The organism is Mesorhizobium sp. M0296 (assembly GCF_040321675.1).
In the GTDB taxonomy this organism is placed as follows: domain Bacteria; phylum Pseudomonadota; class Alphaproteobacteria; order Rhizobiales; family Rhizobiaceae; genus Mesorhizobium.
The window spans coordinates 1-40,807 of sequence record NZ_JAMYRZ010000048.1; the positions used below are offsets into that span (position 1 = coordinate 1).

Sequence of the window (40,807 nt, forward strand, 5' to 3'; positions counted from 1 at the left end):
GGGGGTGGGCGGCGGTGTTCCCGGCCCCCCGCGGGGGTCACTCACTGTTGTTTTTTTGCGGGGTTCCACAGGTTTCACCCCAAATGGGCATTAACTGGGGGCCGGCCGGGGGGGCGGCCCGCGAGTTGTTGGACTTCAGTTGCTGACCACTGCTTCGGCGTCTTCGGCCGTGCGGATCTTAATGCCCTTTTCCTTGGCATAGGCCTCGGACGACTTCTCGATGATCGGACGCAGCAGCTTCCAGTCGGGCGCAATCCAGTCGGAGACGACGTTCCACTTCTTGCCGTCCCACTGCTGGAAGGTCACGTAGCCGTCACCTTCGTGATTGTCCCAGGAGACGTTGATCGAGTGGAACAGGTCCTTGGCGCCCAGTGCCTCGACGCGTGCCGGATCGAGCTTGAGATGCTCGAAGCCCCAGCGGACTTCGTCGCCGGTGAGCGTGCGGTTGCCGAACTTGGTCTGCGCGATGCGGACCGCCTCGACATTGAGGATGCCGTTGACGATGCCGAGATTGTGGTAGACCGAGCCGATACGGCTCTTTTCGTCGAGATTGCCTTTGCCGGCGCCGTAGACCGTTTTGACGATCTCCTGGACCACCGGATACTGCTCGCCTGACGCCTGGGTGGTGATGGCCGTATAGCCCTTGGCGGCATCGCCCGCGGGGATCACATCCTCTTCCGAATTCGACCAGACATTGCCGACGATGTGATCGGCCGGGAAGCCGGTCTTCTGCGCGGTCTTGAGCGCAACCGGGTTCATCACGCCCCAGCCGCGCAGCACCACATAGTCGGGATGCTCGCGACGGATCGTCAGCCACTGCGCCTGCTGCTCGTTGCCTGGATGCGGAACCTCGATCTGCGACAGCTCGAAGCCGTATTTCTGCGACAGCAGCTCATAGATCGGAATCGTCTCCTTGCCATAGGGCGAGCCGTGATAGAGCACGACGATCTTCTTGCCCTTGAGCTTGTCGAGGCCACCTTCCTTGGAGGCGATATAGTTCACGATGCCCGAGGTCTCGCTGTAGGGATTGAGCAGCAGCGGGAAGACGTAAGGGAACACGCGTCCGTCCGTGGTGTCGGTGCGGCCGTGGTTGATGGTGATCAGCGGCACCTTGTCATCGGTGATGCGGTCGATCATGGCATAGGCGATACCGACCGAAAGCGGGTTCCAGGCGGCGATGCCGGGATTGCTCTTCAATCGTTCATAGACCTCGACGCCTTTCTCGACCTCATACTGCGTCTCGCCCTCGCTCCAGGTCAGCTTGACGCCGTTGACGCCGCCGTCGCGGATGTTGATCAGGTTGAGATAGTCGATGAAGCCGCCGAAGAAGCCGGTGCCGCCGGCGGCATAAGGGCCGACGCGGTAGCTCTGCAGGGGAAAATACTGCTCGTCGGCGTGGACCGCCGTCGCGCCGAGGACGAAGGCCGTGGCGATCGCCGCTTTCTTGAGGTGACTGAAGAAGGTCATGGATTGCGTCTCCTGAGGTTGTGGTCCGTGAGAGGATGTCGAGCGGCGCTCAGCTGGACCTTGAGCCGATCCGTCGTTTCAGGCGGTCGAAGAGGGCCGACAGCCCGTTCGGTTCCGCGATGAGGAAGATGATGATGAGCGCGCCGAGCACGATGCGCTGGCTCATGTCGAGAACACCCGAATCGAACAGTCCGCCAAACAGGAAGGCGCCAAGCCGCGACAGGATGAGCGGAGAGATGACGATGAACGCCGCTCCCAGAAAGGCGCCGCGTATCGAGGCCAGCCCGCCGATGATGATGATGAACAGGATCTGGAACGAGCGGTCGAGATTGAAGCCGGCCGGCTCGACCGTGCGCAGATAGGTGAAGGCCCACAGCACCCCGGCGACGCCGATGATGAAGGACGAGATGGCGAACGCGAGCAGCTTGGTCTTCAGCACAGGGACGCCGATCACCCGCGCGGCGGTTTCGTTGTCGCGCACGGCGATGAAATTGCGGCCGGTCGCGCTGTTGACCAGGCGCCAGACGAGCGCCGTGAGCACGATGACCGTGGTCACCGAGAGCAGGTAGCGGCCCGTCGCCCTGTCGAGCGAGAAGCCCGCAACGGCAAGGTGCGGCGCCGAGATCACCCCGGAAGGGTTGTCGTTGGAGAACCAGCCGAACTTGGTCAGCGCCCACTGCACGAAGAACTGGGCGGCGAGCGTCGAGACGGCGAGATAGAAGCCGCGCAGGCGCAGGCTCGGCAATCCGAACACGACGCCGATGCCGGCGGCTGAAATCCCGGCCAGGATCATGGTCGCAGCCAGCGGCAGTCCTTCGACCCGAAGGTTGAAATTGTAGGCGGCGAAAGCGCCGACCGCCATAAAGGCGGAGGAGCCCAGCGAAAGCTGGCCGCAATAGCCGGTCAAAAGGTTGAGGCCGACCGCCGCCAGGCTGAGCGCCAGGAACGGCAACAGGATCGCCTCGACGAAATAGCTCGACGCATAGGTGGGGATCAGGCCGTAGGCGACGGCAATCAGGGCGGCCGGCAGAGCTAACTTCTGCCAGTCGATTGGACGCCTTGCGGCATCGAGCGCTTGCACGGCCATCGGTCAGACCCTTTCGACAGTCTTCTGGCCAAACAGCCCGGAGGGGCGCACCAGCAGGACGACCAGCGCCAGCGCATAGGCGAACCAGCCTTCGATGCCGCCACCGACAAAGGGTCCGAGGTAGACCTCGGCGAGCTTCTCGCTGGCGCCGATGATGAGGCCGCCGACGATGGCGCCGAGGATGGAATCGAAGCCGCCAAGCACCAGTACCGGCAGCGCCTTCAGCACGATCAGCGACAGCGAGAACTGGACGCCGAGGCGCGCGCCCCACAAAAGTCCCGCGACCAGTGCCACGAACCCCGCGGCCGTCCACACCGTCCCCCAGATCCGGGGCAGCCGCAGCCCGACGGCGAGCGCCGCGAACTGGTCGTCTGCGACGGCGCGAAACGCCAGCCCGATCCGGGTCCAATAGAAGAATGCGCTCAAGCCGGCGACCATCGCCGCGGCAATGCCTGCAGCAAGAAGATCGAACGACGATATCAGGATACCGCCGACCTCGAACGGCGTGTCGTCGATGCCGAGATCGAGCCCGTGCACCTGCGTGCCCCACACCAACTGGGCAGCGCCTTCAATGATGTAAGACAGGCCAAGCGTGGCCATGAACAGCGTCATCGGCGAGCGATTGACCAGCGGCCTCAGCACAGTTCGCTCGATGGTGAAGCCCAGCGCAACCATGACCGCGAGGGTAATGAGCAGCGAAAGCGCAAACGGGATGCCGCGTTCGACAAGGCTGACAAAGGTGAGTGCGGCGAACAGCACCATCGACCCTTGCGCGAAGTTCAGCACGCCCGACGTCTTGTAGATCAGCACGAAACCGATGGCGACGAGCGAATACATGACGCCTGAGAGCAAGCCACCGACCAGCACCTCGATGACGAAGAGGAAATCATAGTAGCTCATCAGATGCCCTCGCCATGTTCGCCTTCGGCGGTGCCGATATAGGCCCGGATCACCGCCGGATTGGCCCTGACCTCGGCCGGTGTCCCGTCGGCGATCTTGCGGCCGTAGTCGAGCACGGCGACGCGGTCGGAGAGCCCCATGACCACGCCGATGTCGTGTTCGATGAGGATGATGGTGACGTCGTGCCGGTCGCGCGCTGCGCGCACGAAACCGGCCATCTCGGCCTTCTCGGTCGCCGTCATGCCGGCCATCGGCTCGTCGAGCAGCAGGATCTTCGGCTCGGCGACAAGCGCGCGCGCCAGTTCGACCCGCTTCTGCAGGCCGTAGGGCAGCGTTGCGACCAGGCGATCGGCGACGGCCTCGAGATGCAGGAAGGCGATTGTCTGGTCGACCTTTTCAGCGATCGCGGCATCTTCGCGCCGGGCGCGCGGTAGACCGGCGATATGTTCGACGAAGCTGGCGCGCCGGGTGTGGACGCGGCCCGACGCGATGTTGTCGCTCACTGAAAGCCCACCGAACAGTGCCAGGTTCTGGAAGGTGCGCGCGACGCCGAGCCGTGCCAGACGGCTTGCCGACACCCGGGAGAAGGACTGGCCATCGATCGCGATCTTGCCCTGATCGGCGTGATAGAGGCCGCTGATGATGTTGATCAGCGAGGATTTGCCGGCGCCATTGGGACCGATCACCGCGCGGATCTCGCGGCTTTTGACCTCGAGGTCGACATCCCGCAATGCCATGACGCCACCAAAAGAAATGCTGATCCCGCCCAGCGCCAGGATCGCATCAGCCTTTGCCGACAGGCGCGCCGGGCGCGTGTCCTCGACGGGACCAGCACCAGCAAGAATGCCGGAAATTTCGGGCGCGCGCTCGTATGCGGCGGCTCCCAGCGAAGCACCAATCATGAAACGTCCCTGATTTTGAAGGCGTGCCGGCGGCGGCCTGAAGGCCGCGCGTGTCCTATTCCGCGGCGACGAGCTCCCTGTCGCGCGCCGCTTCCAGTTCGCGCACCAGAGGGATGACGCGCTTGCCGAAGAACTCTACCTCTTCCTGGAAATGCAGGAAGCCGAGCAGTATCAGATCCGCGCCGGCATCCTTCAGCTTGAGGATGCGTTCGGCAATCTGTTCCGGCGTGCCGATGAGATTGCTGCGGAAGCCGTCATTGTATTGGACAAGATCCTCGAACGAGGATTTCGCCCAGTTACCCTCGCCTTCCGGCGACGCCTTGCCGGCATTCTTGACCTGATCGGCGAAACCCTGCACCGCCTCCGGATTGGCCTTGGCGATGATCTCGTCGAGCACGGTGCGCGCTTCTGCCTCGGTTTCGCGAGCGATGGCAAAGGCGTTGACGCCGATCTTGACCTTGTGGCCATTGGCCTTCGCCTTGGTCTTGATGTCGTCAACCTGCTTCTTGATCTCTTCCGGCGTGTTGCCGTTGGTGAAATACCAGTCGGAAACCCGCGCAGCCATGTCGCGCGCCGCGCGTGATGAGCCGCCCTGGAAGATCTCCGGCTGCGGATCGATCGGCTTCGGCTTCATCGAGTAGTTGGTAAAGCGATAGAAGTCGCCCTTCAGAGTGAAATTGTCCTCGGTCCAGATGCCGCGCAGCGCGCGGATGAATTCCTCCGAGCGGCGATAGCGCTCGTCGTGGTCGAGCCACAGCTCGCCGATGGCGGCGAACTCACCGCGGAACCAGCCGCTGACGACATTGACCGCGACACGGCCATTGGTCAGGTGGTTGATGGTGGCTATCTGCTTGGCCGCCAGCGCTGGATTCCATGGGCCGGGCAGGATCGCCGCGATGACTTTCAGCGTTGTGGTCGCCGCAAGCAGGGCATGGCTGAACGATACGGATTCGTGCTGGTTGTCGGCGCCATAGCCGGCCGTGAAGCGTATCTGGCTCAGCGCGTAGTCGAAGCCGTTGGCCTCGGCGATCTGAGCAAGCTTGCGGTTATAGTCGATGTCCCAGCCTGTCCGCTGCTCGACGTTGGAGATGACAAGGCCGCCCGAAACGTTCGGGACCCAGTAGGCGAATTTCACGTCGTCGGAATTCAAGGTCATTTCGTTCGTTTCCCCTTTTGATTGGCTTCAACCGACGCGCGTGGCGACGGCAGTGTTTGTATCACTGGAATTAAGCAACGAGACCGCTTCGGTAGCGGCCCGTGAGATGCGCTCGATAATCGCTGCGCCGACGATCTTGGCATCGACGAAATCGTCGGGCGCGCCGTAGACGCCGGTCGGGACGGTGACGGCCCCGAAAAAACCGAACAATGGCCGGAGCTGATGTTCGAGAACCAGGCCATGGTATGGACTTCCGCCGGTCGCCGCGAGAAGCACGGTCTTGCCCGTCAGTGCACGATAATCGACAAGGTCGAACAGGTGCTTGAGAGCGCCGGTGTAGGACGCCCTGTAGACCGGCGTTCCGACCACGAGCAGATCGGCCTTCTCGACACGCTGGATGATCGCTTCGCCAGACGCGCCAAGCGCGCCACGAGACAACCCGGCGAAAATCAAAGGCGCCGCCTCGGTGATTTCGATCAGGCCGGTGTCTGCCGGGACGCGCAAGGCGACTGCCTTGACCAGCGCGTTGACCACCGCAGTAGTGCGCGATGGTGTGCTTACGCCGCCGGATATTCCGAGAACCGATAGCCGTGCCAACTCGTCAATCTCCCAGACCCCGCATGCGCATCGGGTCATTTCCAAACCGGGGCAGACGATATTCGACAAAATCTATAGAGATAAGGAACTACGTTCCGATTTTTCGGCCTCGCGGAGAAAAATGCCGTTCTGCTAATGGACGTATTCCGTATAGCGAGCAGACCGAAGCTCAGGCCATCAATACGGCTTCGCATTCATCCATCACCATTTTCAAACGCGCCTAAGCCTTGGGCAATTAGGTTCGTTGCCATGACCAGTGAAACGATCGCGTCGGAATTGAAAACGACGACCCACCATTTACCGCCGGTCAGGAAACCGTAGCCGTCGGCGACAGCCAGTCCCCAATCGGCCGACGGCGGCTGGATGCCGAGGCCCAGAAAACTCAGCGTCGCAATCGAAAAGAACGCGTAGCCCAGCCGAGTGACGAACTCGATGAGGATCGTCTCCCTGATGTTGGGCAATATCTCCAGGAAAATGATGGCGAGCGCGCCTTCGCCGCCAAGCCGGGCGGCGCTGACATAGTCGCGCTCCTTCTGCTCGCGCACGGCGGCGCGGACGGTGCGCGCCACCAGCGGCGCATAGGCGATGCCGATCACCAGGACGACGGTCAGGTTCGACGGCCCGATCGCCACCAGCGTCATGGTGACGAGAACGATGAATGGAAACGCCATCAGTGTATCGAGCAGCCGCGCGCCAATGGCATCGGTGAGGCCATCGAAATAGCCGAGCACCAGGCCGATGATGCTGCCGGCGGCAACGCCGACCAGCGTCGCCAGCGGCGCAACCAGCAGGATATCGCGCGATCCGACGATAATGCGGGACAGCACGTCGCGGCCGAGCTGATCGGTCCCGAACCAATGCGAGGCATCGGGCGGCGTCAGCATCGCCAGAAAATCCTCGGCATAGGGATTATACGGAACGAAGAGATTGCCTGCTACCGCGCATACGACCCAGAACAGTAGCAGCAGCGTTCCGATCACGACCGATGGGGGCAGTCCGGAGAAGGCACTGCCGATCCTGCGCACCGCCGGAAAACCGGCCACGGCGCGCCGTGATGCGGGAAACTCCGTCAGATCCGTCATGGCGAGGTCCGACGGCGTTGCCGCGGATCGAGCAATGCCAGCACGAAGTCGCCCGCCGCCGCCGAAAGAACGAAGATTGCCGCCATCACCAGCACGCCCGCTTCAAGCATCGGGAAATCTCGCGCCTTGGCCGCGTTCAGAACCAGATTGCCAAGTCCCTGGATGCCGAACAGCGCTTCGATCACAACCAGCCCGCCAAGCATGTATCCGGTCTGCGTCGCCAGCACCGCGATGGTCGGGGTTAGCGCATTGCGCAGCACGTGCCGAAGAATGATCTCGCGCCGCTCAAGCCCTTTCAGGACGGCGGTGCGTGTGTAGTCGGCGGCCATCGCCTCGATCACGCCGGCCCGCGTCATCCGGGCGATGTAGCCGGCAAGATTGAGCACCAGCGGCAGCGCCGGCAGGATCAGATAATAGCCTTGCGTCCAGAAGCCCGCGCCATCCGGCGCAACGCCTGAGATCGGGAACCACTTCAGCCACAGGCCGAAAACGATGAGCAGCATCAGGCCGGACACAAAATCCGGCACGATGCCGAAGGAGACGCCCGCCATCACGATCAGCCGGTCGATGAGGCGCCCGGCGTTGAGACCGGCGATGACACCGCCGCCAACCCCGAGCGGAATGAGAAAGACCAAAATAATGCCGGCAAGGGATGCGGAGCGCTTCAGGCTCTCCAGAACGAACGGGGCCACCGGCGCGCGCATCGAAAGCGAGGTGCCGAAATCGCCTGACACCGCCTTGCTGAACCAGAGCCAATACTGGACGAGAACTGGCTGGTCGGCGCCCAGCCGCTTGTTCAGCTCCGCCACCGCCTGCGCGTCGGCAAACGGCCCGAGCATCACGCGGCCGACATCGCCGGGCAAAACCTGCCCGGCGAAGAAAACCAGGACACTGACAAGCCAGAGCGTGAGGACAAGTGTGCCCACACGCGCTGACAGAATGCGGCCGGTCAGCATGTCGCGATCATGCCTGGACGAAGGAAACGCGATCGAGCAGCAGATGCGAGATTGCGGTGAAGCGCACGCCTTCGACCTTCGAGCTGACAATCCGGCTGTATTGCGAGAAGTAGCTGATGATCGCCGGCGTCTCGTCAAGCAAAAGCGTCTGGATCTTGCCGGCAGCAAGGCGCTGGGCATTGAGGTCACGCGCCTTCGAGTAGTCGAGCAGCAGCGCATCATAGCCGGGGTTGTTGAAATGCGCCGCGTTCCAGGCTCCCGTACTCTTCAGCGTGGCGTTGAGGAAGATGTCGGGCGTGCCGCGATGGCCGTAGTCGGTGATGCCGAGAACCGAATCCAGCCAGGGCGAGCTGCCGAAGGTCGCCGAGCCGTAATAGGCGTCCTGCGGCAGGACATTGAGCTTGACATCGATGCCGACCTTTTTGGCGAAGTTCTGGATGATCACCGCATAGTCGGGAATGTCATAGGCGCGTTCGGTGGTCAGCGTCACCTCGAAGCCGTTCGGCACGCCGGCCTCGCCAAGCAGCCGCTTGGCCTCCGTGATATCCTGCTTGCGCTGCGGCACCGACGGATCGGCCGAAGGGAAGATCGGCGCGAACGGGGTGTCGTTGCCGATGATGGCGCGGCCCTTCAGCAGGCCCTTGACCACCGCCTCGCGGTCGATGGTGAGTGCCAGCGCGCGGCGGATGCGCTTGTCGGTGAACGGCGCCTGGTCGGTTCTGAGGTGCACCTGGTCATGCGAGCTTGCCTGCACGCTGAGCAGCTTGAAGTTGGGGTTGCCCTCGATCGCCAGTTCCAACCGCGTCGTGCTGGGGATGACGTCGAGCTGGCCGGCCTGCAGCGCCAGCACCTGCGCCTGCTCGTCGTCGAAGAACTTGATCTCGACGCGGTCGGGCAGCGCCTTGTCGCCCCAGTAATCGTCATTGCGCACGAAGCTCGCGCCTTGCTTGGGACGGAAGGATTCGAGCTTGAACGGGCCGGTGCCGTTGAAAGTCTTCTCGAAATCGCCGGCATAGTCGGCCGGCAGGATGACGGCATTGTAGACGTCGGAGGAGACATAGAAGGGAAAGTTGCTGTTGGGACCGTCGAGATCGAAGGCGACTGTCTGCTCGTCGACCAGTTTGGCGCCACCCTTGGACAAGATGCCCTTGTAGGCTGAGAGCGCCGACGAGCCGCTGGCGGGATCGACCAGCCGCTCGAAGCTCGCCACCACGTCCTTGGCGGTGACGGCGCGGCCATCGTGGAATTTCACTCCTTGCCGCAATTTGAAGGTCCAGCGGCTGGCTGTCTCGTCGGCCTCCCAGGACAAAGCGAGCTTCGGCTGGAGACCGTCCTTCGGATCGTCGAGGATCAGATATTCGCCGACCTGGCTGATCACCCCGATGCTGGCCGGATCGGTCACCGAAACCGGATCGATCGCCTTGGTCGGCTGACCGAGCCCGACACGGACCGTACCGCCGGCGGCGGCCGCGGCGCGCGCGGCTCCGAACCCCTGCGAGGTGGCAAAGCCTGTCAGGCCGAGCAGTGCGGCGTATTTCAGGAGATCGCGGCGCTTGAGAAAGCCGCCCTGATATTCGTCGACGGCGACATTCCAGATGTCCCCCGACAGGCTGCGAAGTGCGTCGATATCCCTGCGTTTGGTCATGTTAAACCCTGCTTTGAAATGAAAATTAAAAACCTATGCGACGGGTTCGCCGTCGAGATGGATGCGGTCAACGGCCTGCGGATAGAAGGCGATGAGGCCTTTGATCTTCGGCATTTCGACGATTGGATCCCGGTAGCTCCAGGCGATGTCCGGGCGCACCGTTCCGTCGCTCAGCAGCCCCGACCAGTAGGAGGCAATGCCCTTGTAGGGACATCGCGTCGTTGTAACGGACGCCGTCAGCCGCTCCAGCCGGATGTCTTCCGCCGGTAGATAGAAACGCGTCGGCAGATGGGTCTCGAACAAAAGCACCGGGCGGTGACTGTCGGCGATCGGCTCGCCGTCGAACCAGACCTGCACATGGCTCGTGCTTTGCAGCACATCAATGCGCGCATAAGGGTCTCGCGCATGGACGAAGACCTCTTCGTCCTCCTCGAACCATTGGTCGACGGCCTTCCAGGTGAAGGCGATCCGGCCAGCCAGGGACGCCAGCGATTCGTCCGGCGGCGAGATGAACGCCCACGCCGCGTTGGCACTGCGCCTGTCGCCGCTGTCGATATCCCAATAGGCCGTCTCGCCACCGACTGGATGCGGTTCGCGATGCAGCGAGGGCTTCAGCACCGACGGGTCTACCGCTGACGGCGGGAAGAAATAGATCGGCAGGAAATGGTTGGAGCGCAGCACGAGCACGTTGCGGCTGTCGGCGATCGTGCGGCCGCCGAATTTGACGCGGACGCGCTTGGGACTGTGCAGGACATTGACGAGATGCGGGGCCGTGGCTTCGCGCGGCTGAAGTCTGGGTGCTGCTGTCATGATCGTTGCTCCGAAGCGGATGTCAGGACACGGCGCGTGCGTTGTCGCGCTGCTCGGCGAAGCGGTTTGCCGGCCGCGCCAGACCGAAGCGGTCGCGCAGCGTTCCTGGCGCGTATTCGGTCGGGAACGCGCCGCGGCGCTGCAGCTCCGGCACCACCTGCTCGGCGAAATTCACCCAGTCCTCGGGCAGCAGCGGGAACATCAGGTTGAAGCCGTCGGCGGCGCCTGAAACGAACCAGTCCTGCAACTGGTCGGCGATCTGTTTGGGCGTGCCCACGACAGTCGGGACCGAACCGCTGTTGGCGAGCTTGCGGGCGATGTCGCGTAGGCTGAGATTCTGCTTCGACCATTCCTTGACCCGGTTGAGCGATGTCCGTCCGCCATTGAACGTGCTCTCGTCCGGTAGCGGCGGCAGCGGCCCGTCTGGCGGATAGACTGAGAGATCCAACCCGCTCCAGCTTGACAGAAGGTCGATGCCGACCTGATCGGGAAGCAGCGTCTGCAGGTATTCCTGCCGTTCCCGGCCCTCCGCCTCGGAGGCGGCGACGATCGGCAGGATCCCCGGCAGGATCTTAAAGCTCTCCGGCCGCCTGCCGTGGCGGGCAAGCCGCTCGTTGATATCCTGGCGATATTTGATTCCATCCTCCTTGGTGCTGTAGATGGCGAAGTGCGCATCGGCCTGGGCGGCGGCGAAGTTCTTGCCGTCCTCGGACGAGCCTGCCTGGACGATCAGCGGGTGGCCCTGCGGCGGCCGCGAGACGTTGAGGGGTCCGCGCACCTTGAAGTGCTTGCCCTTGTGATCGATGGGGTGGACCTTGTCGGGATCGGCGAAATAGCCCGTCTCCTTGTCGATCAGCAGCGCCTCGTCTTCCCAGCTGTCCCAAAGCGCCTTGACGATATCGAGGAATTCGGCCCCGCGCTCATAGCGGAACGCATGTTCGATGTTGCCGTCGCGGCCGAAATTGCGCGCCTCCTCGTCCATGGCCGATGTGACGACGTTCCACGACGCCCTGCCCTTGCTGATATGGTCGAGCGAGGCGAACATGCGCGCAACATTGTAGGGCTCGCTGTACGAGCTCGACGCCGTGGTGATCAGGCCGATGTGTTTGGTCACGCCGGCCAGTGCCGACAGCAGCGTCAATGGCTCAAGGCGGGCATTGGCGTAGTGGGCGACACCGCTCTTGACCGAATCCCAGATCGAAACGTGGTCGGCGACGAAGATGGTGTCGATCCTGGCCCGCTCGGCCGCCTGCACGAGATCACGGTAGAACTCGAAGTCCAGCACCTCCCGGCCCGGCGCCCGCGGATGGCGCCACGACATCCGATGATCGCCCTGCGGGTTGAAGAAAAATGCGCTGAGGATCATGTGGTCTCGAGCCATGCCGGTCTCCTTCCAGATCTGCTCTGGAGCCAAATCTGCTCCGGAGATTGTCGCACTGCTTCGGAAAGCGGTGACAATCGCTCTTGAGCCATGAAAGTTAGATTGCGCTCCGTCCTAATTCGAGTAACTTTATAGATATAATGCATTGCGAAAGTGGAAGCGATTGCCCTCGATCGCGACGCTGGAAGAAAGTGGTTTCAAGCTCCCAATGTCCTCCTCGGTTCTGAACGTCGACCAGCTTTCCATCGCCTATGACGGGCGCAATGGATCGCATCCCGCCGTCAGTGGCGTCTCGCTGCGCATAGGCGAAGGCGAAGCACTCGGCCTTGTCGGCGAGTCCGGATCGGGGAAAAGCTCGGTGGCGCTCGCCATCCTGCGCTATCTGCCGAAGAATGCCCGCATCACGGCGTCAGCGCTGGAGTTCCAGGGCCGCGAAATCCGCGACCTCTCCGCCGAGCAGTTGCGCCAACTCAGGGGAAATCACATCGCCGCCGTCTACCAGCACCCGGGCGCGGCCCTCAACCCAAGCATGACGATCGGCCGCCAGATCACCGAGACGATCATGCGGCATCGCCCGGTGCGCCATGACGAGGCGCGCGAGCGGGCTTGCGAACTGCTCGGGCGCGTTCGGGTGAGCCATCCGGAGCGGGTGCTGGGGCTCTATCCACACGAACTCTCCGGCGGCATGCAGCAGCGCGCCAACATCGCCATCGCGATTGCGCTCGACCCGTCGCTGCTGGTGCTGGACGAGCCGACGACGGCGCTCGACGCCAGCGTTCAGTCCGAGATCATCGCCATCCTCTCCGGCCTGCGCAAGGACCACAAGACCAGCATTCTGCTGATCAGCCACGACATCAACATGATCCGCCGCTCCTGCGACCGGGTGGCGGTGATGCAGTCGGGAACCGTGGTCGAAAGCGGCGCCGCCGGCGATGTCTTCGACAACCCCTCTCACGCCTATACGAAGGCGCTGATCGCCTCGATCCCGGCGCTCAACTACACGAAGCGGAATGGAAGACTGGCGGAGACGGACGGCCTGCCATCGCACTCGGCCGTCCAGAATGAAGATGCCGGCGAGCGCAAAGAACGCCGAATCGCGATCGCCTGTAAAGGTATCAGCCATGCCTTCGGCAGCCAACCGGTGCTCAGCAATGTCGATCTCGATATCGGCCACGGCGAGACCTTCGGGCTGATCGGCGAGTCCGGTTCCGGCAAGTCGACCCTGGCAAGGATCGTCACCGGCCTACAGATGCCAGACGCCGGATCGGTCGAACTGTTCGGCAGGACGGTCGCACCGCGCGTCGAGAAGAGAAGTCTTGGCGAACGCCGCGATGTGCAGATGGTTTTCCAGTCGCCGGATCGCACGCTCAACCCGCGTCAGCGGATCGGCAGGATCCTCGGCCGCCCGCTACGCCGGCTCGCCGGCCTGCGCAGCAGTGAGATAAATGCCCGCATCAGCGATTTGCTGCAATCGGTTCGCCTTGCCGGCGCCACAGCCGAGCAGAAGTCGCGATCACTATCCGGCGGCCAGCGGCAACGGGCGGCCATCGCACGGGCCTTCGCCGGCGTGCCGAAGGTCGTGGTGCTCGACGAACCCACTTCGGCGCTCGACGTTTCCGTCCAGGCAACCGTTCTCAACCTGCTCAACGACCTGCAGCGCGACAAGGACACGACCTATCTGTTCATCAGCCACGATCTCAGGGTCGTGCGCTACATGGCCGACAGGATCGGCGTGCTGTACCGCGGCCGCCTGGTCGAAACCGGCTCATCCGACCAGATTTTTCACGGGCCCAATCATCCCTATACGAAACTGCTGCTGGCGGCGTCTTCAGACGATGCAGCGCCGAAGATCATCTCTCAGGCCGACATCGCGGCGGGCCCGAACCAGGGATGCGCCTTCGCCGGCCGTTGCTCGATCGCTGTTGCCGATTGCAGGAAAGCCGAACCGCCCCTCAGCCAAGCTGGCGACGAGCACCTGATCGCATGTTGGCGGCTCGACCAAGGTTCATGAAGGACGGATCATCATTCTGAAGATCCGTCGCGCTCGCGAGGAAGGCACGATGGAGCTGATCCCCGTCGCAACGTGCCAAGAGACCGGGAGCTGCGGCCGTTCGAGGCGTGGATAGCAGGAAGCTTGGCGATCAGGCATCCACCGTAGTCACAGGCAAGCTCGCATGGCATTTCGTCTGAGGCTCGCTCCTTACAAGGCAATGTCTACAAGTTTGATAGACATTTGCTAAGAAGCCGGTCATACTGCGCTCTTCAAGTGCCTGACTTTTCGCCGTCCATGTTCGCAGGATCAGGAGATGACGATGACGCAGACATTTCTGGAAGCCGTTCCGGGCTGTATCAGGATCGTGATCGGCGCCCTTTTCCCGCCCATGGAGCTTTCACGTTATGCGCCGGACCAGGCGCAGGCGGACGACGCTTCTGACTCCGAGGCGAAATTTCGCCGCTCAGGACGGGATGAAGCTTTCTATTGGGGCATCGGCACTTGCGGCTATTGGTAGGCACCGTCGCATCCGGCCATAGACCTATCATCGAAATGCGGGGGGTTACCTGGCAGCATTGGCTGGCTGTCGCGATCCAGGAGGAGACCGATGATCACACGCCTTTTACCCGCACTGCATGAGGGCCATGCTCCGATTCATTTGCACGGAGCCTTCGACGATGCCTTGGAAGCCTACCAGACCTGGACTCCGGGAACGGACGAGCCGCACGTGGAGTTTGAGAACCATATGGTGCCGATCAGTTCGGTCTTCGGCCGCATGCGGACCTGCACCGATATTCTTCCTTGGCGCATCGAGGGCGATGTCCTAGAGGTTGTCGGCAATACACTGGTGTTCGGCGGCGAAAAGGCGATCACTTACGCCGATGCCGCTCTGGTCCTTCGCGCTTTGTGCGTGAAGCGGCTCCGGAGCGGCGACGTCGGCAACTAACAGGCGACGCTGCATAGGTTCCCGTCAAAGCCGGAGCCGGGCACAAGGGCAGCTCGGCTCCGTATCATTCAGCCAGTATGCGTCGCGATCTGCCCTGATAGCCTCTATTTGCTCAGTCGGTCATGCGCGGCGATGGCCATAGCTCTGCATGGTGCGGATAGACTGGTGCTGCGAGAGAGGATTGAACTCTCGACCTCTCCCTTACCAAGGGAGTGCTCTACCACTGAGCTACCGCAGCCGCCGATGGCGGGGCTTCTGCCATATCGAACCGGCAAGCGCAAGGCCAAGACAAAGACGGGTTGAAAGGCCGCACCGGGCGATCGTTGCGGACATGGCCGTGCCACAATGTTGGCTATCCCTTGATACGCACCGGCGGGTCGCCGGCCGGGGACAGAACGATGAACGGCAAGACAGTTTCTCCGAACAAGGATGGATCACCGAAGAAGGATGGTTCAGCGAAAAAGGCCGGAACGGGCCGCAAGGACCGGCTGGCCGAGCAGTTGCGCGCCAACCTGCAGAAGCGCAAGGCGCAATCGCGCTCACGAAGGACCGGCGACGCCGACAAGCGGCGCGCTGGCGAGGCCGACGAGCTGCCGGAGGGGCTGCAGGCGGCGATGAAAAAAGATTAACGCGAATCGGCTATGTTGGTCGCCGGTACTTTGGCCAAGTCGGCGTGGGCCAAAGTGGGGAGTAGCCTGTTTCTTGAACCAAGCCGGCCAATGGTCTAGATGGCCGCAACAGACTCAACCGATTTAAACCGGCCTTGGCGCCGAGGGGACGCTCTTCATGGATCGCATCAGAATTGTCGGCGGCAACAAGCTTGCCGGAAGCATTCCGATCTCGGGCGCGAAAAACGCTGCGCTGCCGCTGATGATCGCCGCGCTTTTGACCGATGACACGCTGACGCTGGAAAACGTGCCGCATCTGGCCGATGTCGAGCAGCTGATCCGCATCCTCGGCAATCACGGCGTCGACTATTCGGTCAATGGCCGCCGCGAAAAGCAGCAGGAAGGCTATTCGCGCACCATCACTTTCTCCGCCCGCAACATCGTCGACACGACGGCGCCTTACGAGCTGGTGTCGAAGATGCGGGCCTCGTTCTGGGTGATCGGCCCGCTGCTGGCCCGCATGGGCGAGGCCAAGGTGTCGCTGCCCGGCGGCTGCGCCATCGGCACACGGCCGGTTGACCTCTTCCTCGAAGGTCTGCAGGCGCTGGGCGCCGATATCGACGTCGACACCGGCTACGTCATCGCCAAAGCCAGGAACGGCCGGCTTGTCGGCAACCGTTATGTGTTCCCGAAAGTCTCGGTCGGCGCCACCCATGTGCTGATGATGGCGGCCTCGCTGGCCAAGGGCGAGACGGTGCTCGAAAATGCCGCCCGCGAGCCGGAGATCGTCAACCTCGCCGAATGCCTCAACGCCATGGGCGCGAAGATCTCCGGCGCCGGCACGGCGACCATCACCATCGACGGCGTCGAGGCGCTGTCGGGTGCCCGCGTCAGGGTGATCCCCGACCGTATCGAGACCGGCACCTATGCAATGGCGGTGGCGATGACCGGCGGCGACGTCGTGCTGGAAGGCGCGCGGCCCGACCTGTTGCAGACGGCGCTCGACATCATTTCGCAGACCGGCGCCGAGATCACGCAGACTAATTCCGGCATCCGCGTCAGGCGCAACGGCGCCGGCATTTCGCCGGTCGACGTGACGACGGCGCCCTTCCCGGCTTTCCCGACCGATCTACAGGCGCAGTTTATGGGCCTGATGACGATGGCCAAGGGCAAGTCGCGCATCACCGAGACGATCTTCGAAAACCGCTTCATGCACGTCCAGGAACTCGCCCGGCTAGGCGCCCACATCACGCTGTCCGGCCAGACGGCGATCGTCGACGGCGTAGCGAAGCTGAAGGGCGCGCCAGTCATGGCGACCGATCTTCGGGCCTCGGTGTCGCTGGTCATTGCCGGCCTTGCTGCCGAAGGCGAAACCACAGTCAACCGCGTCTACCATCTCGACCGCGGCTTCGAGCGGCTGGAGGAAAAGCTGTCTGGCTGCGGCGCGGAAATCGAGCGCATTTCGGGGTAACGATAGCAGGCTCAGGTCGGCGCTGCCCCTCACCTGCCTGCCGGCATCTTCTCGCCGTATAGGGACGGGGAGTAGGACCGCCTCGCGAAGGATTTCGCCAATCTCCGGCGTTGCGGAGAGGGTGCCGAGGTTGCGGCCAGCCCCTACACCCGTCCCTATACGGGGAGAAGGTCCCGGCAGGAGGATGAGGGGCGGCGGCGACCGGAGCGATTGCCTGGCCAAGACCTCCGGCGCGGTTGCACGAGCCGGAAAGACCGCCTAACAGAAGGTCGAATAATCAACTCGCAGGTGCGAATTCCGCATGAATGGCCTCAAGCTTGTCGCGCTCGACGATCAGGATCTGAGCATCATCTCGGCGCATGTCCAGGATGCCGTCATGAAGGTCAGCGATCTCGAATACCTGCCTTCTGTAAAGCGCTTCGTGCTGACCATGAACCGCTTCGTGTGGGAGGCGAAATCCGGTTTCTTGCGCCAGCACAATGAGCGGCGGCAGGCCGTGCTGCATTTCGACCGGGTGCTCGGCGCCAAGACCAGCGGCATTGCCCGCGACAAGCCCGACGAAGTGCTGTCGCTGCTGGCGATCAGCTTTCTCGCGCTCGACAAGCCGGCCGGCATCGTCGAGCTGATCTTTTCGGGCGGCGGCGCGATCATGCTCGATGTCGAATGCATCGAGGCACGGCTTGCCGATGTCGGCGGCGCCTGGGAAGCGACGTCGCGCCCGGTCCACAGGGTCTGATGTGATGGCCATCACGCTTCGCCAGTCCGACGCCGATTTCGAGCAGCGCTTTGCCGCGTTCCTGCTGACCAAGCGGGAAGTCTCGGCCGATGTCGACGCCGTGGTGCGCGAGATCATCGCCAAGGTGCGTGCCGAGGGCGACGCGGCGCTGGTCGGGTACACGCAGAAATTCGGCGGCGGTGACCTGGCCAGGCTCGGCATCGCCGTCTCCAGGGACGACATTGCCAAGGCTTACGAGGCCGCCGATCCGCAGACGGTCGAGGCGCTGAAATTCGCGCGCGAGCGCATCCGCGCCCATCACCAGCGGCAGCTGCCGCAGGACGACCGCTACACCGATGCCGCCGGCGTCGAGCTCGGCTCGCGCTGGACGGCGATCGAGGCCGTCGGGCTCTACGTGCCGGGCGGCACGGCGAGCTATCCGAGCTCGGTGCTGATGAACGCGGTACCGGCCAAGGTCGCCGGCGTCGAGCGCATCGCCATGGTGGTGCCGGCCTCCGGCGGCGAGGTGCCGCCGCTGGTGCTTGTGGCAGCCGACCTTGCCGGTGTCTCCGAAATCTACCGCGTTGGTGGCGCCCAGGCGATCGCGGCCCTTGCCCATGGCACCGAGACGATAAAGCCCGTCGCCAAGATCGTCGGCCCCGGCAATGCCTATGTCGCTGCAGCCAAGCGCCAGGTGTTCGGCACGGTCGGCATCGACATGATCGCCGGGCCGTCGGAAGTGCTGGTCGTCGCCGACGGCAGCAACGATCCGGACTGGATCGCCGCCGACCTCCTCGCCCAGGCCGAACACGATGTGTCGGCGCAGTCGATCCTGATCACCGACGACCGTGCCTTTGGCGTAGCGGTCGAACAGGCGGTGGAGCGGCAGTTGCAGAACCTGCCGCGCGGAGAAACGGCGGCAGCGAGCTGGCGCGATTTTGGCGCCATAGTCCTGGTGCCGACGATCGAGGCTGCACTGCCGCTGGTCGACCGCATCGCGGCCGAACATGTCGAGCTTGCCATCGATGACCCAGAGGCCTTCCTGGCGCGGATGCGCAATGCCGGTGCGGTGTTTCTCGGCCGCCACACGCCGGAAGCCATCGGCGACTATGTCGCCGGCTCCAACCACGTGCTGCCGACGGCGCGCTCGGCGCGCTTTTCGTCCGGGCTTTCGGTGCTCGATTTCGTCAAGCGCACTTCGATCCTGAAGCTCGGGCCGGAGCAGTTGCGGGCGCTGGCGCCGGCGGCGATCACGCTCGCCAAGGCGGAAGGGCTCGATGCACATGGACGCTCCGTCGCCATCCGGCTGAACATGTAGAAATGTCCGACTACGACCAAACCCGCGCCAGGCTGATCGATGTCGAGCTCGACGAGACGATCGGCCGCTCGACGCCCGATGTCGAGCATGAGCGGGCGGTGGCGATCTTCGACCTGATAGAGGAGAACCGCTTCCAGCCGGTCAATGACGACGGCGCCGGCCCGTACCGGCTGAAACTGTCGCTGGCCGAGTCCCGGCTGGTGTTCGCGGTGGCGCGCGAGGACGGCGCAGCCGTGGTCACCCACATCCTATCGCTGACGCCGCTTCGGCGCATCGTCAAGGATTACTACATGATCTGCGAAAGCTATTACGATGCCATCCGCACCGCGACACCCAGCCACATCGAGGCGATCGACATGGGCCGGCGCGGCCTGCACAATGAAGGCTCGCAGACGCTGATGGACAGGCTTGCCGGCAAGATCGAGATTGACTTCGACACGGCGCGCCGGCTGTTCACGCTGGTTTGCGTGCTGCACTGGCGAGGCTGAACTGGCCGCCCCGCTGCCCCGCCCGATCCTGCCCCGCTCGATCCTGTTTGTCTGCGGCATGAACGCCGTGCGCTCGCCGATGGCCGAATTGCTGGCGCGCAAGGTGCTTCCGCCCACAACCTTCGTCGCCTCGGCGGGAGTGCGCGGCGGCGAACGCGATCCGTTCGTCGATGCCGTGCTGGCCGAAGAAGGGCTGTCGCTCGGCGAACGGCACCCGAGAACGATGGACGACCTCGAGGACGATTATTTCGACCTGATCGTCACGCTGGCGCCGGAAGCCCACCACACCGCGCTCGAGCTCACCCGCTCGCTGTCCGTCGAGGTCGAGTATTGGCCTATGCCCGACCCGACCGGCGTCAGCGGCACGCGCGAGCAGATCATGGCCGCCTACCGCGACGTGCGCGAGCGGCTGAAGGCGCGGATCGGCCGCCGTTTTCTCGGCAACGGAGCTAAAAACGCCGTGGATTAAGCATGTTCACAAGCGGACGTTTATCATATAGGTTCCGCGCAACTTTCCGGCCGGGGCGCTGGAAGTACCCATCCAAGCAAAGGTATCGAATGCCGAAGGAAGAAGTCCTCGAGTTTCCGGGTGTCGTGACGGAACTGCTGCCCAACGCGATGTTCAGGGTCAAGCTCGAAAACGAACATGAAATCATCGCCCATACGGCCGGCCGCATGCGCAAGAACCGCATCCGCGTTTTGACCGGCGACAAGGTCCTGGTCGAGATGACGCCCTACGACCTGACCAAGGGCCGCATCACCTACCGCTTCAAGTAAGTTCAAGGACCCGGCCGGGATCGCGATGGGCATTTTGCAGAAGCTCGTGCTTGCCTCGGGTTCGCCGCGCCGGATCGAGCTGCTGCAGCAGGCCGGCATCGAGCCGGACCGTGTGCTGCCGGCCGATGTCGACGAGACGCCGCTGCGCGCCGAACACCCGCGCTCGCTGGCCAAGCGCCTGGCAACACAAAAGGCCGAGAAGGCGCTGGCTTCGCTGAAGACCGAAGCCGACTACCTGCCGAGCTTCGTGCTGGCCGCCGACACGGTGGTTGCCGTCGGGCGGCGCATCCTGCCCAAGGCCGAGACGCTCGACGACGCCGCCAACTGCCTCGGGCTTTTGTCCGGCCGTTCGCACCGGGTCTATTCCGGCATCTGCCTGATCACGCCGGGCGGCAAGCAGCGCTTGCGGCTGGTGGAGACCAGGGTGCGTTTCAAGCGGCTGCCGCGCGAGGAAATCGAGGCCTACATCGCATCCGGAGAATGGCGCGGCAAGGCCGGCGGCTATGGCGTCCAGGGGCTTGCCGGCGCCTTCGTCGTCAAGCTTGTCGGCTCCTATACCAACGTCGTCGGCCTGCCACTCTACGAGACGGTAGCGCTTTTGAGCGGCGAAGGGTTTAAGGTGCACGCCAACTGGCTGTCGGGTGCGCGGATATGAGCCCGGACGACAAGGTCACGCCGCTGCGGCCCAAGCGGCCCTGCCCCGAATGCGGCAAGCCATCGGCGCGCGAAACCTACCCGTTCTGCTCGACGCGCTGCAAGGACATCGACCTCAACCGCTGGCTGAAGGGGGTCTACGTCATCCCGGGCCGCGACGACGAGGACGAGAACGACGACCAGAAATAGCGCCGTCCACCTGCGGTTTTCCACAGGTTTGGGACGGTTTCGCAGCCGCGATCGTGACCGATGATCGGCCTTGCGGACTGCCTGTCGTTTCCCGCCTGAAATCAATGTCCAGAACTTGTTCCATCCGGGCACTGTCGGACGGAACAGGTTCTGGCGTTTTGTTTGAGCATGATCTTTTCCGAAAACCGGATTCCACTTTTCGGGATCATGCTTTTTGTCTAAGCATGATCTTTTTCCGAAAACCGGATTCCACTTTTCGGGATCATGCTCTAAGCGCTGGACAGGCCGGATTCCCGTGCTATAACCCACGCGCTTTCAAGGGGTGCCGACGGCGCTTTCATGAACCCGGTGTGCAGATTGCCGCCCGCCGGAGCAGGCCCAGATAGCTCAGTTGGTAGAGCAGCGGACTGAAAATCCGCGTGTCGGTGGTTCGAATCCGCCTCTGGGCACCATCCTACAGCTTTGATTTTGCTATTCTTTTTGGCTTGTGTCATCGCGGCGATTTCCAGAGTTTGACGTTTTCCTCAGGCGGGTTTGACAATTTTCGTTCGCCGCCTGTTCACTTCGGCGTCGAAATCGGTGACCACGGCCGACATTTTCCGGCTCTTGTTGGCACGCTTGGAGTAGTGCCGCGCCATCTCGATCGTCTTCTGGCCGAGCATGTCGGCGATGGTGCGCTCGTCGTATCCCATCTCGGCGAGGATGGTCGCTACGGTATGCCGGAGGCCTTTCAACGTCAGGCCTGGCTGAACCGCGCCGGAACGCTCCAGCTCCTGCCTGATCGGCCGCCACGATGCGCGGAAGCCCGAAGGCGTCCACGGCTTGCCAAAGCTGTTGGCGCAGAGCGTGATCGCATCGTGCTTCGGGGCCACTGCGAGTGCAGCAACGACAGGCGCCGGCAGGGGAAACCACATGGCCTCGCCGGTCTTGCCGCGCCTGGCGTCGATTTTGCCGTCAGAAACGGCCGTGGGCGGGATCTTAAGCGCGTCCTGCGGATCGAGGCCGCAATACATCATCAGGGCCACCGGCAGTTGCATATGCGCCGGCAGCGCGGCGGCGACGGCATCGCGCTCGCTGTCCGACCATGGCCGATTCGCATCGGCCATGCCGCGTGGCCGGCGGATGCCTTTGATCTTCATAGCCGGGTTCACCTTGAGGTAGCCGCGTTCGACGCCCCATGCGAACGTCAGCGCCAATACGGTCTTGACGTAGTTTCCGAACCGGCGACCGTGCATCGCAGCCGCCTCGTCGCGGATCCTGACGACGAGCGGAGGCGTGAAGCGGTCGAGCATCGTGCCGGCGATCGGCTGCAGATAATCGAAACAGCGTTGATAGTCGGCGCGCGTGCGCGCGGCCAGGTCGGTGAAGAACACGCTGGCACGATAGCGGGCAATCAGCTGGCCGAGTGTGCCAGGCTTCGGATCGTCACCCCTGCCGGCGAGCGCTACGATGCGCCCGCATTCGGCAAAGAACGCCAGGCCGCCGAGCGGAAACTTGGCCAGGTCGACCATTGTGCCGGTCTTGCGATGCCGGCAGCGCCATTTGTAAGGCGGCTTCCGGTCCTGCCAGATGGCAAATCCCTTGACACGCACGATTGCCATTAGCCGCGCAGCTTTCTGATCAATTCGTCGTCGCCGGTCTGATCACCGGATTTCAGCGTATCGATCCAGGCATCGAGATCGCGCATATCATAGAGCTTTGTCCCGCTCGGCATCACAACGGGCACGACGCCGCATTCAATGGGGAAGCGCTTTACCGGAATACCACAATATTCGGCAGCCTCTTTGGCGAGCAACATCCGCCGCGGCAGAACCTTCAGATTTAGTGTGGCGATTGTCATGATGGACCAAATCCCGGTGAGAAAGTTGCGGATGCAGCCGGAGCGAACCATCCCCCCAACTGCATCCGCTTCGGCTGCCGCGCTGTACATCCGAGCGCGACAGGCCTTCTCATGCGATTTCAACCAATCCCGGATCATGACTATTTGCCGGGCGGAATTGGCGTGAAAGGACGAACCGCGCGCCCCTGAAGGTCCCGGCAGATTCCTAGAACGATCCGTTGAGCCTGAACTGACCGCCGCCAAGCGAGACGCCGAACTTCTTGTTTGTGCCGGCAGTCGTCGTCAGCTCGTCGTCAGCGACCACATAATAGGCGAGCGTGCCGGCCGCGAAGACATCACCGCTCTTCAGCGGCAGGTCCTTGAACACGCCTTGAAGGCGCGTCTGCACAACTTGGCCGCTGGCGGCGGCGCCGACGGCAATGCCGACGATGCTGCCTACGCAAACGATATCTCCCGGCGCGCGGTCGACGGGCGCCGTCAACGGCACCGTATGGCCATCCTGGACAAGGTTTCTCATTGTCGGTCTCTCCTGATTTTACGCCGGTCCGGCGTTCTTGTAGGCGCCGCGATAGTCGATCCAGCCGGCGCCGAAGGCGGTGGAAACGCGCGTGATGACGGCGTGCCGGTTGATTGGCGCCTCTGTACGCACCTCCGGATCGTCCATGCCGTTGACGGTGCCATGCTCGAGGCTCATCTGCCGCTCCGGCCGGGCGAATAGGTACCAGGCCTTCGGGTCGGCGAGCCGATGTTCAACGACCGGCGTCAGCTTGCCCGAGAACGGGTTGACCTCGTCGACCGAGGTGGCCGTGATCGCGGCGAGCAGCTGCTCGGCAGCAGTCTCGAGCTCGGGCGGAATGACCAGGAAGGACGGGTTGACGCCGATATCGCGCAGCCCGTCGATGTCCTTTTGTCGACGCATGGCGAGCCTTCCCGCCGAAAGCGTCGTCACGTCCAGAGCCGCACCGGCGCCAGCCAGGTTGCCGTGACTGGCGTGGAACACCGCGACGCCATCCGACAACACCGGGTTCGATTCGATCCGGTTGACGATCACCCGCGCCTTGCCGTCGAGCACGGTCTCGCCGATGCGAAGCGCCGGCTGCACCAGCAAGCCGAGATTGTCGTTGACCAGCGCTTCGGTCGTGATCTCGATCATCCGCGAGCGAATGACGGCAAAGGTCTTTTCCTTGCGCTCGCCGATCGTCCCATACTGCACCTCCCCGCCCTCGCCAGGCGGGAGCAGCTCGGGGAAAAGGCCACCCTGGACGCTCTCCTTCTCGCGAAAATCTTCATAGGTCGTCTCGTGAGAGATACGCAGGATCTCGGGATAGTTGATGATCTGCGCCGCCAGTGCAGAGACAGAGACCGTGTCCGACAGGATTTTCAGAAAATCATCCGTCGTCATCATGGCGCGGATTTCGCTGCGCCCTCCGGTCTTCGAGGCGACCGCTGCCGCGGCATCGCGGAGACCCATGCCAGGATGCGCGCGCGACACGGCGTCGCCAAAGGCAGCGCGAACGATGCCAGGCGAATGCCGGTTCAGCATGGCGATCGCCATCGGGTCGAAGAGATCGGCGGGATTGGGTTTGGGAGCTGCGCTCATCGATTCTTGATCCTTATTTTGGGAGGAAGTCGTTCCAGGTCGTGGGACCGCTGCGGCCGCCCCGATTGCCAGGCTGCGCCAGTCCGGAAATCGGCATGCGCATGTCTGCCAGGCGGCTAGCTTCGTAGGCGGCCGCCTGCGCTTGCCGGTCCTTCTCGGTCTGGCCGGTGGCCTTCAGCGCATCGAGCTCGGCCTGCAGCCTGTCGGCGCGGTCCTTCTCGGCCGAGGCCGAGGCTGTTTCCGCCGCCCTTGTCCAACCGTTCGCCTGCGCAAGCGCCTTCAATTCTGGCGGTGCGTTCCGGTATCGGGTGAAATCGAAGGAAGCAAACGCCCTGGCTGATGCGGCCTCGACCTTGTTGGCAAATCCTTGCTCGACGGCTTGTTCGCCATTGAGCCAGGTCTCCGCATCCATAATCGCCAACATGTCGGCGGCGGGCTTTCCGGACTTTTTGGCATACCAAGACGCATATGCGTCACCCACCTGCCCGAGGATCTCGATGGACTTCGCGTGCTCTCGCACATCGCCCGCCGTTATAATGTTGGGGTTGTGGATCATCATCAATGACCCTGTCCGCATGGTGGTCTCGTCGGCCGCCATCGCGAGCATTGTTCCTGCGGACGCCACCAGACCTTGCACGGTCACCCGCGATCCACCCGGAAATCCAGCGATCAGATTGGCAGCGGTGACGCCAGCTGTTGCGACGCCTCCCGGACAATCGAGAGAGATTTCGACAGGCTTCGTCCTGTCGCACTTGGCCAGAGCTGTCGCAAGATCGAACGGAGAGAACCCTTCTTCGAAAAGACTGTCGCCGAGGACGCCGAAAGCATCGATCTTGTTTGCACCTCGATAGATATCAGCCATCTGCTCTACTCCTCGCCGAAGCCGCGATCTTTGTTGACCTTGCCGACAGCATCCCGCCAGTTCTCCGCTATCCGCTTGATGCGATCCTCGGCGGTAGGCAATGAGCTTGGATCGGGCCACATGCCGGATATATCGATCCCCTCGCCAGCGGCCCGATATTGCAGGGCGACGAACGACGCCGTGATGTTCGTCACGGTGATACCGAAGACCGTTCCTGCACCTGAAAGCGCCGCCACAAGCTCGGCCATGGTTCCGACGAAGGCCTCGGACCGGGCAAACTGTTCGGCCGGCAGACGCAGCCGCCCGGCATAGAGGTCACCTGACCCGTCGCCGTGACGAAAGGTCTGCGCGCTGGCCTCTATGTCGGCGCCACGCGCGGCAATCAACGGAGCCGCGTCCCGTACAATGGCGGCCGCCATCGTACGATTTATTCCATGGCCATCGGGCGACGCGAAGAGGTACTCCGAGACAAGATAGGCGAACGCTTCGAATGGCGAGTACTCGCGGTCAACAGCGTTGACCACCGGCAACTGGTTGCGATGCTTAAGCGCCGACAGGCCGTCGGAATTGAGCTTGGTCAGGACGAAGAATTGGGCGCGACTGATCATTTTTTTGGATATCCTGTCTCTGACAAAATGTATGGTTTACATTTTGTAGGCGACAAAATGCCTTTCCGTCAAGCATGATTTTCGGTCGCGCCAGTGGACGCCTCGTCGGCCATCGCCTCTATGTCAGCGATAATGCTCCTCAGGATTGCTATCTCGCTTTCCTCATCATCAGTGTTCCAGCGCGTTCTGACCCTCACCTTCGCGAGCAGACCCGCCAAACTTCTCGCCCGGGTGCACATGACGCGATCGAACGCGCGGGCCGTCGTCGCAGCCTTTTTGGCCTCCTTCTTCTCCGCCTTGCGAACAAGTGCCATGAGGCGATCCACCGCCTCTTCGAGTTCGGCTGTCTTAGCGGTAGCTTCCTTCCGTCGATCGTCCGCGGCACGGAATTTTGCTTCGAGCCGTAGAAGCTTTGCGTCGGTTTTACCCATCACGCCGCCTCACCTGCCAGGCGCCTGATATCGGCGGCGATCGAAATCAAGGCCTCGCTCTTGGCGTCGATTTTGTCGGCCGCCCGGAGCTTGACGATGATCCCCGCCAACGTGTTGGCCGGCGTTGCCAAAATGCGGTCGCCGACCTTGTAAAACTCGGCTGAGCGCGCGCGGTATGCGGCCTCGGCGGCATCAACGCCGGCCTGGCGATTTATCTCATCCACCTTGTCGAGGAAGGCATCCTGCAGGGCCCTTTGCGCGGCCCGCTGCTGATCACGAGCCCTGTGGAAATCGCGCAAAGGCGCCGGCTGTTTCTCCGGAATTGCAAGGTCCCGAACAAGCATGGATGCAACCATTTCGTGGACGTGGTCCGGCATGCGCGGTTCCGCCCAAGCGGCAGGCTGCGGCGGATAGAGTTTGTCGGCGATCTTGCCGGCCCGGCAGCAGGCTTTGTTCGCCAGATTCATCTGGGTCTCGGCTTCCGCCATTTCCTGATCAAGCCAGAAAAGGTCGGCGTCGGGATGCTCGGCGGCAGGCGCGGCCGGAATAGCCGCCACCAAGGCAGCGGCGGCGGCTGACGATGCCGCCAGGCTATGAAGGACTTGGCGGCGGTTGATTGACGGCAAGCCTTCGGCGGCTGCCGCAACGAGTGCGTTCGGCATTGCAGTTGCTCCTAGTTGGGCATCGTGATATCTATTGCGCATGATGCCCAACTAAGGGCACATTGTCAACACCATGCGCAACGTTGGGCTTTATGACTATTTCACCGGCACAAATACGGGCAGCTCGCGCCCTTGTTGAGATGGACCAGGCGGTCTTGGCTCGTAATGCTAGCGTGTCGCGAAATACCGTCGTGGATTTCGAAAAGGGCCGGAGGATGCCAAACCCTAACAATCTCGCGGCCATGCGCGCCGCCTTGGAAACGGCTGGCGTGATCTTTGTCGATAAGAACGGCGACGGGCCAGGGGTGCGCTTGCGGAAGGATGTCTACGAAGCGGAGGTGGCGGCGAGAGCCGGCGCAGCGCTTAGGGCGCTGAAAAGAGAATAGGAGGCCTTGGGGATGGCAAACGAAACCGACGATCAGATTTTGGAAAAAGTCGCCCGCAGCCTGGTCTGTTTTGCGCGAACAATTAGAGCCTTGCCCCCGGCCCCCCTCAAATTCTGAGCCCCTGCCCGCAAACCCTCGCAAGATCAGCGAGGACAGGGCTCCAACGCGCTGCCAAGCACGTAGACGATGCCGCCTTCCATCTCGCCAGCAATGCCGCCCTGCGCCTTCACGGCCGCCACGCCGGCCGCGCTGAGCGCGCCTGTCGCCAGGTCGAGCTTTTCCCCGCACCGATCGCACATCGTGCACCATTCACCCTTCTCGCGACGCCATGGACCCATGGTGTGGCCTCGCGCGGTCGCCCGTCGCACCGCAGCCGCTTGCGCCGTGGCGATGCTCAACGCCGGCAGCAAAGGCGCGACCCGAGTGTGAAACGTCGGCAATGTTTCACGGGAAGAGGACTGAAACGGCCGTGAGGTGCGGCCGGGCAACGAGATCGACTTCTTTTTAGGCATCGGCCCCCGCGCCCCCGTCCGCCAGGTGTGCGGCGACTTCCTGCCAGAGATCGGCGATACGATTGCTTGCTTCGGCGATCATCAGCCTGCGAAACAGCCGGTCCTCCCGGTCGTCGATCTCGGCCATGGCGCAAGCGATCCTGACCAGCTCAGTGTGTTCCTCACCGATCCTCTGAAACCGCTGCGACAGAAATTCGCCGTCGAACATCGTTCAGCGCGGCCCCATCAAATGGCCGGCCCTCGACCGTCCAGTATCCGCGCGCACTGTTGCCAGCGTCGGCGCCCTTGCCGTCGCGTTGAACGCTGCACCGGCCTCGGTGCCGAGCTGCTTGCCTATGCCGGCGACCATCGCTGCAAATATCCCTCCGGCCTGTTTGGCGCCGTCGGTGATCGATTGGCCGGCCTGCTGGCCGCCACTGGCGATCTTATCCTCGATCTCGGCGCCAACGGGGGCAAACCAGTCGCCATCTGGCTGCGGCCCGCCGCCCCCACCTGGTGGAAGCGACCAGGCGCTATCCGGCCGGTACGAGGATCCTCGGCCGTGCTGGGCTGGGTAGAGGTTGCTGCGCACCACAGGACCGAGCGGCGTCGGCGCGCCGTAGGGCAGCGGAATGGGCACGCCATTGGCGTCAGTGCCGGCGCCGAAACTGGGATCACGAGGCATGCCGGCGCGCCGCGAATCGCCATATTGCTTGTAGGCGGCAGCCGCGCGAAGCTCTTCATCGGAGCGATAGCCGCCTCGCCGGGCCATCATGTCCTTGTCCTCGTCTCCGTGAGTGATGCCCCAGGCCGTGCGCGCGGCGAACCCGTGAACGCCGCTTTTTTCGAGACCGGCATTGACTGAGTTCGCGTAGCCCAGCGTATCGACGATGTATTTCAGCCCGTCGACGACGCCCAGTGAGGCGGCGAAATCGCCGGCCTGAATCTGCAGTTGGCTGAGGGTTTCCTTGATCCGGTCAAGACCGGCCTGCGTGTTTTTCAGCAGCTGCGCGTTGTTGCGATCGAGGACGCCAGGCGCATTCGCCGCGATCTCCTTTTGGGCGGCGACGATCTCGTCGTAGTGTGCAAGGATCACGGTCGCGGCCTGGCGGGCTTCCTTGTCGCCGAAAATCTGGCCCAGCCTGTCCGCCTTGCCGCCGGTGGCCTCCATCAAAATATCATGCGTCACCTTGAGCATGTCCTCGCCATTTTCGCGAGCGGCCGACATGCGCTTCAGAAAGCTTCCGCTGATTTTTGAGAGCCGCTTCTCGACGTCCGGACTGGAAAGCTTTTCGAGGAAATCGCCGACCGACGTCGCGGCCTCGCCGACCGTGCCGGTATAGTTCGCCATCACCTCGAGGAATCCGACCATGCGCTGCGCGCCCTCGATCCCCTGAAACCCCTGCTTGGCCGCCGACGGCAGCAGCGAGGGAAGGAAGCGCGACATATCCGGCGCCTCGAATTTGCCGGCCGAGCTGCCGGCGGCGATGATCGAGAAGAACTTTTCGGCGTCCTTGGTTGTCAAGCCGAGCGACAGGCGCGCGGTGTTCCAGCTGTTCACGACATCCTCGCCCGACGCGCCGAGCGCCTGCTGCGACTTGGTGAGCAGGTCCAGATCGTTGCGGATGTCCGTGAGGCTGGCGCCGGCGGCCGCGTAGGCACCGACGGTCTCCATGACCTGGTCGGACTGCAGGGCGTAGGCTTTGGCATAGTGGTTCACGTCCTGATATAGGCCCTGCATCTCGTCGCGCGACGCGCCAAGCGTAAGGCCGATTCGCGTGAGCTGGCGCTCGACAGAGGCAAATTCCTTGATCGATTGCGTGAGGGCGTACCCCGCGACGGCAGGTCCAATAAAGCGCCCGATCGGCATGGCCGACATCGTGCGATTGAGCAGGCCTTGCGTCCTGTTGAACGCGATCGACTTCTGATTGACCTGGTTCAGCTTCGCCCCGATCTTATCGAAGGCGCCCATCGGGCCCAGCTTGGCAGAAAGCCGCATCACGGCTTCGATCGTACGATTGCTCATTTCGTGCTCCTGCGATTGTGATATGCGACGGCGCGCGCGAACCAGGCGAGAATCTCCGACATCGGCATGCAGGCGACATCGGCCGCCCGCATGCCAAACCGGAATATCAACTCATCGGCGCGGGTTCCGACTTCGAGGCAGGCGAGGCGGTTGCTGGCTCGCCATACGTAAAAAAATCGAGCACAGCGACCCGAACCGCCCTGGCGTCTTTGATCCCAAGCTCGCCAAGCATGTCGACGCCGGGCTCGACGACGCAACGGCGGACATAGGCGGCGACCGTTTCGACGTTCTCGATGACCACGTTGTTGCCGGCGGCGCGCTGCATCTCGTAGGGCTCGCCCAGCTGCATGAGATCGTTGAACCGCGGCTCGCGCACCTTCACCGTTTCGAAGATGGTGCCATGTGCCTCATAGCGCCGCGACAGGGTGACGGTCTTCTCGGTCATTGGCATTCTCCTTCAGGTTGCATGATGTGTGCTGCACGCGTGCACACACATTCGTGCGTGTACCGCTTTCCGACGCGCCTACTAGAAAAATCCCGGGATCCCCCGGGCCCGTATAGGTCAGAGGCGCCTGATACGGTCCCTAGACCGGGGGGTGGCTGACGGTGCGCATGGGTCTCACCCTTCGGACCTTGCCCATCCAAGGGCCGGCAGCTGGTTGTCGACTGACTTCCAATACCCCAAACCATTGTTTTAATTCCTCTGCACCACTTTGCGATAGTTAGCGATAGTTTAGCGATAGTTTTGTTGTTTGTTTTCAATAGGTTCGATACTTGCGGCACTTTTCGTCGCCTATAGCTATAAAATTGAGTTTTGTTTCTTAAATTCTCTCGTATATAGGGACGCGTATAAGTATCGCAGGGTGTCGCAACTATTTGAAATTGCTACCTTATTCTCGCTGAATAAGGTGTCGCGAAGTGTCGCAAACTGGTGCAAGTGTCGCGCCGAAAAAGCCAATGAAAACAATGAAAGCGCCACTTTTCCGTGCGCTGACCTAAGGCGGGGGTACGGGGTTTCAGTCATTTGAACCGCGCTTCATAGGTGATGATGCGGCCGGCAACACGCCGAATGCCGGTCTTCTGCATCAGCAATCCAAACCTCGTGAGGGTCAGACGAGGCGCGATCATCTCATCCGCCCATTCAATGTAGGCTTTGTGAAGCTGCCGTGCGGCGATGCCGACCCGGCAGTCTGCGACCAAGCGCGCCTCGACGAATGCGGCGACGTAGTGCAGCAAGCTCAAGTCAGGGGGTCCGGGGGATTTGCCAACTGGCGGAAGACCGAGATCCTGCCACAGCTGGCGCGCAGCTCTGGCGCCAAATAACCGACTGGCAGCGTCGACGACGTGGGCTTTCGACGCCAACTCCGACCAGTTTTCGGCAGCCGCGGCGCGCTTGTAGGCTTTCCATGCGTCGGCAGCGCACCCAGTGTTACCGGCCTGCTGCATCCAGTCGCGCCGGCCGCCTTCGTCCAGCGCGTTCCACCAAGCCATGCCGGCGTGTTCGTCGGCCGTCGGCGCGGGATCTTCCGAGTTCGGCGATGCTGCGCTTCCGATCCAATCGACAGCGGCCGAGTTTGACAAATCGGAGCTAAGTTGTTGATATTCGGCAGCGGGTTTGACGGAACTTTCGCCGTAAGCCCTTGACTTTGGCTGCTCAACGGTTGACTGAAAATCCGCGTGTCGGTGGTTCGAATCCGCCTCTGGGCACCACTACTTCTTCATATAAAATCAACGGCTTGCGGTGTCGCCAACTTGGCGACTTACGGCATTTCATGTCGCGCCGTGTTGCGAACTGTTACCGTTGATTTTCAAGGGTTTCCTGCGACTGTCGACAACTCCACGCGACATGAGCACGCGTAAAGCGCGCCGATGTTGCTGTCCGATCAATCGGCTGCTCGATTAGCGAGCACGGACTGTAGGAAGCGAAGCGAATGAGGTCTGGTATGACTTTTGTAAGCGGGGCAAAGGCCATACCAGAGGATTCGGTCAGGCCGCCTCAACAGGGCGAACGATAGGCAAGTGCATCGTTGGTCACCGGCGAGCGCCGTCGCCAAACGCACTGATGAGCAGAGGCGAGCAGCGCTTTGTCTGATTGAGCCAGCCTCATGGCAAATGCTCGGTTTCAAATTTCATGTGCCCGCCGGCTTTACCGCTTTCTGGCAACCACCAGGAAATTCTGCGCAAGCTCCGCCGGAATCCTGGCACTTGCGCAGATCCTTTCAAACGGCACGATCAATATTTCGCAGAGTCTTGGCAGCAATTTCCCGGGTCGCGGCAAAAAACCGTACCCAACTATCCGCTCGACAATAAAGCCATTTGCAATGAGCGTCTGCTCGTATCCTTTAATGCTCAAAGTATGGCGGACTGTCCCTCCTGCATAACGGTTCAGAATGCGGCAGACCAGCCCTATTGGCGAGGTCGCATTCATGTGGATATTCGAGATAAGCAATCCACCTTCGTTCAAATGCGCGCTGATGGCCGACAGTGCATCCTTCCTGAGCTCATCTTCAGCATTGAGGAAGAATCTGAATGCCGTGACCACGTCGAACCTTTCGGCAAGCGGAGAGAACGTAATATCAGCGCGGACCAATTTCACGTTCTTCGGAACCCGTGCGCTAGCCAGCATAGATTGGGAGATGTCAACGCCGACGACTTCACCAAAAAATTGAGCTGCGATATTTGCTATGCGGCCTGTGCCGCATGCGAAGTCCAGGCATTTCCGGTTCGGCCCGCCGACAGGCAGGAGAATACGTTCGACCAAAGGCTTTTCGATACCCGACCACAGAGCTGCATAGTAGCCGGACCGGAACGTGTCGGAGTAATGGGCACCGTACCCATCCGTCTGGTGGCTTGCTCGGTAACCCCGAAGAGCGGGTGCACGGTTCTCATGGACGCTGCCTAACGGTCGCCACTGCGCCCGCAGAAATCTGCGAATGCCAACGAACGATCTCACCGTGAGCACCATGCAACTCGCGCCTCTAGTCTGGCCCGACGCATGCCGTCGCGGGCAATCCGTGCCCCACGATGCGCGCGACGACCTGTTCGAAATTGCGTGGGTCGAGGCCGTCGACACGCATCAGCGGCCATTTGTCTTGCAGGCATTGGCCGATCTCCCTCGCGATATCCGCTTGCTTCAGGCCCCTGACCACTCCGACTTCGAGAAGGCGCTCGAGGTACGGCTGCCGCGCATACCGCTCAATGAGGCGGTGGCGCAGCGTTTCCCCGGGCGCGTCGACTTGAATGAGGAGATCCGGTCGCGGCAGGAACGTCAGGCAATTACGAACCATGTCGATACTTGGATTTCGTGCCAACAGGACGAGCGCACACAACGCCTGAACGATGCCCTCTTCGAAAATGAAGTACCCTTCTGAGGCCTGCGCTGTATTCCAGGCTTCGAAGAGCAAAACGACGTCGATCTTCAGACGCAACGCCCATATTCGACTTTTTGGAGGGATCGATGCCAAAAGCCGCGCAGCGGCCCCCTCGCTCGGCGGAGTCGAGAACAAGACCGGACTCGCGGTGGCGAGCTTGTGCACCAGACGCTGGATGCCATGGCGTGTCTCCGGGCCTTCATCCTCGACCGAATCGACTTCGCTGCCGAAAGACACAAAATCAATCCGGCGATAGCCATTGACTGTCTTCACACGGATGTCGCGTTTCGCCAGCTCACGGCAAAGGGCGCGGAGAAGGGTCGTCTTGCCTGCACCAGGCGGACCGAACAACTCGATGATCATGTAGGGACCTCCCGAACAGGACGCAGAAAGATCGGATGAAGCGAGTTCGCCCGCTCCGGCGGTGTGGCGAGCGTAAACACTCTGGCATCAGCCTGGCCGAGTTGACCCCGCTCGCTGGCATCCTGCTGACGCCGCAAAAAGCTTTGGAGGAGATGCGATGCGGCGGGAGACTGCCTTTCCATGGCGTGCAGTCCCGCCTGTTGAGCCGCGACAGCGTTGCCGGTTGACTTGAGAACTTGCAATTGCTTCTCGATCGCCTGCGCTTGCGGCTGGTTGACACGCCTGTCGCTGTCGAACTGGCTCGTCGCCCGTGCCATCTCCTGATCGATCGAGCGCCCCACGGTTGCCCGTTGGTCGACGTCGGTCGTCGTGGCTTCCACGCGTGCGAGCCTCGACGACCCGACCCCGCCGCCTGCGCCAACACCTCCGTCGTCGCGCCGCTTGCGCCCATAGGAATATGGACCTCAGAAAGTCTCTAAATTGCCTGTGGATCGGAGCTTACTAGGAGTGCCGAACCATACCATCATCCATCTGAATGACTGTCGGCACCACGGCACGCGTGTTTGGGCGCTGAACAGGGCAACGAGTTCAGGCCGAGCGGGCCTGACGCGACACAAACGCGACATTCGGCCTAAAATCTGAACAATATCAATCACCGACAGCGGACTGAAAATTCGCATGTCGGTGGTTCGAATCCGCCTCTGGGCACCATTTTTCCCTGTACGGCCCGGAGACATGGATAACAGTTTGTACCTAAGACATGGGTGACAACCTCGCGCCGATCGGATTGTCGATGGCGTGCAAGGAATTATCTGGACCATGGCGCCAGCGGCTCCTGCTCGCCGGCCAAATGTCGATGAAGAGCATCTTCGGCATCTTGGGTCCCGCTCTGGCCATAACCGGTCTACAGACCGAGGGCGCAGCCGTCCTTGCGCGGTTCAGAACCGCCCAGCAGGGTCCCGTTTGCCCAATCGATGCGAATGGCCTGCGCACCGCCGATCGGGTCCGTGGCCGGAATGATTTCGAAACCGCGTCGGCTAAGTTCAGCTACGGTTTCGCCAGCGAGCCCGTGTTCGGCCTGGACGTTCATGGTGCCGCTGACGGGGGCGACCCGCGGCAGATCAATCGCCTCCTGCAGATCCATCCCGAAGTCGAGCACCTTCGTCAGCAGGTGCGCATGGCCCATTGCCTGGTAGTAGCCACCCATAACGCCGAAAGGCATTTCTGCCCGGCCGTCTCTCGCAAGCATCCCGGGTATGATGGTATGCAAAGGTCGCTTGTTCGGCGCCACTGCATTGGGGTGCTTGGGGTCAAGCGAAAAGCTTTGCCCGCGATTGTGCAAGACGACACCGGAGCGTGGCGAGACCAGGCCCGAGCCAAAGCTGTCGAAGACCGAGTTGATGAAACTGACCGCATTGCGATCCTTATCGACAACGGAAATATAGACCGTGTCGCTGTGCAGCGGCATATCGAACGCCGGCAGGTCCGCGCGGGCGCGCTTTAGGTCAATCATGCCGGCCAGACGATCGGCCCAGGCATTCGACAACATGTCGGCCACCGGGACCTCGGACGCATCAGGATCGGCGACGAGCAGGTCACGCGCGGCGTAAGCGAGGCGTGTTGCTTCGATTTCCAGGTGAAGCCGGTCCGCGGATTGCGGGTCGCCGTGCGCTTCGAAGCGCGAGAGGATGTTTAGAATGAGCAGCGCGATCACACCCTGGCCATTCGGCGGACATTCGAACACATCGCAGCCTCGAAACGCCGTGCTGATCGGGGTCACGTATTCGCCTGTTGCCGAGGCGAAATCTTCGAGTGTGTGCAATCCGCCGAGCCCACGAAGATAGACGACCATGTCGTCGGCCACAGGGCCAGTGTAGAAGGCCTCTCGTCCCTTCTTGGCGATCAGCCGCAGCGTTGCAGCCAACTCAGGCTGGCGATGCACTTCGCCAACGCCTGGCGCGCGGCCGTTTGGCAGGAAAATCCGTTTCGCGGCTACATCGGAGGCCAGAACTTCTTCTTCCAACGCCCAGTCACGATGGACCCGCGGTGAAATGGCGTACCCTTCCTCGGCGAAACGTATAGCGGGGGCCAGGATTTGATCGAAGGGCATATGTCCATGATCAGTGTGCAATCTGGTCCAGGCATCGATGGCTCCCGGGATGGTGACGGAGCCAGGAGAATTGCGGGCCACCTCCGCCATGCCACGTTCGAGGAACCAGTCAATTGTGAGGGCGGCGGGTGTCCTGCCCGATCCGTTGTAGGCGATGACCTCGCCGGATCCGTTTCGCGACAGAAGAGCGAAGCAGTCGCCTCCAATGCCGGTCGAGGCTGGCTCGACGACACATTGCACCGCGCAGGCTGCGATGGCGGCATCCATGGCGTTGCCGCCGGCCGCCATGATCTCCACCGCCGTCAGGGTCGCCGACGGATGAGAGGTGGCGGCCATGGCCTCGCGTGAAACGACGACCGAGCGCGTTGGTTTCTCAAAATTTCGCATGCTATGCCCTTCTGATCGTGCTCAAGAGGCGGCGTCGCTCATCGTCGAGGGGCGGTGCCGCAGATGCCGCGACATCCAGTATTCGAGTGCCGCCAAGGCACGGATGATCGCGAAGTTCAAAGTGAGATAAATGGCGCCCGCGCAGATGAAGACTTCAAAGGCGCGGTAGGTCTGGGAGATCAATCCCTGGGCAATTCCAGTCACCTCCATCAAGGTCACGATGGAAGCCAGAGACGTGCCCTTGATCATCAGGATGATTTCATTGCCGTAACTCGGCAGCGCCTGGCGAAAGGCCAGCGGCAGGATTACGTGCCGATAGGTCAAATAGGTGGACAGGCCGACAGACCGGGCCGCCTCGACAAGGCCGCGTGGCACCGATTGAATCGCGCCGCGGAGGATTTCGCTGCCATAGGCGGTGGTGTTGAGTGTCAGCGCGATGATTGCGCACCAGTAGGGTTCGCGGAAAACGGCCCATAATCCAATTGCCGACAGTTGGTGCCGGAATTGACCAAGGCCATAATAGGTCAGAAAAATCTGCACCAGCAGAGGCGTGCCCCTGAACACGGCAACGAAGCCACGGATCGGCAAGACGACGAAGGGCGATTCCGATTGCTGGGCAAGCGCCAATGTGACGGCAAGAACGAAGCCGGCAACGATGGAAGTCAGGGCCAGTTCCATCGTGAGCGGCAGGCCGGCGAGTAGCTTCGGCAGGATTTCGAGGAAAAAACTGAAATCTATCATGCCGACCGGACGCGCCACGGCGCCTTGCGTTCCAGACGGTAAAAGGCGTGGCCCGTGACGGAAGCGATAGCCAGATAGAGCAAGGCTGCAGCAATGTAGAAGATGAACGGTTCACGGGTCGAACCTGCAGCGATCTGCGCCTGGCGCATCAGTTCAACGAGGCCGATTACCGATATCAGCGACGAGTCCTTCAGAACCAACTGCCACACATTGCCGAGACCTGGCAGCGCGCATCTCAGGAGCTGGGGAAAAATAACCTGTCGCAGCCGCTGCAGCCGGTTGAGACCAAGCGCGCAAGCGGCATCGTGCTGTCCCTGGTCGATGGCAAGGTAAGCCCCTCGATAGACCTCGGCCTGATAGGCGCCCGAGATAATGGCGATAGCCAAGGTTCCGGTGGCAAAGGCCGGAACGCCGACGAATCCGGACCCGCCCAGGCTATGACCAAGCGAGGTCAGGGCGACGCTTCCTCCATAGTAAAGCAGATAAATGGTCAGAAGGTCGGGCACGCCCCTGAAAACCGTGCAATAGCCAAGGGCCAAGAACCTCAATATTTTGGAGTTGCGGAGACGCCCGGCCGCTGCCAGCCCGCCAAAGACAGCGCCAAGCGCAAAGCCCAGCACAGACAGGAGCACTGTGACCGAGGCCGCCATGAGAAGAGCAGCCCCCCAACCTCCGTGCTGGAAACCAAGCAGCCGGAATGCGTCAACCATTGATACCCCCGGCATTGATACCCCCGGCAGGACGAACGGCTCAGCTCCGGAACGTGGTCAGGAATGGCCGTTCGCCGGCAAGCGCTTACTTGACTGGAGTGACGTCGCTCTTGAGCCATTTAAGCGACAGGGTTTTGATCGTGCCGTCGGCGGTCGCGGCGTCGATGGCGCCGTTGAGCATGTCTTTCAGCTTGGTGTCGTCTTTGCGGATACCGGCCCCGGAGCCAAGACCGAAGAGACCCCCGACAAACCCTGGTCCTGCAAGCGTATAGTCGCTGAACTCCGGCTTGCTCAGGGTGGCGGCCAGCGCTGTCTGTTGCGCGAAGAGCGCGTCGATGCGACCCGCGGCGAGATCGAGATCGTGTTGCTCGGTGGTCTTGTATTCGCGAATCTCGGCGACGTCCGAGAAGTATTTTTTCAGGAATTCCAGGTTCGCCGTTGCAGCCTGAACTCCAATGATCTTTCCCTTCAGCAATGGCTTGAGCTTGTCGATTGCCGCCTGCGCAGAGGCTTCATTCTCCAGCTTGAACCGCTCGTTGGAGATGCCGAGCTTGCCCAGTTCGCTATCCTTGGCGACCGCGAAACCTGAGGGATCCACGGCATACGGCTGGGTAAAGTCAATGATCTTCAGACGTTTTTCAGTGATGAACATGCTCGCCATGATCACGTCGAACTTGCCGACGGTCAGCGCGGGGATCATGCCGTCCCAGTCCTGTGCGACGATCTTGCACTCGATCTTCATTCGCCCGCACAGATCATTGGCGAGATCGACTTCGAAGCCGTCCAGCTTGCCGTCGGCTGTTGTGAAATTCCAGGGCGCGTAGGCTCCTTCGGTGGCAATGGTAATTGCCTTTGGTGTTTCTTGTGCAACGGCGGCCTGGACCAGGCCGAACAGGACCGACGCAATGGCTGCGATGCGGCTAATTTTCATATCATTCTCCTCTTTTTGCCGGTATGGCAGTTCCCTTTCGTCGTGCCGGATTATCTTCCGGCTTCAACGAGTTAGATGGTATTCCCTAACGACGGCCGGGACTTGCGAAGTTGGCCAGAAGCGGCGCCGTCTCAACGATATGATCCCGCATGACGATCTCAGCCTTGCCGGCATCACCTGACCGCAGCACGTCGATCAGGATCTCGTGCTCGGCACGCGCGCTGGCGGGTTTGTCGACATAGTCGAACCAGATGCGCAGGTAGGGCTCGATCACGACGTGCAGGCTGGCAATCTGCCGGACCAGCTTGGGTCTGTTGCTCAGTTGGCAAATCTGCAGATGGAAGGCCTGATGGCGCACGACCCAGTCGCTGCTGCCGGTCTGGCTGGCGCGCTCCATGCGGTCGAGCTGGCGTTCCAGTTCTTCAAGCACTTCGACATCGATGTGCGGCATGGCAAGCCTCACCGCCAGCCCTTCGAGCACCGAGCGCATTTCAAAGGTTTCGTAGATCTCGTCGAGGGTAAGCCCGGCGACGATGCAGCCACGGTTCGGGCGAATGACCACAAGACCTTCCGCGGCCAGTTGGCGGAATGCTTCGCGAACCGGCATGCGGCTCATGCCGATTTCCGTCGCGATCTCTTCCGGGATCAGCCGGTCCCCGGCCCGATAACGCCCCATCCTCAGGGCCCGCTGAATGTGGCGATAAGCTTCCTCCTCGGCGGTCGTGATGCCCAACGGCTGGATTGCGTCAGCTGCCATGTCCCAGGTCCGATCAGAGCGTATCTGTGTATCCACTTATCCAGTTGTCGAAACCTGTGTCAAGCACCGATGCTTGGGCGCTTTAGAATTTCTCTTGTGAGAATAAGCACTTGGTAGGGGAAATCGGGCTAAGCGCGCCGTCATCAGCTAAGCCGCTGATCGGCCTACTTTTCAACATATCCGGCAAAAAGGCCCGCCGCTCCATTTGCGAAGCGGCGAGGCCCCATATTCGGGGACGATTGCCGGGATTTCCCGGCATTACCTGCAGTGCAATTCAGGTGCCAGAATTGTTGACCCAAAACGGGTCACCGCACCGGAGGCGCGAGCGCGGACCTTCCGCGATCACGCTACTGCCGCGCATTGCCGTTCCTGCTATGTTACTTTGCGGCGGACGTAATTTTTCCGCCTGGCCGGCGCCCCATCAGGCAACTTACCCCAACGCGCCCCCCAAGTGGCGCCGGCCATTTTCCCCTTATTGGGGCACGGGCGCGCCGATTCCGTTATGCGCTTTCGAGCTATGGCAATCCGCCGGCGAGCCGCTTTGTCCAGCCTGCAACCATCAGTCCGCACGCGATTCCCGCGCAGTCGGCCACCCAGTCGAATAAATCCGGGTCGCGCCCTATCAGTTGCACGGCCTGAAGCCCCTCGATCGCCGCACCCGTGAGAACGAGGAGTACGATCAGCTTCGCCTTGCGTTCCGGCCAGCCGAGACTTCCGAGAGCCGCCAGGACGACGAAGGCGGCGGCGTGATTGAGCTTGTCGTGATCAAACGTGAAAGCCAAGCCAAGGCCCTGCAGGAGTTGCTCCGGCAGAAGGGCGAACAGCAGAACGCCGGCAAACGCGGCCGGAAAGGCAATCCTTGCCACGATCTGATAAGAATCCAGGCGCAACAAGGATAGAATGGCCTTTCGTCCGAAATCTGCAGGGAACACCGGCCGCTGAATCGAGAGCGAGCGCGGTGTCCAATTTCCGCCGTCGGGGCGTCCGGTGCATCGTCAGAATGAATGAATGCCTCGGGTCAGCCGCTGGCAGGCCGAACTGCTGGGGAGGGCTCTGCATGGTGTAGCTTCCGCGATCACGCAATTACCTGCTGCGCCAGCGCGGCTACAATCTGGCTGCGGCGGACCTGATTTCCGCTTGGCCGGCGCTGCGTCAGGGCACCTTACCCCATGCCACACGAAGCAGCGCCGGCCAGAATTCCATCGATTGCGTGATGACCGACCCGCGTCAAAAAAGCCCGCCGCCCTGTCGGACGACGGGCTCCGTTGCCTGGGCGCCAGGGCGCCACGGTAGCGACTGATGTTACTAGAGCCTTTCACGTTTTGATGGAAGCGTAGCCGGCGTTTGCGAAGTAGTTGTTGCATTCGGTTGCCTCGATCGTTTCAACGA

Annotated in this window: 46 protein-coding genes and 2 tRNA genes; 14 read left to right on the forward strand and 34 right to left on the reverse strand. The window is 62.1% G+C overall.

Features of this window, described 5'->3' with window-relative positions; all coding sequences use genetic code 11:
- Nucleotides 1-135 precede the first annotated feature (135 nt).
- The 11 genes from NKI97_RS30435 to NKI97_RS30485 all read right to left on the reverse strand — a co-directional run bounded on the left by NKI97_RS30435 (nucleotide 136) and on the right by NKI97_RS30485 (nucleotide 11,983).
- Entirely contained in the window at nucleotides 136-1,467 is a 1,332-nt protein-coding gene (locus NKI97_RS30435; RefSeq protein ID WP_352838067.1) for an ABC transporter substrate-binding protein, read from the reverse strand.
- Between the two features lie 49 nt (nucleotides 1,468-1,516).
- Nucleotides 1,517-2,554: a branched-chain amino acid ABC transporter permease gene (locus NKI97_RS30440; protein WP_352838069.1), complete on the reverse strand. Its 1,038-nt coding sequence runs from the start codon at nucleotides 2,552-2,554 to the stop codon at nucleotides 1,517-1,519.
- 3 nt (nucleotides 2,555-2,557) lie between these two features.
- On the reverse strand, nucleotides 2,558-3,454 hold the full coding sequence (locus NKI97_RS30445) for a branched-chain amino acid ABC transporter permease (protein WP_023722895.1): 897 nt from the start codon (nucleotides 3,452-3,454) through the stop codon (nucleotides 2,558-2,560).
- Nucleotides 3,454-4,356, reverse strand: coding sequence for an ABC transporter ATP-binding protein (locus NKI97_RS30450; RefSeq protein WP_352838071.1), 903 nt, complete (start codon nucleotides 4,354-4,356; stop codon nucleotides 3,454-3,456). Before NKI97_RS30450 ends, NKI97_RS30445 begins: the two co-directional genes overlap by 1 nt.
- Nucleotides 4,357-4,411: 55 nt before the next feature.
- Entirely contained in the window at nucleotides 4,412-5,512 is a 1,101-nt protein-coding gene (gene sfnG, locus NKI97_RS30455) for a dimethylsulfone monooxygenase SfnG (RefSeq protein WP_352838073.1), read from the reverse strand.
- A gap of 27 nt (nucleotides 5,513-5,539) precedes the next feature.
- Entirely contained in the window at nucleotides 5,540-6,109 is a 570-nt protein-coding gene (msuE, locus tag NKI97_RS30460) for an FMN reductase (RefSeq protein WP_352457719.1), read from the reverse strand.
- 194 nt (nucleotides 6,110-6,303) lie between these two features.
- Complete coding sequence (locus NKI97_RS30465; protein WP_352838075.1) at nucleotides 6,304-7,191, reverse strand: ABC transporter permease; 888 nt, start codon at nucleotides 7,189-7,191, stop codon at nucleotides 6,304-6,306.
- Nucleotides 7,188-8,147 carry an ABC transporter permease gene (locus NKI97_RS30470; RefSeq protein ID WP_352838077.1) on the reverse strand — a complete coding sequence of 320 codons (960 nt, stop codon included), beginning with the start codon at nucleotides 8,145-8,147 and terminating at the stop codon, nucleotides 7,188-7,190. Before NKI97_RS30470 ends, NKI97_RS30465 begins: the two co-directional genes overlap by 4 nt.
- Before the next feature lie 7 nt (nucleotides 8,148-8,154).
- Nucleotides 8,155-9,792: an ABC transporter substrate-binding protein gene (locus tag NKI97_RS30475; protein ID WP_352838079.1), complete on the reverse strand. Its 1,638-nt coding sequence runs from the start codon at nucleotides 9,790-9,792 to the stop codon at nucleotides 8,155-8,157.
- 33 nt (nucleotides 9,793-9,825) lie between these two features.
- Nucleotides 9,826-10,602: a DUF427 domain-containing protein gene (locus tag NKI97_RS30480; RefSeq protein WP_352453577.1), complete on the reverse strand. Its 777-nt coding sequence runs from the start codon at nucleotides 10,600-10,602 to the stop codon at nucleotides 9,826-9,828.
- Between the two features lie 22 nt (nucleotides 10,603-10,624).
- Nucleotides 10,625-11,983 (reverse strand): LLM class flavin-dependent oxidoreductase, encoded by a 1,359-nt coding sequence (locus NKI97_RS30485; RefSeq protein ID WP_352838081.1) that lies wholly within the window; start codon nucleotides 11,981-11,983, stop codon nucleotides 10,625-10,627.
- A gap of 208 nt (nucleotides 11,984-12,191) precedes the next feature.
- Here NKI97_RS30485 and NKI97_RS30490 point away from each other — a divergent pair, with 208 nt between their 5' ends.
- The 3 genes from NKI97_RS30490 to NKI97_RS30500 all read left to right on the forward strand — a co-directional run bounded on the left by NKI97_RS30490 (nucleotide 12,192) and on the right by NKI97_RS30500 (nucleotide 14,922).
- Nucleotides 12,192-13,994 (forward strand): dipeptide ABC transporter ATP-binding protein, encoded by a 1,803-nt coding sequence (locus NKI97_RS30490; protein ID WP_352747106.1) that lies wholly within the window; start codon nucleotides 12,192-12,194, stop codon nucleotides 13,992-13,994.
- A 295-nt stretch (nucleotides 13,995-14,289) separates the two neighbouring features.
- On the forward strand, nucleotides 14,290-14,493 hold the full coding sequence (locus NKI97_RS30495) for a hypothetical protein (protein WP_352457712.1): 204 nt from the start codon (nucleotides 14,290-14,292) through the stop codon (nucleotides 14,491-14,493).
- A 90-nt stretch (nucleotides 14,494-14,583) separates the two neighbouring features.
- The gene (locus NKI97_RS30500) at nucleotides 14,584-14,922 is read left to right on the forward strand and encodes a BRA0787 family protein (RefSeq protein WP_352453574.1); all 339 of its coding nucleotides are present in this window, start codon (nucleotides 14,584-14,586) and stop codon (nucleotides 14,920-14,922) included.
- A 163-nt stretch (nucleotides 14,923-15,085) separates the two neighbouring features.
- Here the strand turns inward: NKI97_RS30500 and NKI97_RS30505 are convergent.
- Nucleotides 15,086-15,160 (reverse strand) — tRNA-Thr (locus tag NKI97_RS30505).
- A gap of 160 nt (nucleotides 15,161-15,320) precedes the next feature.
- Between NKI97_RS30505 and NKI97_RS30510 the strand changes: the two genes are divergently transcribed.
- The 10 genes from NKI97_RS30510 to NKI97_RS30555 all read left to right on the forward strand — a co-directional run bounded on the left by NKI97_RS30510 (nucleotide 15,321) and on the right by NKI97_RS30555 (nucleotide 21,594).
- Nucleotides 15,321-15,551, forward strand: coding sequence for a hypothetical protein (locus tag NKI97_RS30510; protein WP_352747102.1), 231 nt, complete (start codon nucleotides 15,321-15,323; stop codon nucleotides 15,549-15,551).
- Nucleotides 15,552-15,708: 157 nt separating this feature from the next.
- Entirely contained in the window at nucleotides 15,709-17,001 is a 1,293-nt protein-coding gene (murA, locus tag NKI97_RS30515; protein WP_352453416.1) for a UDP-N-acetylglucosamine 1-carboxyvinyltransferase, read from the forward strand.
- 301 nt (nucleotides 17,002-17,302) lie between these two features.
- Nucleotides 17,303-17,737 (forward strand): DUF2948 family protein, encoded by a 435-nt coding sequence (locus NKI97_RS30520; RefSeq protein WP_352457708.1) that lies wholly within the window; start codon nucleotides 17,303-17,305, stop codon nucleotides 17,735-17,737.
- Between the two features lie 4 nt (nucleotides 17,738-17,741).
- Nucleotides 17,742-19,034, forward strand: a complete 1,293-nt coding sequence (hisD, locus tag NKI97_RS30525) for a histidinol dehydrogenase (RefSeq protein ID WP_352838084.1) — start codon at nucleotides 17,742-17,744, stop codon at nucleotides 19,032-19,034.
- Nucleotides 19,035-19,036: 2 nt separating this feature from the next.
- The gene (locus tag NKI97_RS30530) at nucleotides 19,037-19,522 is read left to right on the forward strand and encodes a UPF0262 family protein (protein ID WP_292663977.1); all 486 of its coding nucleotides are present in this window, start codon (nucleotides 19,037-19,039) and stop codon (nucleotides 19,520-19,522) included.
- Between the two features lies 1 nt (nucleotide 19,523).
- Nucleotides 19,524-19,991 (forward strand): arsenate-mycothiol transferase ArsC, encoded by a 468-nt coding sequence (locus NKI97_RS30535; protein ID WP_352838112.1) that lies wholly within the window; start codon nucleotides 19,524-19,526, stop codon nucleotides 19,989-19,991.
- Nucleotides 19,992-20,080: 89 nt separating this feature from the next.
- The gene (infA, locus tag NKI97_RS30540; protein WP_006200926.1) at nucleotides 20,081-20,299 is read left to right on the forward strand and encodes a translation initiation factor IF-1; all 219 of its coding nucleotides are present in this window, start codon (nucleotides 20,081-20,083) and stop codon (nucleotides 20,297-20,299) included.
- Nucleotides 20,300-20,324: 25 nt separating this feature from the next.
- On the forward strand, nucleotides 20,325-20,954 hold the full coding sequence (locus NKI97_RS30545) for a Maf-like protein (RefSeq protein ID WP_352457706.1): 630 nt from the start codon (nucleotides 20,325-20,327) through the stop codon (nucleotides 20,952-20,954).
- Nucleotides 20,951-21,142 (forward strand): DNA gyrase inhibitor YacG, encoded by a 192-nt coding sequence (gene yacG / locus NKI97_RS30550; RefSeq protein ID WP_023677402.1) that lies wholly within the window; start codon nucleotides 20,951-20,953, stop codon nucleotides 21,140-21,142. The genes NKI97_RS30545 and yacG overlap by 4 nt, the downstream gene beginning before the upstream one ends.
- A 376-nt stretch (nucleotides 21,143-21,518) precedes the next feature.
- Nucleotides 21,519-21,594 (forward strand) — tRNA-Phe (locus NKI97_RS30555).
- A gap of 72 nt (nucleotides 21,595-21,666) precedes the next feature.
- Here the strand turns inward: NKI97_RS30555 and NKI97_RS30560 are convergent.
- From NKI97_RS30560 to NKI97_RS30595, 8 genes are all read right to left on the reverse strand, one after another.
- Complete coding sequence (locus NKI97_RS30560; protein ID WP_352838086.1) at nucleotides 21,667-22,743, reverse strand: tyrosine-type recombinase/integrase; 1,077 nt, start codon at nucleotides 22,741-22,743, stop codon at nucleotides 21,667-21,669.
- Nucleotides 22,743-23,120 carry a hypothetical protein gene (locus NKI97_RS30565; RefSeq protein WP_352838088.1) on the reverse strand — a complete coding sequence of 126 codons (378 nt, stop codon included), beginning with the start codon at nucleotides 23,118-23,120 and terminating at the stop codon, nucleotides 22,743-22,745. Before NKI97_RS30565 ends, NKI97_RS30560 begins: the two co-directional genes overlap by 1 nt.
- A 67-nt stretch (nucleotides 23,121-23,187) precedes the next feature.
- Nucleotides 23,188-23,499 (reverse strand): DUF2190 family protein, encoded by a 312-nt coding sequence (locus NKI97_RS30570; protein WP_352532454.1) that lies wholly within the window; start codon nucleotides 23,497-23,499, stop codon nucleotides 23,188-23,190.
- An 18-nt stretch (nucleotides 23,500-23,517) separates the two neighbouring features.
- Nucleotides 23,518-24,582: a phage major capsid protein gene (locus NKI97_RS30575; RefSeq protein WP_352838090.1), complete on the reverse strand. Its 1,065-nt coding sequence runs from the start codon at nucleotides 24,580-24,582 to the stop codon at nucleotides 23,518-23,520.
- Between the two features lie 13 nt (nucleotides 24,583-24,595).
- Nucleotides 24,596-25,564, reverse strand: a complete 969-nt coding sequence (locus NKI97_RS30580; RefSeq protein WP_352838092.1) for a head maturation protease, ClpP-related — start codon at nucleotides 25,562-25,564, stop codon at nucleotides 24,596-24,598.
- On the reverse strand, nucleotides 25,450-26,052 hold the full coding sequence (locus NKI97_RS30585) for a hypothetical protein (RefSeq protein WP_352838094.1): 603 nt from the start codon (nucleotides 26,050-26,052) through the stop codon (nucleotides 25,450-25,452). Before NKI97_RS30585 ends, NKI97_RS30580 begins: the two co-directional genes overlap by 115 nt.
- Nucleotides 26,053-26,120: 68 nt before the next feature.
- Nucleotides 26,121-26,483, reverse strand: a complete 363-nt coding sequence (locus NKI97_RS30590; RefSeq protein ID WP_352838096.1) for a hypothetical protein — start codon at nucleotides 26,481-26,483, stop codon at nucleotides 26,121-26,123.
- On the reverse strand, nucleotides 26,483-27,145 hold the full coding sequence (locus NKI97_RS30595) for a hypothetical protein (protein ID WP_352838098.1): 663 nt from the start codon (nucleotides 27,143-27,145) through the stop codon (nucleotides 26,483-26,485). The genes NKI97_RS30590 and NKI97_RS30595 overlap by 1 nt, the downstream gene beginning before the upstream one ends.
- Nucleotides 27,146-27,237: 92 nt before the next feature.
- On the opposite strand from NKI97_RS30595, the gene NKI97_RS30600 reads away from it, so the two are divergent.
- Complete coding sequence (locus tag NKI97_RS30600) at nucleotides 27,238-27,531, forward strand: helix-turn-helix domain-containing protein (protein ID WP_352838099.1); 294 nt, start codon at nucleotides 27,238-27,240, stop codon at nucleotides 27,529-27,531.
- A 143-nt stretch (nucleotides 27,532-27,674) separates the two neighbouring features.
- Here NKI97_RS30600 and NKI97_RS30605 read toward each other — a convergent pair whose 3' ends face one another.
- The 14 genes from NKI97_RS30605 to NKI97_RS30670 form a co-directional block, all read right to left on the reverse strand.
- A complete protein-coding gene (locus tag NKI97_RS30605; RefSeq protein WP_352831410.1) occupies nucleotides 27,675-28,043 on the reverse strand; it encodes a hypothetical protein in 369 nt (122 codons plus the stop codon).
- Nucleotides 28,036-28,251: a hypothetical protein gene (locus NKI97_RS30610; RefSeq protein ID WP_352838101.1), complete on the reverse strand. Its 216-nt coding sequence runs from the start codon at nucleotides 28,249-28,251 to the stop codon at nucleotides 28,036-28,038. The genes NKI97_RS30605 and NKI97_RS30610 overlap by 8 nt, the downstream gene beginning before the upstream one ends.
- Nucleotides 28,252-28,254: 3 nt before the next feature.
- On the reverse strand, nucleotides 28,255-30,048 hold the full coding sequence (locus NKI97_RS30615; RefSeq protein ID WP_352838102.1) for a phage tail tape measure protein: 1,794 nt from the start codon (nucleotides 30,046-30,048) through the stop codon (nucleotides 28,255-28,257).
- A 106-nt stretch (nucleotides 30,049-30,154) separates the two neighbouring features.
- Entirely contained in the window at nucleotides 30,155-30,493 is a 339-nt protein-coding gene (locus NKI97_RS30620; RefSeq protein WP_352838104.1) for a hypothetical protein, read from the reverse strand.
- A 575-nt stretch (nucleotides 30,494-31,068) separates the two neighbouring features.
- Nucleotides 31,069-31,539: a hypothetical protein gene (locus NKI97_RS30625; RefSeq protein ID WP_352838106.1), complete on the reverse strand. Its 471-nt coding sequence runs from the start codon at nucleotides 31,537-31,539 to the stop codon at nucleotides 31,069-31,071.
- 655 nt (nucleotides 31,540-32,194) lie between these two features.
- Nucleotides 32,195-32,809, reverse strand: a complete 615-nt coding sequence (locus NKI97_RS30630) for a class I SAM-dependent DNA methyltransferase (protein ID WP_352453412.1) — start codon at nucleotides 32,807-32,809, stop codon at nucleotides 32,195-32,197.
- Nucleotides 32,810-33,026: 217 nt separating this feature from the next.
- A complete protein-coding gene (locus tag NKI97_RS30635) occupies nucleotides 33,027-33,782 on the reverse strand; it encodes an AAA family ATPase (RefSeq protein ID WP_352453411.1) in 756 nt (251 codons plus the stop codon).
- The gene (locus tag NKI97_RS30640; protein ID WP_352453410.1) at nucleotides 33,779-34,162 is read right to left on the reverse strand and encodes a hypothetical protein; all 384 of its coding nucleotides are present in this window, start codon (nucleotides 34,160-34,162) and stop codon (nucleotides 33,779-33,781) included. Before NKI97_RS30640 ends, NKI97_RS30635 begins: the two co-directional genes overlap by 4 nt.
- Nucleotides 34,163-34,686: 524 nt before the next feature.
- Nucleotides 34,687-36,279, reverse strand: coding sequence for a gamma-glutamyltransferase (gene ggt / locus NKI97_RS30645; RefSeq protein WP_352838108.1), 1,593 nt, complete (start codon nucleotides 36,277-36,279; stop codon nucleotides 34,687-34,689).
- Nucleotides 36,280-36,300: 21 nt separating this feature from the next.
- Nucleotides 36,301-37,020 (reverse strand): ABC transporter permease, encoded by a 720-nt coding sequence (locus tag NKI97_RS30650; RefSeq protein ID WP_352457755.1) that lies wholly within the window; start codon nucleotides 37,018-37,020, stop codon nucleotides 36,301-36,303.
- Nucleotides 37,017-37,730 carry an ABC transporter permease gene (locus NKI97_RS30655; protein ID WP_502894790.1) on the reverse strand — a complete coding sequence of 238 codons (714 nt, stop codon included), beginning with the start codon at nucleotides 37,728-37,730 and terminating at the stop codon, nucleotides 37,017-37,019. Before NKI97_RS30655 ends, NKI97_RS30650 begins: the two co-directional genes overlap by 4 nt.
- Before the next feature lie 85 nt (nucleotides 37,731-37,815).
- On the reverse strand, nucleotides 37,816-38,661 hold the full coding sequence (locus NKI97_RS30660; protein ID WP_352838110.1) for a transporter substrate-binding domain-containing protein: 846 nt from the start codon (nucleotides 38,659-38,661) through the stop codon (nucleotides 37,816-37,818).
- Nucleotides 38,662-38,746: 85 nt separating this feature from the next.
- Nucleotides 38,747-39,394 carry a GntR family transcriptional regulator gene (locus NKI97_RS30665; protein WP_352453407.1) on the reverse strand — a complete coding sequence of 216 codons (648 nt, stop codon included), beginning with the start codon at nucleotides 39,392-39,394 and terminating at the stop codon, nucleotides 38,747-38,749.
- A 539-nt stretch (nucleotides 39,395-39,933) separates the two neighbouring features.
- Entirely contained in the window at nucleotides 39,934-40,311 is a 378-nt protein-coding gene (locus NKI97_RS30670) for a VanZ family protein (protein ID WP_023677392.1), read from the reverse strand.
- Between the last annotated feature and the right edge of the window lie 496 nt (nucleotides 40,312-40,807).

Bases quoted from the DNA above. Each gene is read 5' to 3' on its own strand.
- NKI97_RS30435 (WP_352838067.1), bottom strand. From the start codon at position 1,467: ATGACCTTCTTCAGTCACCTCAAGAAAGCGGCGATCGCCACGGCCTTC.
- NKI97_RS30440 (WP_352838069.1), bottom strand. From the start codon at position 2,554: ATGGCCGTGCAAGCGCTCGATGCCGCAAGGCGTCCAATCGACTGGCAG.
- NKI97_RS30445 (WP_023722895.1), bottom strand. From the start codon at position 3,454: ATGAGCTACTATGATTTCCTCTTCGTCATCGAGGTGCTGGTCGGTGGC.
- NKI97_RS30450 (WP_352838071.1), bottom strand. From the start codon at position 4,356: ATGATTGGTGCTTCGCTGGGAGCCGCCGCATACGAGCGCGCGCCCGAA.
- sfnG (WP_352838073.1), bottom strand. From the start codon at position 5,512: ATGACCTTGAATTCCGACGACGTGAAATTCGCCTACTGGGTCCCGAAC.
- NKI97_RS30465 (WP_352838075.1), bottom strand. From the start codon at position 7,191: ATGACGGATCTGACGGAGTTTCCCGCATCACGGCGCGCCGTGGCCGGT.
- NKI97_RS30470 (WP_352838077.1), bottom strand. From the start codon at position 8,147: ATGCTGACCGGCCGCATTCTGTCAGCGCGTGTGGGCACACTTGTCCTC.
- NKI97_RS30475 (WP_352838079.1), bottom strand. From the start codon at position 9,792: ATGACCAAACGCAGGGATATCGACGCACTTCGCAGCCTGTCGGGGGAC.
- NKI97_RS30480 (WP_352453577.1), bottom strand. From the start codon at position 10,602: ATGACAGCAGCACCCAGACTTCAGCCGCGCGAAGCCACGGCCCCGCAT.
- NKI97_RS30485 (WP_352838081.1), bottom strand. From the start codon at position 11,983: ATGGCTCGAGACCACATGATCCTCAGCGCATTTTTCTTCAACCCGCAG.
- NKI97_RS30490 (WP_352747106.1), top strand. From the start codon at position 12,192: ATGTCCTCCTCGGTTCTGAACGTCGACCAGCTTTCCATCGCCTATGAC.
- NKI97_RS30495 (WP_352457712.1), top strand. From the start codon at position 14,290: ATGACGATGACGCAGACATTTCTGGAAGCCGTTCCGGGCTGTATCAGG.
- NKI97_RS30500 (WP_352453574.1), top strand. From the start codon at position 14,584: ATGATCACACGCCTTTTACCCGCACTGCATGAGGGCCATGCTCCGATT.
- NKI97_RS30510 (WP_352747102.1), top strand. From the start codon at position 15,321: ATGAACGGCAAGACAGTTTCTCCGAACAAGGATGGATCACCGAAGAAG.
- murA (WP_352453416.1), top strand. From the start codon at position 15,709: ATGGATCGCATCAGAATTGTCGGCGGCAACAAGCTTGCCGGAAGCATT.
- NKI97_RS30520 (WP_352457708.1), top strand. From the start codon at position 17,303: ATGAATGGCCTCAAGCTTGTCGCGCTCGACGATCAGGATCTGAGCATC.
- hisD (WP_352838084.1), top strand. From the start codon at position 17,742: ATGGCCATCACGCTTCGCCAGTCCGACGCCGATTTCGAGCAGCGCTTT.
- NKI97_RS30530 (WP_292663977.1), top strand. From the start codon at position 19,037: ATGTCCGACTACGACCAAACCCGCGCCAGGCTGATCGATGTCGAGCTC.
- infA (WP_006200926.1), top strand. From the start codon at position 20,081: ATGCCGAAGGAAGAAGTCCTCGAGTTTCCGGGTGTCGTGACGGAACTG.
- NKI97_RS30545 (WP_352457706.1), top strand. From the start codon at position 20,325: ATGGGCATTTTGCAGAAGCTCGTGCTTGCCTCGGGTTCGCCGCGCCGG.
- yacG (WP_023677402.1), top strand. From the start codon at position 20,951: ATGAGCCCGGACGACAAGGTCACGCCGCTGCGGCCCAAGCGGCCCTGC.
- NKI97_RS30560 (WP_352838086.1), bottom strand. From the start codon at position 22,743: ATGGCAATCGTGCGTGTCAAGGGATTTGCCATCTGGCAGGACCGGAAG.
- NKI97_RS30565 (WP_352838088.1), bottom strand. From the start codon at position 23,120: ATGATCCGGGATTGGTTGAAATCGCATGAGAAGGCCTGTCGCGCTCGG.
- NKI97_RS30570 (WP_352532454.1), bottom strand. From the start codon at position 23,499: ATGAGAAACCTTGTCCAGGATGGCCATACGGTGCCGTTGACGGCGCCC.
- NKI97_RS30575 (WP_352838090.1), bottom strand. From the start codon at position 24,582: ATGAGCGCAGCTCCCAAACCCAATCCCGCCGATCTCTTCGACCCGATG.
- NKI97_RS30585 (WP_352838094.1), bottom strand. From the start codon at position 26,052: ATGATCAGTCGCGCCCAATTCTTCGTCCTGACCAAGCTCAATTCCGAC.
- NKI97_RS30590 (WP_352838096.1), bottom strand. From the start codon at position 26,483: ATGGGTAAAACCGACGCAAAGCTTCTACGGCTCGAAGCAAAATTCCGT.
- NKI97_RS30595 (WP_352838098.1), bottom strand. From the start codon at position 27,145: ATGCCGAACGCACTCGTTGCGGCAGCCGCCGAAGGCTTGCCGTCAATC.
- NKI97_RS30600 (WP_352838099.1), top strand. From the start codon at position 27,238: ATGACTATTTCACCGGCACAAATACGGGCAGCTCGCGCCCTTGTTGAG.
- NKI97_RS30605 (WP_352831410.1), bottom strand. From the start codon at position 28,043: ATGCCTAAAAAGAAGTCGATCTCGTTGCCCGGCCGCACCTCACGGCCG.
- NKI97_RS30610 (WP_352838101.1), bottom strand. From the start codon at position 28,251: ATGTTCGACGGCGAATTTCTGTCGCAGCGGTTTCAGAGGATCGGTGAG.
- NKI97_RS30615 (WP_352838102.1), bottom strand. From the start codon at position 30,048: ATGAGCAATCGTACGATCGAAGCCGTGATGCGGCTTTCTGCCAAGCTG.
- NKI97_RS30620 (WP_352838104.1), bottom strand. From the start codon at position 30,493: ATGACCGAGAAGACCGTCACCCTGTCGCGGCGCTATGAGGCACATGGC.
- NKI97_RS30625 (WP_352838106.1), bottom strand. From the start codon at position 31,539: ATGGCTTGGTGGAACGCGCTGGACGAAGGCGGCCGGCGCGACTGGATG.
- NKI97_RS30635 (WP_352453411.1), bottom strand. From the start codon at position 33,782: ATGATCATCGAGTTGTTCGGTCCGCCTGGTGCAGGCAAGACGACCCTT.
- ggt (WP_352838108.1), bottom strand. From the start codon at position 36,279: ATGCGAAATTTTGAGAAACCAACGCGCTCGGTCGTCGTTTCACGCGAG.
- NKI97_RS30650 (WP_352457755.1), bottom strand. From the start codon at position 37,020: ATGATAGATTTCAGTTTTTTCCTCGAAATCCTGCCGAAGCTACTCGCC.
- NKI97_RS30655 (WP_502894790.1), bottom strand. From the start codon at position 37,730: ATGGTTGACGCATTCCGGCTGCTTGGTTTCCAGCACGGAGGTTGGGGG.
- NKI97_RS30660 (WP_352838110.1), bottom strand. From the start codon at position 38,661: ATGAAAATTAGCCGCATCGCAGCCATTGCGTCGGTCCTGTTCGGCCTG.